Annotated in this window: 58 protein-coding genes (2 of these 58 cut by a window edge); all 58 read right to left on the bottom strand. The window is 37.6% G+C overall.

All coding sequences use genetic code 11. The features are described from left to right. Positions 1-914, bottom strand: partial view of a nucleoside-diphosphate sugar epimerase/dehydratase gene (locus RMO03_RS01885; protein ID WP_309640383.1) — the 5' portion only. The gene continues 853 nt to the left of window position 1, outside the view; only the first 914 of its 1,767 coding nucleotides appear in the window; its start codon is at positions 912-914; its stop codon lies off the left edge, out of view. Positions 915-1,160: 246 nt separating this feature from the next. Then, complete coding sequence (locus RMO03_RS01890) at positions 1,161-2,300, bottom strand: DegT/DnrJ/EryC1/StrS family aminotransferase (protein WP_309640384.1); 1,140 nt, start codon at positions 2,298-2,300, stop codon at positions 1,161-1,163. Between the two features lie 72 nt (positions 2,301-2,372). Next, positions 2,373-2,918, bottom strand: a complete 546-nt coding sequence (locus RMO03_RS01895; RefSeq protein WP_309640385.1) for a sugar transferase — start codon at positions 2,916-2,918, stop codon at positions 2,373-2,375. Between the two features lie 15 nt (positions 2,919-2,933). Next, positions 2,934-4,001 (bottom strand): ATP-grasp domain-containing protein, encoded by a 1,068-nt coding sequence (locus RMO03_RS01900; protein ID WP_309640386.1) that lies wholly within the window; start codon positions 3,999-4,001, stop codon positions 2,934-2,936. A gap of 9 nt (positions 4,002-4,010) precedes the next feature. Then, on the bottom strand, positions 4,011-4,694 hold the full coding sequence (locus RMO03_RS01905) for a PIG-L deacetylase family protein (RefSeq protein WP_309640387.1): 684 nt from the start codon (positions 4,692-4,694) through the stop codon (positions 4,011-4,013). After that, on the bottom strand, positions 4,681-5,679 hold the full coding sequence (locus tag RMO03_RS01910; protein ID WP_309640388.1) for a formyltransferase family protein: 999 nt from the start codon (positions 5,677-5,679) through the stop codon (positions 4,681-4,683). Before RMO03_RS01910 ends, RMO03_RS01905 begins: the two co-directional genes overlap by 14 nt. Next, on the bottom strand, positions 5,669-6,265 hold the full coding sequence (locus RMO03_RS01915; RefSeq protein WP_309640389.1) for a sugar transferase: 597 nt from the start codon (positions 6,263-6,265) through the stop codon (positions 5,669-5,671). The genes RMO03_RS01910 and RMO03_RS01915 overlap by 11 nt, the downstream gene beginning before the upstream one ends. Next, positions 6,246-7,274 carry a sugar-transfer associated ATP-grasp domain-containing protein gene (locus RMO03_RS01920; RefSeq protein WP_309640390.1) on the bottom strand — a complete coding sequence of 343 codons (1,029 nt, stop codon included), beginning with the start codon at positions 7,272-7,274 and terminating at the stop codon, positions 6,246-6,248. The genes RMO03_RS01915 and RMO03_RS01920 overlap by 20 nt, the downstream gene beginning before the upstream one ends. Further along, complete coding sequence (locus RMO03_RS01925) at positions 7,271-8,410, bottom strand: hypothetical protein (RefSeq protein ID WP_309640391.1); 1,140 nt, start codon at positions 8,408-8,410, stop codon at positions 7,271-7,273. Before RMO03_RS01925 ends, RMO03_RS01920 begins: the two co-directional genes overlap by 4 nt. Continuing rightward, the gene (locus RMO03_RS01930; protein WP_309640392.1) at positions 8,410-9,564 is read right to left on the bottom strand and encodes a glycosyltransferase family 4 protein; all 1,155 of its coding nucleotides are present in this window, start codon (positions 9,562-9,564) and stop codon (positions 8,410-8,412) included. The genes RMO03_RS01925 and RMO03_RS01930 overlap by 1 nt, the downstream gene beginning before the upstream one ends. Before the next feature lie 115 nt (positions 9,565-9,679). Continuing rightward, entirely contained in the window at positions 9,680-10,834 is a 1,155-nt protein-coding gene (gene gmd / locus RMO03_RS01935; protein ID WP_309640393.1) for a GDP-mannose 4,6-dehydratase, read from the bottom strand. 24 nt (positions 10,835-10,858) lie between these two features. After that, positions 10,859-11,809: a GDP-L-fucose synthase gene (locus tag RMO03_RS01940; protein WP_309640394.1), complete on the bottom strand. Its 951-nt coding sequence runs from the start codon at positions 11,807-11,809 to the stop codon at positions 10,859-10,861. Positions 11,810-11,818: 9 nt separating this feature from the next. Then, positions 11,819-12,955: a glycosyltransferase family 1 protein gene (locus tag RMO03_RS01945; RefSeq protein WP_309640395.1), complete on the bottom strand. Its 1,137-nt coding sequence runs from the start codon at positions 12,953-12,955 to the stop codon at positions 11,819-11,821. 12 nt (positions 12,956-12,967) lie between these two features. Beyond that, positions 12,968-14,062 (bottom strand): glycosyltransferase, encoded by a 1,095-nt coding sequence (locus RMO03_RS01950; protein ID WP_309640396.1) that lies wholly within the window; start codon positions 14,060-14,062, stop codon positions 12,968-12,970. 3 nt (positions 14,063-14,065) lie between these two features. Further along, positions 14,066-14,959: an NAD-dependent epimerase/dehydratase family protein gene (locus tag RMO03_RS01955; RefSeq protein ID WP_309640397.1), complete on the bottom strand. Its 894-nt coding sequence runs from the start codon at positions 14,957-14,959 to the stop codon at positions 14,066-14,068. A gap of 4 nt (positions 14,960-14,963) precedes the next feature. Then, on the bottom strand, positions 14,964-15,977 hold the full coding sequence (locus tag RMO03_RS01960) for a hypothetical protein (protein ID WP_309640398.1): 1,014 nt from the start codon (positions 15,975-15,977) through the stop codon (positions 14,964-14,966). Further along, entirely contained in the window at positions 15,978-17,870 is a 1,893-nt protein-coding gene (gene asnB / locus RMO03_RS01965; protein WP_309640399.1) for an asparagine synthase (glutamine-hydrolyzing), read from the bottom strand. Next, positions 17,871-19,001: a CapA family protein gene (locus RMO03_RS01970; protein ID WP_309640400.1), complete on the bottom strand. Its 1,131-nt coding sequence runs from the start codon at positions 18,999-19,001 to the stop codon at positions 17,871-17,873. Beyond that, positions 18,994-19,869: a hypothetical protein gene (locus tag RMO03_RS01975; RefSeq protein ID WP_309640401.1), complete on the bottom strand. Its 876-nt coding sequence runs from the start codon at positions 19,867-19,869 to the stop codon at positions 18,994-18,996. The genes RMO03_RS01970 and RMO03_RS01975 overlap by 8 nt, the downstream gene beginning before the upstream one ends. Positions 19,870-19,873: 4 nt before the next feature. Then, complete coding sequence (locus RMO03_RS01980; RefSeq protein WP_309640402.1) at positions 19,874-21,322, bottom strand: MBOAT family O-acyltransferase; 1,449 nt, start codon at positions 21,320-21,322, stop codon at positions 19,874-19,876. Between the two features lie 3 nt (positions 21,323-21,325). Then, a complete protein-coding gene (locus RMO03_RS01985; protein ID WP_309640403.1) occupies positions 21,326-22,048 on the bottom strand; it encodes an SDR family oxidoreductase in 723 nt (240 codons plus the stop codon). Beyond that, complete coding sequence (locus RMO03_RS01990) at positions 22,045-22,443, bottom strand: MaoC/PaaZ C-terminal domain-containing protein (RefSeq protein WP_309640404.1); 399 nt, start codon at positions 22,441-22,443, stop codon at positions 22,045-22,047. The genes RMO03_RS01985 and RMO03_RS01990 overlap by 4 nt, the downstream gene beginning before the upstream one ends. Next, complete coding sequence (locus tag RMO03_RS01995) at positions 22,440-22,682, bottom strand: acyl carrier protein (protein ID WP_309640405.1); 243 nt, start codon at positions 22,680-22,682, stop codon at positions 22,440-22,442. Before RMO03_RS01995 ends, RMO03_RS01990 begins: the two co-directional genes overlap by 4 nt. Before the next feature lie 4 nt (positions 22,683-22,686). Continuing rightward, positions 22,687-24,408 carry an HAD-IIIC family phosphatase gene (locus RMO03_RS02000; RefSeq protein ID WP_309640406.1) on the bottom strand — a complete coding sequence of 574 codons (1,722 nt, stop codon included), beginning with the start codon at positions 24,406-24,408 and terminating at the stop codon, positions 22,687-22,689. 99 nt (positions 24,409-24,507) lie between these two features. Next, complete coding sequence (locus RMO03_RS02005; RefSeq protein ID WP_309640407.1) at positions 24,508-25,599, bottom strand: hypothetical protein; 1,092 nt, start codon at positions 25,597-25,599, stop codon at positions 24,508-24,510. Positions 25,600-25,631: 32 nt separating this feature from the next. Next, complete coding sequence (locus RMO03_RS02010; protein WP_309640408.1) at positions 25,632-26,846, bottom strand: EpsG family protein; 1,215 nt, start codon at positions 26,844-26,846, stop codon at positions 25,632-25,634. 30 nt (positions 26,847-26,876) lie between these two features. Beyond that, positions 26,877-27,980 (bottom strand): hypothetical protein, encoded by a 1,104-nt coding sequence (locus RMO03_RS02015; RefSeq protein ID WP_309640409.1) that lies wholly within the window; start codon positions 27,978-27,980, stop codon positions 26,877-26,879. A gap of 2 nt (positions 27,981-27,982) precedes the next feature. Continuing rightward, entirely contained in the window at positions 27,983-29,059 is a 1,077-nt protein-coding gene (gene wecB / locus RMO03_RS02020; protein ID WP_309640410.1) for a non-hydrolyzing UDP-N-acetylglucosamine 2-epimerase, read from the bottom strand. Beyond that, positions 29,052-29,573: a DapH/DapD/GlmU-related protein gene (locus tag RMO03_RS02025; protein ID WP_309640411.1), complete on the bottom strand. Its 522-nt coding sequence runs from the start codon at positions 29,571-29,573 to the stop codon at positions 29,052-29,054. The genes wecB and RMO03_RS02025 overlap by 8 nt, the downstream gene beginning before the upstream one ends. Before the next feature lie 2 nt (positions 29,574-29,575). Then, positions 29,576-30,565 carry a glycosyltransferase gene (locus tag RMO03_RS02030; RefSeq protein WP_309640412.1) on the bottom strand — a complete coding sequence of 330 codons (990 nt, stop codon included), beginning with the start codon at positions 30,563-30,565 and terminating at the stop codon, positions 29,576-29,578. A gap of 2 nt (positions 30,566-30,567) precedes the next feature. Beyond that, the gene (locus tag RMO03_RS02035) at positions 30,568-31,530 is read right to left on the bottom strand and encodes a glycosyltransferase (protein ID WP_309640413.1); all 963 of its coding nucleotides are present in this window, start codon (positions 31,528-31,530) and stop codon (positions 30,568-30,570) included. 9 nt (positions 31,531-31,539) lie between these two features. Then, the gene (locus tag RMO03_RS02040; protein WP_309640414.1) at positions 31,540-32,505 is read right to left on the bottom strand and encodes a nucleotide-diphospho-sugar transferase; all 966 of its coding nucleotides are present in this window, start codon (positions 32,503-32,505) and stop codon (positions 31,540-31,542) included. Continuing rightward, positions 32,498-33,973 carry a hypothetical protein gene (locus RMO03_RS02045; RefSeq protein WP_309640415.1) on the bottom strand — a complete coding sequence of 492 codons (1,476 nt, stop codon included), beginning with the start codon at positions 33,971-33,973 and terminating at the stop codon, positions 32,498-32,500. The genes RMO03_RS02040 and RMO03_RS02045 overlap by 8 nt, the downstream gene beginning before the upstream one ends. A gap of 22 nt (positions 33,974-33,995) precedes the next feature. Continuing rightward, entirely contained in the window at positions 33,996-35,021 is a 1,026-nt protein-coding gene (locus tag RMO03_RS02050) for a phytanoyl-CoA dioxygenase family protein (protein WP_309640416.1), read from the bottom strand. Continuing rightward, entirely contained in the window at positions 35,018-35,971 is a 954-nt protein-coding gene (locus RMO03_RS02055; RefSeq protein ID WP_309640417.1) for an acyltransferase, read from the bottom strand. Before RMO03_RS02055 ends, RMO03_RS02050 begins: the two co-directional genes overlap by 4 nt. A gap of 129 nt (positions 35,972-36,100) precedes the next feature. Beyond that, the gene (pseI, locus tag RMO03_RS02060) at positions 36,101-37,135 is read right to left on the bottom strand and encodes a pseudaminic acid synthase (RefSeq protein WP_309640418.1); all 1,035 of its coding nucleotides are present in this window, start codon (positions 37,133-37,135) and stop codon (positions 36,101-36,103) included. Further along, the gene (locus tag RMO03_RS02065; RefSeq protein ID WP_309640419.1) at positions 37,132-38,148 is read right to left on the bottom strand and encodes a GNAT family N-acetyltransferase; all 1,017 of its coding nucleotides are present in this window, start codon (positions 38,146-38,148) and stop codon (positions 37,132-37,134) included. The genes pseI and RMO03_RS02065 overlap by 4 nt, the downstream gene beginning before the upstream one ends. Continuing rightward, entirely contained in the window at positions 38,145-38,834 is a 690-nt protein-coding gene (pseF, locus tag RMO03_RS02070; protein WP_309640420.1) for a pseudaminic acid cytidylyltransferase, read from the bottom strand. Before pseF ends, RMO03_RS02065 begins: the two co-directional genes overlap by 4 nt. A gap of 11 nt (positions 38,835-38,845) precedes the next feature. Continuing rightward, on the bottom strand, positions 38,846-39,592 hold the full coding sequence (locus RMO03_RS02075; protein ID WP_309640421.1) for an imidazole glycerol phosphate synthase cyclase subunit: 747 nt from the start codon (positions 39,590-39,592) through the stop codon (positions 38,846-38,848). After that, on the bottom strand, positions 39,585-40,190 hold the full coding sequence (gene hisH / locus RMO03_RS02080) for an imidazole glycerol phosphate synthase subunit HisH (protein ID WP_309640422.1): 606 nt from the start codon (positions 40,188-40,190) through the stop codon (positions 39,585-39,587). Before hisH ends, RMO03_RS02075 begins: the two co-directional genes overlap by 8 nt. Before the next feature lie 3 nt (positions 40,191-40,193). After that, on the bottom strand, positions 40,194-41,345 hold the full coding sequence (locus RMO03_RS02085) for an N-acetyl sugar amidotransferase (RefSeq protein WP_309640423.1): 1,152 nt from the start codon (positions 41,343-41,345) through the stop codon (positions 40,194-40,196). A gap of 3 nt (positions 41,346-41,348) precedes the next feature. Further along, positions 41,349-42,539 (bottom strand): UDP-4-amino-4,6-dideoxy-N-acetyl-beta-L-altrosamine transaminase, encoded by a 1,191-nt coding sequence (gene pseC, locus RMO03_RS02090; RefSeq protein WP_309640424.1) that lies wholly within the window; start codon positions 42,537-42,539, stop codon positions 41,349-41,351. 5 nt (positions 42,540-42,544) lie between these two features. After that, positions 42,545-43,555, bottom strand: coding sequence for a UDP-N-acetylglucosamine 4,6-dehydratase (inverting) (gene pseB, locus RMO03_RS02095; RefSeq protein WP_309640425.1), 1,011 nt, complete (start codon positions 43,553-43,555; stop codon positions 42,545-42,547). Next, positions 43,556-44,875 (bottom strand): ABC transporter ATP-binding protein, encoded by a 1,320-nt coding sequence (locus RMO03_RS02100; RefSeq protein WP_309640426.1) that lies wholly within the window; start codon positions 44,873-44,875, stop codon positions 43,556-43,558. It lies immediately after the preceding gene. Between the two features lie 28 nt (positions 44,876-44,903). Beyond that, positions 44,904-45,761: an ABC transporter permease gene (locus RMO03_RS02105; RefSeq protein WP_309640427.1), complete on the bottom strand. Its 858-nt coding sequence runs from the start codon at positions 45,759-45,761 to the stop codon at positions 44,904-44,906. Between the two features lie 9 nt (positions 45,762-45,770). Further along, positions 45,771-46,892: a DegT/DnrJ/EryC1/StrS family aminotransferase gene (locus RMO03_RS02110; RefSeq protein WP_309640428.1), complete on the bottom strand. Its 1,122-nt coding sequence runs from the start codon at positions 46,890-46,892 to the stop codon at positions 45,771-45,773. A 10-nt stretch (positions 46,893-46,902) separates the two neighbouring features. Next, positions 46,903-47,637 carry a methyltransferase domain-containing protein gene (locus RMO03_RS02115; RefSeq protein ID WP_309640429.1) on the bottom strand — a complete coding sequence of 245 codons (735 nt, stop codon included), beginning with the start codon at positions 47,635-47,637 and terminating at the stop codon, positions 46,903-46,905. Next, positions 47,627-48,562 carry a DegT/DnrJ/EryC1/StrS family aminotransferase gene (locus RMO03_RS02120; RefSeq protein ID WP_309640430.1) on the bottom strand — a complete coding sequence of 312 codons (936 nt, stop codon included), beginning with the start codon at positions 48,560-48,562 and terminating at the stop codon, positions 47,627-47,629. Before RMO03_RS02120 ends, RMO03_RS02115 begins: the two co-directional genes overlap by 11 nt. Beyond that, complete coding sequence (locus RMO03_RS02125) at positions 48,562-49,497, bottom strand: GNAT family N-acetyltransferase (RefSeq protein WP_309640431.1); 936 nt, start codon at positions 49,495-49,497, stop codon at positions 48,562-48,564. The genes RMO03_RS02120 and RMO03_RS02125 overlap by 1 nt, the downstream gene beginning before the upstream one ends. Then, positions 49,479-49,898, bottom strand: a complete 420-nt coding sequence (locus tag RMO03_RS02130; RefSeq protein WP_309640432.1) for an FdtA/QdtA family cupin domain-containing protein — start codon at positions 49,896-49,898, stop codon at positions 49,479-49,481. The genes RMO03_RS02125 and RMO03_RS02130 overlap by 19 nt, the downstream gene beginning before the upstream one ends. A 6-nt stretch (positions 49,899-49,904) precedes the next feature. After that, positions 49,905-50,318, bottom strand: coding sequence for an FdtA/QdtA family cupin domain-containing protein (locus RMO03_RS02135; RefSeq protein ID WP_309640433.1), 414 nt, complete (start codon positions 50,316-50,318; stop codon positions 49,905-49,907). 12 nt (positions 50,319-50,330) lie between these two features. Continuing rightward, positions 50,331-51,377, bottom strand: a complete 1,047-nt coding sequence (rfbB, locus tag RMO03_RS02140; protein ID WP_309640434.1) for a dTDP-glucose 4,6-dehydratase — start codon at positions 51,375-51,377, stop codon at positions 50,331-50,333. Positions 51,378-51,465: 88 nt separating this feature from the next. Further along, positions 51,466-51,936 (bottom strand): UpxY family transcription antiterminator, encoded by a 471-nt coding sequence (locus tag RMO03_RS02145; protein WP_309640435.1) that lies wholly within the window; start codon positions 51,934-51,936, stop codon positions 51,466-51,468. A 3-nt stretch (positions 51,937-51,939) separates the two neighbouring features. Next, positions 51,940-52,446 (bottom strand): ArsR family transcriptional regulator, encoded by a 507-nt coding sequence (locus RMO03_RS02150; protein WP_309640436.1) that lies wholly within the window; start codon positions 52,444-52,446, stop codon positions 51,940-51,942. A 161-nt stretch (positions 52,447-52,607) separates the two neighbouring features. Further along, positions 52,608-54,005, bottom strand: a complete 1,398-nt coding sequence (locus tag RMO03_RS02155; RefSeq protein ID WP_309640437.1) for a UDP-glucose 6-dehydrogenase — start codon at positions 54,003-54,005, stop codon at positions 52,608-52,610. A 21-nt stretch (positions 54,006-54,026) separates the two neighbouring features. Beyond that, on the bottom strand, positions 54,027-55,301 hold the full coding sequence (locus RMO03_RS02160; RefSeq protein WP_309640438.1) for a nucleotide sugar dehydrogenase: 1,275 nt from the start codon (positions 55,299-55,301) through the stop codon (positions 54,027-54,029). A gap of 22 nt (positions 55,302-55,323) precedes the next feature. Further along, positions 55,324-56,307, bottom strand: a complete 984-nt coding sequence (locus RMO03_RS02165; protein WP_309640439.1) for an SDR family oxidoreductase — start codon at positions 56,305-56,307, stop codon at positions 55,324-55,326. A gap of 15 nt (positions 56,308-56,322) precedes the next feature. Beyond that, positions 56,323-57,671, bottom strand: partial view of a polysaccharide biosynthesis tyrosine autokinase gene (locus RMO03_RS02170; RefSeq protein ID WP_309640440.1) — the 3' portion only. The gene runs 1,117 nt beyond the window's last position; the window shows 1,349 of its 2,466 coding nt (coding positions 1,118-2,466); its start codon lies beyond the right edge, outside the window; its stop codon occupies positions 56,323-56,325.

The raw sequence follows: 57,671 nt of genomic DNA on the forward strand, positions 1-57,671 counted from the left end.
ACATCAGCCAATACCGAACGAATAATCACATTTTCATTGATACCATTGATTGACAATCGCAAATTATGCAATGGCGTTTCCGCTTGATCGAGAATAATGATTTTTCTGGGATTGAAAGAAAGCACTTGTCGTGTAATCTCACTACCAATCGATCCGGCGGCACCCGTAATCAAAATGGTTTTCCCATCGAGCTTATTGGAAATCGATCGAGTATCTAAAACGATTGGCTTTCTGTCGAGTAAATCTTCAATTTCAAAACTCTTTACTTTATTTGAAATTTGCTTCTCATCTTCCCAGTCCGTAATGAGTGGAACGGTAAAAACCTTAAAATTAAATTCGAGACATTCTTCAACCAAAGCAATGGTTTCTTCTTTGCTCAAACTTTTTTCGGCGATGATAAGCGCATCGGCTTTCAACGATCGCAGAATCACATGAATCTTTTTGTTTTGATTGATAATCGGCAGATTTAAGATGCTTTTGGATGTTTTATTTTGATTGAATTTATCGATAAAACCGCGCAACTTAAATCTACTTGGTGTTTCCGTTTTCAAAGCATTCGCCACCGAAATAGCATTCGCATCTGAACCATAAATCACCGCATTAATGAGCTTCTTTTTGTCTTCGATATTCATATACTTTTCAAAAATATATTTGATCAGAATTCGAAATAAAAACAGCAACAAAAACGAAATGACATAACTGATAAACAATCCTGTGGTTACAAAAATCATTTTATCAAATAAGATATGACAAGCGAAATTGATGATCAGTAAAGAAACATAAGAAGTAGTTGTAGATGTCAAGAGTTTAACGCCATCAATAAAAGTAGAATGCCTGATGATTCCCGAATACGTTCTATAAATAAGAAAGAAGATGGAATTGATCAATATAATCAATCCGTATCGGGTTGCCATTCCAAAATAATTATAGTGTATCCGAGTTAACGTGTATATAATTAAATAGGTAATAATGCTCGCAACAAAAACGATAAATACATCTATAGCAAAAATAATCCACCTTGGCAGATAGCCAATGTTGCGGAATCTTTTCCCTAATACGCTATTTTTCAATAAACTAAAAATAGAATCAGTCATTTATCGCTATAAATTTTAAGATAAAAATAACATTTTAAAACAAAGTAGGTTGCTTTTTGGTGCTAATTATTTAAAGAAAACATCAAATTCTTTTTCAATTCTCTTTCTATCAGCATCATTCAAATTCGAACCTGACGGCAAGCAAAGTCCATTGTCGAATAATTGCTCAGAAACTTTTTTGCCATAATAAGGGCTTTTTTCAAATATCGGCTGCAGGTGCATTGGCTTCCATAACGGACGGCATTCTATATTTTTGAGCTCTAAAGCCAATCTTAAATCTTCTCGGGTTTTTCCATTCGTTTTCGTAGGATCAATCACAATCGCGGTCAACCAGTGGTTTGAAAAGAAGTCAGTATTGGGTTCTGTAAAAACCGTAATGCCATCTATTGTGGCAAAGTAATCTACATAAAAATCATGCATCTTCCGACGTAACGCAATATGTGCATCGAGTACTTCCATTTGCCCTCGCCCGATTCCGGCGCAGATATTACTCAATCTGTAGTTGTAGCCAATTTCAGAATGCTGATAATGTGGTGCTTGATCTCGAGACTGTGTTGCGAAGAAAATGGCTTTTTCTTTCAATGCTTTTGAAGGTGCCACCAACGCGCCTCCACCGGAAGTCGTAATGATTTTATTGCCGTTGAATGACAACACGCCCAAATCTCCGAATGTACCGCATTTCTGACCTTTATACTTACTTCCTAATGCCTCAGCGCTGTCTTCCAAAATTGGAATTTGGTATTTTGCTGCTACCGTTTGAATGGCTTCCACTTGAAAAGGCATTCCGTATAAATGCACGCCGATAATGGCTTTGGGTTTCTTTCCTTTGGCAATGCGATCTTGAATGGCTTCTTCTAATGCAATTGGGCACATATTCCAAGTATCGATTTCGCTATCGATAAAAACCGGAATAGCTCCTAAATAGAGTATTGGATTGGCTGAAGCGGAAAACGTAAAACTCTGACAAATCACTTCGTCGCCTGCTTTTACATTCAATAAAACCAAACCTAAATGAATCGCCGCAGTTCCTGAACTTAAAGCCGCAACCTGCGATTGGTTTCCAATATAAGTTTCCAAATCGTTTTCGAAACCTGTTACATTCGGGCCTAATGGCGCTACCCAATTGGTATCGAATGCTTCTTTAATGTAGTCTTGTTCGGTTCCTCCCATATGTGGCGAAGAAAGCCAAATTTTTGATTCAATCATTTTTTTTTGATTATCGGATGACAAAGATAAGATAACTGATTATAGTATCTGTGTCAAAATTTTAGTGGTTTTTTATAAAATTGTCTTCCAAATTATTTTTAAATCGACGCTAAAACTGCGGTGGTAATAGTATTCCAAATTCATTTTTACTTTATCTGGGAAAATGACGGAATCGTTATACAAAATCGGGTCTTGTTGCTGCTCTAAAATCGCGTCTTCATTATAATATTTCAATGATGCTTCACTGGTAATACCCGGTTTCAATTCGAGTATTTTGCGATCTTCTCCAATCAATCGATCATAATAACCCGGCACATCAGGTCTTGGTCCTACGATAGACATATCGCCAATAAACACATTGTAAAATTGAGGAAATTCATCGAGCTTATACTTCCGAAAATACTTTCCAAAAAAAGTAATTTGTTCCGTTTTCGGATGTATGGTTTTGAGCTTGTAAATCGTAAACAATCGACCGAATTGTCCAATTCTTTTTTGCTTGAAAATGCCGTTGGATTGCGTTTCGAAACTGGCGATAATAAAACACAATATGATAATCCAACCCACTAAAATTAGTGCTGCGATGGAAAAAAGTAAATCGAAAATGCGTTTTAGATTCATACTGCTTTTGAGTTTTTAAAAACTCTTTTTGAGCAACTCCGCTTCTTTCATCAAAATCGGAAGCGAATCCACATCGCGTAGGAAAATCAAATCTTTTTCGAATTCATACATTTTATAATTTCTGTCGAATGTCGCATCGTCATTTAAAAGCCGAACCGTATCCGATGCGAAATTAGCGCCACCGGCAGCAAAACATTGCGTAAACGCTACATGTCTCACGTTGATTTCAGTAATATATGGTTTCCCGTTTTCGTCTTCTTTAAAATCTACCGTGAAAAAGCCATGTTGTGCCGCGCCGGTGTATTGAAACAGAAAGTCCATGGCTCGCTTGGCTTCGGCAACCAAATCCGGTTCGTTGAGCAATCTTCCAAAAGACGTATTGCCCGTAATGCCCGATGGTGCTACTTTCGCCATGATATAATTGACTCTTTCAGCGCATGCCGTTCTCAACAGTTTGCCGTTATGGTATAACATTTTACAAGCTAAATTTCGACCCGGTAAAAACTTACTTGCGATAAATTGCTGCACATTCGGGTTGATTTGAATCCAGTTTTTCAAAGAATCTTCATCCTCTACTTTCAATGAACCTAAACCACTCGTTCCGCTGGTGCTTCTGACCCAGAAATTACCTTTCAATACTTCGAAAACTTCTTTTAGATTTTGAGTATCTCTCGAAAAAGTAACCGATGGTGGCACGATATCCAAATCTTTTAAAATCTCAGTCATTTTTGATTTATCGACAAGCAAATCAGCCATGGAGAAATCTGGAATTAATGCCTTACAAGGCAAATCTTGCGTTTCCTTTCTTTTGCTCCATTCCATGACTTCTAATTCAGGAAGAATGATGGCGATGTCGATGTTGTTTTCTTTTAAAATCGATTGCATGACATTCCAATATTCGGGATGCGATGCCGGTGGAACAACATACGTTTTATTGAACAATTCGTTTTGATACAACCCAATCGCCAGCGGATTGATATCTGTTCCTATCAATTCGAATCGTTTGTAGAAAGAATATTTTTTTAATGCAATGGCAAAACTTCTTGGGGTTGGCCCGCCGACGCCTGTAATTAAAATTTTCATAAGTGTTTATTATATAATTTCTCTAATCAACATAAAGCATTCTACGTTGGTTTTCCCTACGGTCGCGCCTCTGAAGTTCGATAATATTTCAATATTTTTAAGCGAGCGCGGATGTGGGAATTCTTTAATTTGCGTTGAAAAACATTTGAATGCTTCTAATTTTTTCTCAAGATGTCCTTCGATATTTTCAAAAATCGTTGGAATGAATGCATCGTCGCCAAAAGGCGGTGCCCATTCGGTTTCAGACAAAGTTTCATACGAAAGAATTCTTTTAACAGGGCTATTGTTAATCGGTCTCGCCGCCACCAAAGCCGCTTCATAAGTAATACGATGGTCTTTGTGAATGTCACCGCGATGTGGCAAATACAAAACTTCGATTTGCTTTTCATTGATGATTTTAGCAATCACATTCGACAACTGATAAGATGGAATCGTATCGAGTCTTGGCGCAGGAAAATCTAAAAAGAAAGTATCTTTGACGCCTAAAATTTTGTGTGCTGCCAAAGCTTCCGAGCGTACTTTTTCGGTGCCTTCTTTCGAGAACAATTCGGGAGCGCCTATATGTCCGTTAGTTACAATCGCAACATAAACATGATGTCCGTTGGCAATATGCTTTGATATGGTGCCGCCGCAGCCTAAAATTTCATCATCACAATGCGGAGCGATTACTAATATGTTTTTATTGATTTCCATTTTTTAATTGATTTTCAATCGTTGCTATTCTTTCTGACAATTTAAAATATTCTTTTTCGAAGTTGAATCCGAGTGTGTTGCCTACTTTCAAAGTATCTATTTCAATACCTTCAATGTTTTCTATTTTTAATAAACCTTCACCGGTTTGAATGTGAATGCCCTGCGCTGCATCAGCAATAACAATTCTACCGGCAACACCCAAATGATTTTTAATCTCTGAAATCGAAGCATTCCAAATCACTAATTTTTTAGTTCCTAAATAGGTATAAGCTCCGGGAAGCGGTTTTGTGGTAGCGCGAATCAATTGGTGAATACTCGCTGCGGATTGTTTCCAATCGATGATACCATCTTCGGGATTGCGTTTTCCCAAATAAGTAGCTTTAGATTCGTCTTGTGGTGTGGTCATAAAAATTCCCTTTTTAAGATTGGGCAACACAGCGTCGAGCGCTTTATCGATGGCTTTTAGAATTTGATGAATTACGGAAGTAGCATCGTCATTGTCATTAACTTCATAATTCTCTTGCGACCAAATCGATCCTGAATCCATGCCTTCATCCATTTTAAAAAACGAAGCGGCACCTTGCACTTTGCCTAAAATAATCCATGCGAGTGCACCTCTGCCTCTCCCTTCAGGCAATCGAGTCGGGTGATAACCGATGAGTCCGTATTTTGGAATGGCCAGTAATTCCTCGCGTATTATTTGGGAAAATCCAACAGCAAAAACCAAATCTGGGTTTTTCGATTGCACAAAATCAACGATTTCAGTGTCATTCACTTTAGTAAAATATTGAAAAGCAATGCCATTACTTTCGCTTAAATCTTTCAAATCGAAATACCCTGAAACATTCGTCGCTGCTTCGGGATGCAAACCCAAAACCGCCACAACATTCAACTGATGTTCCAACAGTTTTTCTAGTGTTTTTCGACTGCTGTTGACGCTTCCAATCAGGATAATTTTCGGATTTTCGACGATATTATTTTTCATCCATCGTGGGTTTGTTGAGGAATTTGTGTTCCCCTAAAATAACAATAAATACGGTTCTGAAAATAATTTTTAAATCATTCCAAAAAGTGACGTTTTTCACATAATTTAAATCGTATACGAAACGTTCTTTCCAACTCAAATGAATGTTGCCATTAATCTGCGCCAAACCCGTCAAGCCCGGTCGAACCGAATAACGCTGTTTTTCTGCTTCCGACATTTGATGCAATTGCTCGGGAACACTTGGTCGCGGGCCAATTAAACTCATATCACCTAAAAGCACATTGAGCAACTGTGGCAATTCATCAATTTTATAACGTCTTAAATAATAACCCACTTTGGTCACGCCTTCTGCTTTTCCTATAATTGGCGTATTGCCAACAGTTCTTTTTTCATGCGTCATGGTTCTGAATTTAAACACTTTAAAGAACTTCAAATCCTTTCCTACACGTTCTTGTTTGAAAAATAACGGCCCACTGGATTCCGTCAAAATGAGCATAGCAATAATCAATAATGGAATTAAAGCCAGCATCAAAATGATAAATGCCACCGTAAAATCGAGAACTGATTTAAAAAAAATACGATACATAGTCATTTTTATAGGCTTCTAAAACGGACTTCATTCCTTTCTTTACGGGTAGTTGCCATAATAATTTACACCAATCATGATTCCCTTCAATGAAACCTGGTCCACTTTCCGTGATGACAACATCCCAACCAATCGAGCGATTTTGTGGATGAAGCAATGCCGCTTCTTTGACCATAACCATAGTTTCTTTCCAAAACGGGACTTCAAAACCAACAATAGCAATTCCTGTAATGGGATGTTTGCTTTCTTCGGGTTTTGTGATATCGCTATAAACTGCAACACCGGAAACAATGCCGGTTTGCTCATCAATTGGAGCTGCTAAATTGCCCGCAGCCATATTGTCAACAGAAGAATTGACAGAAATTCTTTGACGACAGCCCAAAATTTCTACTTCATTATTTTTGTTCAATTGCGTGAAAATCCTAACCGTATTGACTGCCGTTGGTGAAAGCGCATTGAGACTCGGATGTTGGATGATGAATTCTTCAACCAAATCAAATTTATTATTTTCCATAAATGAAATCAACGATGCTTCATTGAATTCGTTCGCTTTTTTAATTTCAACTGCAACGCCACATTTTCCGTCAGCTACTTTAAAAACGAGTTTGCCTGATTTGGTGTTTAATAGTTTTTCAACGACTGTTGTATTCTTTTTTAAATCGGCAATGTCAGCCACAGTATGCACAAAATAAGGTTGGTATTCTTTATAGAAAAGCGTTTTGTCATCTAAAATCAATCGGTCTTTTTTGGGATTCATGATCAATTGGTATTCGAACATATAACCTGTTCCTGCCCAATCTTTACGCTGTTCTTTGTTCTTTTCAAAAAATCGGAATTGAAAATATTCGAGAATTGAAATGTTGTAAATAAAGACACATGCCACCGCATCCATCAAAATACTAACTTTATTTTTATTGGAATGCTGCGCGGTATAGTTCAAAAAAAGCCAGAACTTTTTCCAATCCATTTGTTTGATGTAGTACCCCAAATACAGAATTCTTTTGATCATTTTCTCTTGTTTGCTAGGGTTTCCGCTAATTCGTCGGCGGCCATGAATTCGACATCGGGCCATTTTTTTACAATTTCTTGCAATAATCTTTTTAAAGTATGCAATCCTTTTTCGCGGTTTTTCGGATCAATATGACCGCAGAAATTGACGCGATGTGAACTGATAATAGCCGGTTTGCTCCATCTAAAAGCGGTGTCAATTTGTTTCATCGTGAAAGCTACCCAATCAATACCACGATCTTCTGTAGGTTCGAAAACTACATTTCTGACCATAATAGAAAGTCCTTGTTTAGTGTTTTTTCCGATAAAATTGAATGAAGTTTTATATTGGTTAAAACCTTGATGCTCTTTTCTGACCAGTCCGAAATCGATGAAGCGAACGCCGTTTTTGTGTAGCGTTCTAAAAAGTGAATGATGGATATTGTAAACTGGTGGCGTGCAATAATTACTTCGGTAACCGTATACTTTTTCAAATAGATTCAAGCCTTCCTCAATCATTGGAGCCAACGTTTCATTTTCTTTGACATCCCAAAAATCAAAAGCGGCTGTGCTTGACATCGTTGGATATTCGTCATCGGAAATGCTCGTGTAGGATTTGTTCTTTAAAGCTGTGAGCAATTCGGCATCGCGCTTTTTCAATTTGTCGTTGAAGATATGCAAATTCAAATGTTCTCTGCCGTGAAATTGTGGTTTCAAATACCCTTTCTCGATTCCGGTTTGCCACAAATCCCAAGCGCCTTGATAAGCTTCTGGTTGTTGTGTGGCTAATTTTTGATATGTTACAGGCAACATTTCGAAATGGAACTGCTGAAAATCTTCACTTTCCATTGTTTCAAAATCGATGTTGCAAGGCAATGCGAATGGTGTGAATACTGCGGAACGGTTGTTTTTATCTTTTACGGAGGAAAGCACTTCATACAATTGCTCCAAATCTTGTTTGGTTTCGAGAGTATCCAAGGCATCAAAACGCGAATAGATTTTCATTCCAACTTCGTCCATTTTGGATCGGGCTTCTTTCGAATTCACGCGTACGTTGCCATAATCATCGACAGAAAAAACAACAATTTTACGACTGGTTTTCCAACCAATGGTGTTTTTTAAATTCATGAAAATAGAACCCAATAACTTTCGAACCATTAATTTGAATTTAAATAAGCTGTGACAAATTTATCGGCATTGTCTCTTCTGAACAATTGCGAAGTTTTGATGGCATTGTCTGACATGGTTTGCCATTTTTGAGGATTATTGCTTAAGTTTAAAATGAAGTCTTTCGCTTGAAGCAATTGTCTTTCTGTATAACATTCTGCTGCTTGATACAGCGATGCATACGAATTCAATTCAGAATCTTCGCCAGCGATGTATAACGATGGAATGCCGTAACTCATCAAGTTGTAGGATTTGCTCGGCACGCTGCCTTTGGATGTCAATTCATCTAAAATCACTATGCCCAAATCGGTGGCTGATAAAGAATATGGAAACATGGCATCGGTTTGAAACGGCAGGAAAAAACAATTCGGCAATTGCTTTTCTTCAACCATTTTTTGAAGTGCCGGAACGCGTGGACCGCGACCTATGATTTGAAAAACAATTTGTTTGTTGTCTTTTAGAAGTTCCGCCAATTCGACAACCACTTCTACTTTGTGCGTCAATCCGATGTTTCCCGAATATTGAACGATGAATTTATCTTGCAAATGATGTTCGGCGACAAATGGATTTTGAGTTTTGGAAACCCTTTCATTTTGTTGAAAAATCGACCAAATGGGTTGGATGATAATTTTGGTTCTATCGACATACACTTCAACCAAATCTGCCATTTTTTCGCTAATCGTAAAAAGTCTGAAAGCTTTTTTGAATGATTTCCGATTCAAGGCTGACCAGATTCTGTATAACGGATGCGTTTCCTGCATGCCTGTAATTTTGAAAATATCCGGGTAAACATCCCAAATGACCATGCTGAAACGGTGTGGTAAAATCAGATTGAGTAAATAACCCATAGGTGGAATCGACACGAAGAACACTTCATAACCTCGGTGTTTTGTAATCAGCAACCAATAGATTTTGAAACAAGCTTTGATGTACGAAAAGAATTTTTTGCTTGCAGGACGCTCTACCCATTTATTGATGTAAGTAACTTCAATCCCGGCATCGAGTTCTTCGCCTTGCACGTGAACGCTTCCGGTTACCAAAGCCACTTTTTCAAATTGCGCTGCGAAAGCATTACAAAAACCAACAGTAAGATAGTTCGAGGCCTGGTTGACCACGACGATCTTTCTGTTTTTTATTTTTTCCATTTGAGTTGTCCGTTGGTTGTTGGATGCCCTAGCCCCGATAGCAGCGGAAATCCTTTTGTGGCGGTGTTCGCCGTAAAAGATTGCAACGGATAGCGGGATTAGCTCCTAAAAAATATTATTCAGCTTGTCTTAAAATTTTATGGCCACCTTTAACCAAGTGAATGTCTTTTTGGAATAAAGCAACATCACACGCTACCATTTCTTCGACAAGCATTTTCAAATCATATTTAGGTGTCCAGCCTAATTTGGTTTTTGATTTGGTTGGATCGCCAATGAGTAAATCTACTTCAGTTGGTCTGAAATACGCTGGATCTACTTTGACCAAAACCGAACCTAAGGCCGGAATGGCAAATTCTTTAGTGGTAAAACCTTGTCCTAAAGCTGCTTGGTATTTGGCATCGTCGATGGATTCCAGAACACCAACTTCATTGATACCTTCGCCTTCAAACCGGACATTGAAGCCCACTTGGTCGAATGCCATTTTGATGAAATCGCGAACTCGGGTTGTAATTCCGGTGGCGATTACGTAATCTTCGGCTACGTCTTGTTGGAGGATTCTCCACATCGCTTCTACGTAATCTTTGGCGTGACCCCAATCTCTTTGCGCATCGAGGTTACCCATGTATAAATCGTTTTGAAGCCCCAAAGCAATTTTGGCAACAGCACGTGTGATTTTTCTAGTTACAAATGTTTCTCCACGCAATGGCGATTCGTGGTTGAACAGGATTCCGTTGCAAGCAAACATATTGTAAGCTTCTCTATAATTAACCGTAATCCAATACGCATAAATTTTAGCTACGGCATATGGAGAACGTGGGTAAAACGGTGTTGATTCCGATTGTGGAACGGCTTGCACCAAACCATACAATTCGGAAGTTGACGCTTGATAGATTTTTGTTTTATGTTGCAAACCCAAAAGGCGTACAGCTTCGAGCAAACGAAGTGTTCCGATTCCGTCAGCATTGGCGGTATATTCGGGTGTGTCAAAGCTTACTTTAACGTGCGACATCGCAGCCAGATTGTAGATTTCATCAGGTTGCACTTCTTGAATGATTCGGGTTAAATTCATCGAATCGGTCATATCGCCATAATGCAATTTGAGGCGAATTTCTTTGGCATGTGGATCTTGATAAAGATGATCGATTCTGGCCGTATTAAACATCGATGATCTTCTTTTAATACCATGAACCATATATCCCTTTTCAAGAAGCAACTCTGCCAAATAGGCACCGTCTTGACCTGTAATTCCTGTAATTAATGCTACTTTCATATTTCCTTATTATTAAATCTTAAATTAAATTTTTACTTCTTTGTACGAATGGGCGTGCTCTAAAAACCAATCGTAGGTGGAACGTATTCCGTCTTCTAATGCGATGGTAGCTTTCCAACCTTGCTTGGCCATTTTGCTGACATCCATAAGTTTTCTTGGTGTTCCGTCGGGTTTGGAGCTATCCCAGATAATTTCTCCTTGATGTCCGACTGTTTTTTGAATGAGCTCTGCTAAGGCTTTGATGGTTAAATCGACACCAGTTCCTACGTTGTATAGATTTTCCTCAAATGTATTTTCTACGGCAAAAACTACGGCTTCAGCTAAATCTTCCACATGAAGAAATTCGCGCATTGGTGTGCCTGAGCCCCAAAGTGTCACGGATTCGTTGCCGTTCAATTTGGCTTCGTGAAATTTTCGAATCATCGCTGGAAGTACGTGCGATGTTTGTAAATCGAAATTGTCGTTTGGACCATATAAATTCGTCGGCATGAGGCTTACAAAATCTTTTCCGTATTGTTTGCGAATCGCTTCACAGGCTTTTACTCCTGAGATTTTGGCGATGGCGTACCATTCGTTGGTTGGTTCTAAAGACGACGTTAATAAACAATCTTCGTGAAGCGGTTGCGGTGCCAGTTTTGGGTAGATGCAGGAACTTCCAAGAAAAATAAACTTCGATACATCTTGTTGCAATGCCGTGTCGATTAAGTTATTTTGGATTTGCATGTTCTCCATCAAAAACGTAAACGGATACGTGCTATTGGCCATGATACCGCCTACTCTAGCTGCTGCATCAATCACAACATCGGGTTTTTCTACATTAAAAAATTCGCGCACTGCAATTTGGTTTTTCAAATCCAATTCTTTGCTGGTTTTACCAATTAGATTGTCATATCCATTTTTTTTCAAAGCATTCCATATTGCGCTTCCGACCATGCCTTTATGGCCTGCAATGTATATTTTGGATGTTTTTTTCATTGTTATTATTTATTTAAAAACAGATAGAAATTCGTAAGCTGCTTTTTTCATTCTATTATCATAAGGTTCGTATAGCATTTTCGAAAAATCTCTCGAAGGATATTGCTCTAAAATGGTTGCCAATTGATCAGCATTATGCGGTTCGAAATAAGTTCCTTTTTCTGCTAATTGTTCTATATTGACTTTAAGATCACTGGCAATTACCGGAACTTGAAGTGATTTTGCATCTTCAATTACGGTGCTCCAACCTTCGAACAAACTGGGTTGAATGATGGCTGTAGCATATTTCATTAAAAGCAATTGATCGCCTCTTGGTATTAATCCTAAGAACGATATCGAATTTTTTAAATTGTTGGTGTTCACAATATCGTGTAATTCTTGCATATACTCCGAATTCGGATCGCTCGGAAATCGACCTGTAATCGCAATATGAATCGCAACGCCTTTTTTCTGAAGTTCCGCCAAAGCCTTAAAAACGACCAAATGGTTCTTATGCTTTTGAAATTGATTACTGATTATATAGTAATTTTCCGGAAGTTCGTATTTCGATTTAATTTCTTTCGATGTCAACGATGGCAATGCATCAATAATTGAAACGAAATGATATATATGAATTTTGATGCTTTTGGGAACGGTATAAAAATTTAAAAAATCGTCTTTCACTGCTTGACTTGACACTACCAAATCTTTAGAATTCCTCAAGATTTTATTAATCCGAATATTTCTTTCTAAAAGTCTTTTTTTAGGAAAAAAATGGGGATAATATTTGTGTTGTAAATCGGCATACCAAGAAACTAATTTTGCATCTAATTTGCTTTTTACAGGATAATCATGCATCGGAAAAATAGCATTCAATTTTTGGGATTCTACCAAATCATGCACGAATAAGTTCTTATTTTTAAGTATCGAAAACAAATATCCTTTATAAATTGACGGGTAATTATACGGTGCAACTTCTAAATAAGGATAGTCGATTTCGGCAATATATTTTTGTACTTCGGGTCTAAAAAACAATACAACAGTAGGTTTATCCTTGTCTTCTAAAAAATTCAAAATTTTAATAGAATTCAAAATATAAATCAAACCACCAGTCCATCTTGGGTCGAAATTAAAAATAATACCTAATCTAAATCTACTCGATTCCATGTAAAAGCCAAATTAATTTGAAACGATAAAATTTTCAAATTCGGTGCAAATATAGTTCATTTCAAATTGAGTAATAAAGGCTTTTGATTTTTTACCCATCGATTCTATTTCCCATGGATTATCAATCAGAAATTGCAATTTCTCAGCAAACAATTCTTTGTTGTTGAGCGGAATCAAAAAACCGTTGATGCTGTCGATAACCAAATCACTTGGACCGGCGATACAATCGAAAGCCACGACTGGGAGTTGGGCCGACATTGCTTCGCCAATCACATTTGGAAAACCTTCGGATGCGGATGAAAAAGCGAAAATTTTACTCGTGTTGTAATAGTGTTCAACATCTTCTTGTTTGCCTGCAAAAACCACTCGATCGCTCACTTTTAATTGCTTGGCCAACGCTTCCCATTGGTGTTGATTTTTTTGCTTGAGATGATCGTATCCTACCAAAACGAGTTTCCAATCCGGAGCATTGAGCTTTGAGAAAATCTCAATCAGAACATCTTGCTGTTTCGATTTGATATACCTTCCGACCATCAATATCACATTCTCTCGCACTTCACCGGTACTTTCAATTTGTCGAATCGGGTTTCCAATTACTTTAAAATTGTTGTGCGGATACATGCGTTTGAATATGTCTTCAGCCTTTTGTGTTTGAGCAATAATGCCTGTAGCTTTGGGATATAAAAATGCCCGCAACAGATTGTGCACTTTACCTAAACTTTTATCAGGTTGTGCCCGATCAGAAACATACACCGGAATTTTCGTGCCATATAACGCGAGTAAAACCATACTGTTCCAGCGCTCACCGAAAGACAATACTGAAATCGGGTTGATTTTTTTGATGGTGCTTCTAAGAAAAAAATGCGTTTTTATTGTTGACTTCAATCGCTTTGCATTATCGAATGTAAAATCTGGTCGGTAGATTTTGATGTTGTCAGCAATCGTGTAAAACACATCGCGTTTGATTCCATACAAAACCAAATGCACGCGGTATTCTTTTTTGGCAGCGAAGAAATTGAGCAATTCCGACATCACGCGTTCCATGCCGCCTGCTTGCAAGGAATGGATGACAAAACAAATGTCTTTAATCGGTTGATTTTGATTCATAAATTACAAAGCATTAATCCAATCAATATAACGTTGGATGCCTTTTTCAATTGAAATATTTTGTTGGTAACCCAATGCTTTTAAAATCGAAATATCAGCGCGCCAATTCAGCGGATCGCCTTGTTTTACTTGGTTATTAAACGCAATAGTTTTGCTGTTGTGGAAATTTGTATGAAATAATTCCGCGACATATTGAATTGTAAATTCTTCACCATTGGCAATATTGATTTCTTCGCCACGAAATTTTGCATTTTGAATCACCAAATGAATTGCTTGTACAATATCATCGACATGAATAAAATCTCTCGATTCGTTTCCTGTGCCGAACAATTCGATTTGGTCGTTATTCAGAAATTTTTGATATAAATCCCAGAACAGTTGTTTTTTTAAACCTTCGCCATAAGCTGAGAAAATACGCAAGGAACAAGTCGCAATGTTGTAATATTCATGAAATTCCTTTAGAATTTGTTCCGCTTGCATTTTATGAATTCCGTAAGGCGACAAAGGATGCAAGGTTGCATTTTCTTTGATGGGAAGCGTTTCCGGATTTCCATAAACAGCGGCACTCGACAAGTTGATGAACTTACAGCTCGGTTGATAAGAACGTATGGCTTCTAAAATTTTAAACACATTTAAAGTATTCAAACTAAAATCTTTAAACGGATTTTGAAGTGATAACGGAACACTCGCGGCACCAGAACAATTAAGGCAAACGTCGATTTTGTGTTGTTCAAAAATCGCGTGATAATCCGAATTCGTTGCGTCAATTTGAATGTAGTCTTCACTTACATAATCCGTAACGACATCGCAGCCTAAAACTTCAAAATGCAAAGATTTGAAATGGTCAAAAGCGTGTTGCCCGATAAATCCTTTGGAACCTATAATTAAAATTTTCATGTCTTTATTTTTTAAGCATCAAGTCGACCATCCAGCCGTATGGATTGAAACTTCCTGCGTGCCAATTCATTTGTTCATCCCAATATCCGGTGCATGGATCGTATACTTTATTCGCAAAACCGTAACTGATTTCAACCAATTTCGGGTTGTTGTCTGCATCAAAAACATAATCGTAAGCGACACATTGTGCGTTCAACTTTTTGGTGTATTCAAATGAAAGCGTTACACATCTTTCATCGAAAACTTCCCTTTCATATCTAAAATCCCCACTTCCTGAAGCTCTGAAATCATTGGCTCTAACCATTCTTTTTAATGCAAATGCTTTGCCGTCAATGACGATGATTCGGGTGTCTGAATCGTTGTTGGGCAGAAATTCCTGAAAATAAATATAGTTGATTTCGTTGCCCATAATCTTAGCATAACGCGGCGGATTCACCAATCGAACGAAACCTTTAAACACATCAAAAGCATCGGTTTTTCCCAAACGCCATTTTCGGATTCTTTCTTTGACGCTTCCCCACGAATCATACGCTGGGAAACCATTTCCGAAAGCTTGATTGATTAACGATTGCGCAGACGATTTCGATTTCACCAACTTTACATTTTGTGAACCTGCACCGCCTCGTAATTTAAATACTTTAGGAAAACTTGCTTGTTCTATCCAATGTAATGCGGTTTGCTTTTCATAGAAAACCCATGTTTTCACTAAGTCAAATCCGAGTGCTTCTAGCAGGTATTTCTGTCCGACTTTATCATCGAAATGCCAAGCCGTATTGAAATCGGGAAACACTTTCATACCACTTTGCTCCAACGAATACAATAATGGTTTTGCCATCACGATGTCTTTAAAATTCGCTTGGTGGTAATGCCACATCAAACACGAACAGTCTTTCAATTGCGCGATAATATCATCATCGTAACAATTAACTAACTTGTATGGAATGTTGTTTTTCTCGCAATAATCAATCCATCGGTAATGAAAAACGACTTCGCTGGGATTGTTGTGTATGGCTATCATTTAGTCTAAATATTGTTGTGCCCACAATTCGAAACCAACCATGAGCCAAATGGCATCAAGCTCGTCGGGCGTTGCTGTAGCAATGTTATTCACCCAATTTGAAAGTGCTTTAGCTTCAAAAAGGGCTCTTTTTTGTATTCCGGGTTGGATCTGATTGTTCCATTTATTTTGAAAAACCTCAGACGACATAAACGAGCGCAACGGTATTCCGAATCCCATTTTTTCTCTGTAGGAAAAGGATTCTCCGAATTTTTCTGCGCAAATATCTTTCAATAATACTTTGGCTTCGTCTTTATTTTTATGCTTGGCTATCAATAATTCATCAGGAATATTGAGCGAAGTGGTGACCATTTCATTGTCTAAAAACGGTACGCGATTTTCAATGGAATGTGCCATCGACATCTTGTCTTGACGCATTAATAAATCGGGTAAGTAAGTCAATAATTCGTATTTTCTTTGCTTCAAATTCGTATCACCTTTCATACTTTTTAGTGTTTGAATGCGATCTTTCAAAGCATTATTCAATTTAAAATTCGGTTTCAAAGCTTGCGCCGTTGCGATGCTTCCGAAAGCGGTTTCCATAATCATGCGTTGGTTTGCATCGGAATAATAACTTAAGAATGCTCCAACATTTTTGAAGTTTTTCTTCAACGCACTCCAAAACATCTTTTTGAAATACGGAAATTGTTTGGCGCGAATAAATCTGCTGTAACCTGCTAAGGATTCGTCGGCACCTTCTCCACTGAGTAAAACCGTAACATGCTTTTTGGCTTCTTGGCTCAACAGATAAATTCCAATCGTATTTGGATGATTGAGCGGTTGTTCGAAATGCCAAATCGCTTTTTCAAGTACGTTGAAATAATAATCGGCTTCCATTTCGTATTTGTGCGATTGCAATGAAAGTTGATCTGCAACAATATCGATGTATTTTTCTTCTGAAAAACGTGGATCTTTAAACGTAATTGAAATGGTTTCCAAGTTTCCATTTTCTAAAGCTTTCGCCGCGTAATAACTCACTAGCGAAGAATCTACGCCGCCTGAAAGTTGACATCCCAATTTCACATCACTAATCATTTGTGAAGCGACACTTTTTTGCAATGCTTTTTCTAAAGTATCTTTTGCGTCTTTGTTGGTAATGGTTTGATTGCCTTCTTGGTTGATATCGTAGAAAACATGTGTATCAATCGCGCCATTTTTTATCGTTAAATAAGTTCCAGGAATGCAATTGCTGATGTTTTTGAAAAGCGTATTGTTGACGACATTTCGAAACAGTAAAAACTCGTCGAGGTTTGTAAAATCCGCTTCAAATTTAAAATCCGGCAATGCTTTAAAACTCTTCATTTCAGAAGCAAATGCGATTCTTCCTTTTTCTTTTAAAAGGTATAAAGGTTTGATTCCGAAACGGTCACGCGCTAAAAATAACGTATCCAAATTCAAATCATAAATCGCCAACGCAAACATACCGTTGAGCAATCGAATCATTTTTTCCATGCCGTATTCGAGATACAAATGCAAGACGATTTCGGTATCGGAAGTACTTTTGAAAGTATGTCCTTTTTGTTCAAGTTCGGCTTTGAAATCGAAAGCGTTGTAGATTTCGCCATTCATAATCAAAATGACTTTCTCATCCGGACTTATCATCGGTTGATGGCCCATCGGAGATAAATCTAAAATGCTCAAACGGTTGAATCCTAAAATCAAATCGTTTTCGTTTTGAAATGCAGCGGGTTTATCAAAGTTGATTACTTCGTAACTTTTGTTTTGGGTATTGATGCCAACCACACCCGAATCATCCGGACCACGGTGCTTCTGAATCGCAAGCATTGCACAAATGCCCTGATTACCGGTTTCTCTTCTGGAATCTAAATAATGATATCCTGTAAATCCGCACATTTATTGGTTGGGGTTTATTGAATTGATTAATATATCGCGGTGGGCTTCACAACGAATTAAATTGGTAAAAAGCATCTTTTTGTTTTGGTTGATGATCGATGGTAAAAAGCCTTTTTTGTATAAACTTGGCAAGTATTTTCCTTGGTAGGGTTGAATCCATGTGTTCATGATGGGTTTCCAAGTTTCGATGTATTTATGGAATTCTAGTTCTAATTTTTCATCGTCGCCAATAATTTCATTCAACTGCAACAGGTGATTTTGCATGGCTTTCTTATCGATTTCTGACATTAAAAAAACGCCTACTTCTTCATTATTGTGTGATGTAAATTCCATCTCGAAAGTCACCGGTTTTGTTTTTTCAAAGTTCAATCTGACAATCATGCCTTTGTTCCAAGGTTTGTTTCTTTGGCCTTCCCAATCGAAAAAGAAGTTACCCAAACTGTAAAAAATCGGTGCTTCTTTATAAGTTTCATATCCTGAAATAATGTGTGTATGATGCGCAATCACTGCACTTGCTCCGGCATCGACAAAAAATCGGTACCATTTTTTCATTCTCGGGCTTGGCAATTCGTAATGCTCGTGACCGCCATGCGCGATGACTACAATAAAATCAGCTTTGTCTTTTGCTTCTTGAATCTTGTTGAATACATTGACCAAATCAATCGGATTGCAACCCGGTTCTTTGCCGAAAGTTGTCGTCCATTCGTTTTCCGCTACATTGATGAAAGCGATTGTGGTGTCGTCTTTTTTCCAATAAAAAGTTTTGGAAGCTTCTTCGAGATTGGCGCCACTACCGAGCCATTGTATCTGATGCTTTTGTAATGTTTCGTAAGTTTCCTGCATGCCTTCCCAACCGTAATCTTTGAAATGATTGTTGGCAGTTGCGACCAATTCACACTGTAAATAATTCAGCATGGTTGCGGTTTCAGGATGTGCTTTGATGTGCGGACCGGTTTTTTTTATTTTTGTATTGGCGGTCGTTAACGGGCATTCGAGATCCAAAACATTCAAATCATTTTGAAGAAAAAACGGACGCACCGAATCTAATAACGGTTGCCAATTGCCATGTTCAAATTCCTTTTCAACTCGAAGCCACGGGCAAAAATCTCCTGTAAAACCGACTTTAATCATGAGGTTGGTTTTTTAAAATAGTGTCATAAATGAATGCCGTTAATTTTGCACCTCCATTTTGATTTAAATGATCATGCGCGAGCCAATCGGTTTTCGAATCGATGATGTTTTTCGAAACTTCGTAGTTGTTGATGTTGTATAATTTCAATTGTGAATGATCCGCAAGATTGATCGGATAGTTGTATGGAAATGAATTTCTGTTTTCATTCGAACCCGGCATTTCGATTGGAATTACTTGAATGCCTTGGCTTTTACAAATCTTGATGAATTCCTGAAAGTCGGCATTGTCGTATTGAAAAACCGTTTTTTTATCTTGAAACGCAGAATCGTCTGCAATTACTTTGGGCGATTTCCATTGGCCACGAACAATTTTAGATTCGCGATGCGCTTTGGAAACAACAATTTTCAATGATTCAGTATAGAGCCATCTTAAGTTTACCGGCGGTGGATTTAAAATACAATGCTCCAAACTTGGCTCATAAAAAAAGTCAATCAACGGATTTGGGTAAGGCACTTTATTGAGTAATGACTGACCCGTTGCTGATGGAAGACCAATGATGATGGTTTTGGGTTTTTGGTTGTATTTCAAATATTCTTTGAGTTGCAGTAATGACGAACACATGTGGCTTCCGTTGGTCGCAAGGTTGTAACTGTCGATGCCTTTTTTCGATAAATAATCGCAATCGATGCCATCAACCGTCATACTGTTTCCAAAAACCAATAAGTCGTATTTTTTATTCTTGAAATTCGCGCATTCATGCACTTTATTAATCATCGGATTGACAGCCATCAGCACAAAAAACGCTACGACATTAATCACAATTAATAATAAAACGGCAAGCACACATTTTTGAATATACTTTTTCATTCGTTTAAAATTGGAAATAAATGAATTGATTTTCACCAAAAGCGCCGAAAAACAGCAGACTCAAAATCAACAAACAATAAAAACTCCAGCGTTTATAAGCGACCGGCACTTGATTTAAAACCAAACCGTGGTCTTTATCGCGATTGACCCATTCTGTTGCGAACATCATCATTGAGAAAAACAAAACAATAGCAACCGCAGTAAAATCAACTACAGGAATCGAGAACAATGATTTTGAAACCAGGTGTTTGTAATAACCAAAAGCATGCGCAACCGAATCGGCTTTGAAAAGCACAAACGTTAGCATGATGATCAAAAACGTGCGCGCCATGTTGATTACTTCTTTGAATGTTGGGAGTAATTTTCCTTTGACAGTTTTACTTTTTTTATTCATCGTGCCATTAAGAATCGATGGAATAAAATACAAACCATGAAAGAAACCAAAAAACACATATGTCCAATTCGCGCCATGCCAAATGCCGACAATCACAAAATTGATCACAATCGCGAGTATCAATCCTAGTTTATCGTAATCTCTAAACGCAATGCTCAGTGGTGTAAATACGTATTCCGTAAGCCAAGCCGTTAGTGAAATATGCCATTTGCGCCAATATTCGGAAATGCTTTGTGCGAAAAATGGGTAATCAAAATTTTTGGTAATGTTGAATCCAAGCAGTTTTGAAAACCCAATCGCCATATCGGAATATCCTGAGAAATCGGCGTAAATTTGAAAAGCATAAAGCAACGCTCCTAAGAATAACGAACTCGCAGGCAACGTTTCATAATGCGCAAAAATCTCATTCGTAATCGGCGCACAATTATTGGCGACCACAATTTTCTTAAAAAATCCCCACAATATTTGACGCATGCCATCGCTGGCTTGGTTGTAATCGAATATTCTGATTTTCTCGAGTTGCGGAATGAATGTTCTGGCTTTATCAATCGGGCCGGACAATAATGATGGGAAAAAAGAAACATAAGTGAAAAAAGCAATCCAATCAGTAATCGGTTTGATTTTTCCTTTTTCAACATCGAGCAAGTAACTCACCGTTCTGAAAGTAAAGAAACTAATCCCGAGTGGAATGATGATTTCTAAAGTTTTTAAGGATACTGAAACCGAAACCAAAGCAAAAGCATCAACAATCGATGTGACGAAAAAATTATAGTATTTGAAGAATGCGAGTCCACCAATACCTTGTATTAATCCTATATACAACAAGCCTTTTCGAGTGGTTGGCTTTGTCGCTTTATCAATATAAATGCCCAGAAAGTAATTCAAAATGGTGATTCCCAACAGTAAAAACGAAAATCTCCAATCGGCCCAAGCATAGAAAAAGTAACTCGCAGCTAAGACAACAAAGTTTTGTGTTTTTACATTTTTATTGAATACAAACCAATACAATCCGAAGACGATGGCGAAAAATAAGATGAAAGTATACGAATTAAAAAGCATTGGTTATTTTAAATTGGTTCCGGCATTGAGCACTATGTCTAGGCCATTCATGTGCGCAGTAGCATTCGCCATAAATAATATCGTATCGGCAGTTTCTTGCAATGTCAATAGTTTTTTGAGCGGATGGCTTTCAATCATTTGCTCGATCACACGTTCATCAACATCTTGGGTCAAACCTGAAAGCATGAACGATGGTGAAATGGAATTGGATGTGATATTGTACTTACCGTTTTCAGTAGCCCAAGTTTTTACTAACGAAGCCAAATACGCTTTATTAGCAAGGTAAACCGCAGAACCTGTTGGCGGCGTATTCAATAAAAAAGAAGTCAAAACCGTGATGATTTTACCGCTTTTTTTCTTTCTGAAATTCGCAATCACAGCTTGTGTAATTTGAATGGTTGGAATTAAATTATCGGTAAACTCCGTCGCGAAATCTTCCACAGCGATTTTATGAAAATACGTTTTAATCGGTTCGCCCGAATAAGCGTTGTTGATTAGAACGTCTAGGTTGAGTTCATTTATTTTATTTTGCAACTGCGCTACTGATTCTGCATTTTTGAAATTGCATTGTAAAGCAATCGCGTTTGGAAAATCGTTTTCAATAGCTTTGGCTTTTTCATCCGAACTATTGAAAGTGAAATAGACTTGATGGCTTGAATCTTTTGCAAAGTTTCTAGTGATGGCTTCGCCCAAACCTGACGCACCGCCTGTGATTAGTATGTTCATTTGAATAAACCGATTTGAATTTTACCTTTGGCTACAACTTTTGAAGCTGCATTTTTGAAACTGAATTTAAATTCAACTGCATTAACCGAATCATAAACGCCTTCGACTGTTGCGGTGAAATCTAAAGCATCATTGATATACACGGCATTTTTAAACTGAATTTCCTGCGAATGAATAATCACATCTTTTGTCGGCAAACATTCCCCAATAAAATACGACAGAAATCCATTGAGGATATTGCCGTGCATCACGCGACCTTGAAAACCTTTGGCAATCGCGAAAGCTTCATCAGTATGCAACGGGTTTTTGTCTTTGAACAATTGAATAAACTGGCTATGCACTTCCGCGGAAACCACAAATTGTTCAGAAAACGTATCGCCTACTTTAAAAATCATGCTGTTTTTTCTTGAATCGTATCCATCATTTCACCGACGTTTTTCCAACTTTGGATTTCTTTCGATGTGAAACGGATTTTAAAATGTTTTTCAATCGCTACGACGAGTTGAATGTGGTTTAAAGAATCCCAATCTTCAACATCGGCGGCAGTTGTAGCTTCGCTTAATTGGATGTCTTCATTGTCGAGAATGTCGATAAAAATGTCATTGATTTGTTTGATGATTTCGCTGCGATCCATGATGTTATTTTTTAGTGATGTAAGTTATTTTTTGATTGTAATTGTTGGTGTCTAATTCCCAGAAACCATCGACTTGGTGGAATCCTAAACCTTCATAATGCCCTTTGACCATATCGTTTTTGGCCGTTGGAATGTATTCGCCTTTTAAAATTGAAAACCCATTTTCTTTGGCAAAGTTGACCATCGTATTCAACACGAAATGCTCCATGCCTCGTTTGAGCACGCGACAACTCATAAACCAAGTGTCGATGAAAAGCGTTTCAGCCGATTCTGTCTTTAAGATGATGACGCAAATCAAGCCATTGTCGCCGTATTTATCTTCGAGTGTAAACGCGCAAGTATGCGTATCGGCATCGGTCATCAACGTATCGATATCGTCGTCGGTGTAGCGAACCGTTCTTAAATTGAATTGATTCGAACGTTGCGAAAGCTGCGCTACACGTGGCTTGTTGAACTTATTGAACGGTTCTACCAACGAAACCATATCCAAACTTTTTAAGAAATCTTCTTCGTTTGTAAACTTCTGTTGAACGGTTGCGCGTTGTGCTTCGATTTGGTATAATTTGGTGCGTTCTGTGTCTTCATTCGAATAGGAAATCGTTTCAAACAAATTCAAAGTATACAAATACTCTAAATATTCTGACGGATCTTCGGGCAATTCGGGAACGGTAATTTCGGGAATATTTTCGCGCACAATATTTCTTTCGAAAGGATTGTCATCGAGGAAAACCATCGAATCAAAACCTATATTTAAGATGCTTTGAATTTGTCGAATGTTGTCGGCTTTGTTTTCCCAATTGGCAATGAATACCGAAATGTCATCCAATCGCAACACCATATCAGGATGTTTTTCGAAAGGTTCTTTGGCGACTGATTCTGTATTTTTACTGCAAACCGCGACAATGATTCCTCTATTTTTTAATTTTTTAATCCAATATTGGAATTCAGAAAATGCTTTTCCAATGCCTAAACTTCCGACTTGAATATTTTCAATACCATCATCGCCGATAATGCCGCCCCAAGTCGTATTGTCTAAATCGAGAATGACACATTTTTTGAATTTTCCTTGCATCGCCGCAATGATATCAATCGTTCTTGATGCTACATATGGCAAGGCATCAATGCTTAAAACCATTTCGGTATTGATGTAAACTGAAGTTTGAAAGAAGTTCGATTTCCCGAGTTGATTTTGAATCGTCGATAAATCGCACAAGTAAAAATTGGCAACACCCGAAGCAAAATGCATCAATTCGACGTTGAGTTTTCTGAGTTGGTATAAAAATGACAATTCGATTTTTCCGGAATAATTTCCAAAAACGGCATCGTCTATTTCGGTGTAATTGTAATAGATGATTTTGGCTTTCGATTGGCTTGAAATCGTGTCGACCATGTTGCTTAAAAAGTGCATTTCACTCGCGGCAAGATTGCTTTGATAATCCACTTTGAGCTTGTTGTATTTCCCCAAAAGTTTGTGCGACGATTGGAAAATAATGATGATTTCAGGTTCAAATTCATACAATTCAGAATTCGGATCGGTCACTTGCAATTCGATTTGATTGAAATCGGCTTCCCAAATTTGCAAATCAAATCCTTTGTCATAGCCCAAACCTCTGATGGCTTGGTTTAAAAATTGTGTGGCGGAATCTCCGAGAATAGCAACCTTGATGGCTTTCAGATTCGAGAAATCGTTTTTTAAATTCTTTTTAATTTGTGAAAAAACTTTCATTTTAAATTGTAATTATTGTGCTTTTTATATCTCGCAAAGGCGCAGAGACGCAAAGTTTTTAGTATTCATGCCCTTTGCGTCTTCGCGAGAGGTTTTATTTTAATTCAAAACTGAATCCAATTGGTCGGTTGAAATGAATTGCACATCGGGCCATTTCTTTACAATAGCTTTTAATAAAGCATCCAAATCTTTCAAACCTTTGTCTCTGTTTTTGGTATCGATATAACCCACAAAATTGATGCGATGCGCACAGATTACAGCAGGTTTGTTCCAATGAAAGGCGCTTGAGACCTGGGCCAAACAACTGTTCACCCAATCTCGATTCTGATTCATCGAAGGTTCAAAAATACAATTTCGAACATTATATTGTAATCCTAATGCGTTGGTTTCTCCAAAACTGTGTTTCAACGGAATGTACTCATCGAAAGTACCGGTTGGAATCAATTGCGTTTGAATGCCTTGCAACCAAGTGACACCTTGTTCTTTTAAAACAGGCTCTATCAACGGATCCCAATTGTAGCAAGGCGCAATAAAGGTTTTCGAAGTTTCATTAAACGTAGATTTAAAGATTTTAAAACCATCTTCAATCACTTTAATTTGCTCAGGAATATCGTCTTTGGTATCCCAATCGTAAGCTTCCATGAAACTGTAATCGGCTTTGCCGGAATAGGTCGCATTCCAATCGAAACAAAACAAAGCAGCTTCATTTTTTTGTTGCAACACGTGAAGCCAACGTTTATAATTCAAATGTTCTCGTCCGTGAAATTGCGGTTGAAAAACACCTTCCGATTTTCCTTGCAACCACAAGTTTAAATTATGGGCGTGATTCGGATATTTTTTAAAAGTTTCTGTGAATTTTTCATAGTGAAATTCCGTAAAATTGGAAGCCCGAATTTTATCAAAATCAGGATTTCCCATAATCGCGTTTGCGGTTAATTTTGCAGGCAATCCGTCAGCACCTTTGTGTTTGGATAAGACTTCAAAAAGCAATTCCAAATCATCTTGCGATTCGAGTGCATCCACTTTATAAATGCTGTTCGCTATTTCGAGTCCTTTCTTTTGAAATGCATTGACAGCTTCTGATGATGGTGTTCTAATAGCACCCCAATCATCCGATTCGATAATCACTATTTTTTGTTGAATCGATTTTCCTTTTGCATTGGTTTTTGATGCAGCGAGGTACGATTTCAAGCTTTGTATGATTTGACTTTTATTTTTCAAACCTATTTGATTAAGTCAATTAATGGTATTGGTAAATCGATAATGGTTGCCAATACGGGATTGGTCAATATGGTCATTAAACTAATCGTATCAAAAGACATTCGTATGGAAACGATGATGAAAAACAACAATAATGGCGAAAAAAGGGTGACCCATTTTTTATATTCTCTATCGTCGTAGACTACATAATAAAAATACAATAATGCGGTTGCAAAAAGCTGCGCCACTAATAAATATCGGCTTCCTGATGGCAGCAAAGAAGTAATATTTCCTATCGACAAGAATAAAAGCGAAAATCCGAACAGGTTTGAAAATGATTTGTTGTAGCTGCTAAACTTTCCCTTAGAAAAATAGATGATTGTAAAAAGAATCATAATATACCAGTTGATGCTAATACTATAATACGTGATATACCAATTTCCAGTGGCATTCAAATCAGATATGGTTTCTACGTATTCATCGCTGGTATAGGTTTTTACCCTTGGCAGCAAAAAGTCCGGAGCGATACTTTCTAAGCGCGAACGAACGGATTCTATATTTAAACTCGAAATGAAAAAACTCGAGATAAAGAAGAAATACAATATGCGCCACGGCACTTTTACAAAATAGAAAAACAACAGAATTCCGAGAGGCAGAATAAACGAAAAATGCACCAAAACAGTTAGTGCCGCAATGATAATTCCTTTTCTATTTCCATTAACGAGCAATAGAAAAGCGCCGTAGAAAAACATATGCGCAGCGGTCCACATTCGTACGCCATTCAAATTCCAAAACCCGATGACACAACAAAAAGAAACTAATATGGCGGTCATGGTCATGGTCATCTTCTGATTTTTAGAAAGGCTCAACAACAACCAAATGTTTCTTGAGTAGAAAAAACCGAATAGGATTCCAAAAACAGCAAATAAAACATTACCGTTGGCTGTGAAAAGCGACAATAAATAAGTGACTAACGGTTGATAAATATCGACTGTACCGGTATCTTCTGAATAAAAATTGGCTACAAAATTATCCCAATTTACTGGTGCGGCATACAATTCTTGGAGTTTGGTTACGTAACGACTTGAATCCATAATTTCCGGACGATACATCGTATATCCATAGAAAATCACAAACAGCCAAACGCTATTTTTAGCCCAACTTTCTTTGTAATGTTTGATGGCTTGAACTAGACCAATGAATGGTGAAAATATAAAGAAGACAAAGTTATTCTTCAATGGATGGACTTTTTGTTTGTACAATTTAAATTATTGGATCAGATCAATAAACTGTTTGGTAACATTCTCAATTCTGTATTGATCCGGCTGATCGATTACCAATGCGTTTTGATAATTTCCTTGAAGGAATTCAAGTACATTGTTTTGTTTTAAATCTCCGAATTTAACCGATAAAATCGGCTTTTTCAAAATCGCGTAATCAATAAGTTTGCTTGGCGTTTGTGCGGTTCCAGCATTTTCGAAATTGACCAGGAAATCCATTTTGCTCATTTCGAACATTAATGAATTTCTATCGAGTACGGCTTTTAGTTGCACTCTGCTTTTTGATGCTGCTATGAATGGCTCCACAAATTGTGGTGTGTTGGTGTAAATATGAAACTCGAAATCATAAGTGTTGTCTAATGAATTTAGAAAATTCAAAAACTCTGACGGATCTCTTCTACCGGGAATGAACATGCCGCCGTAGCCAAAAATGACTTTGTTCGTTTGTTTTTCTCCGTTGTATAACTTGACATCTTCGAATCTGAATCCTTGAGAAATTACTTTAATTTTAGAATGAAATTCGGGATAATAACCTTTTATCGAAGCTTTGGTTGGTACTGTAATGTAGGTAGCTTTTGTGCAGAATTTTTTTTCAAAGTATTGAAAATAAAACGGTGGTTTGAACGTATCATTTTCTTGCAACATGTAAGGATCACCACAATCTGCAATCCAAGTTTTAGCAATATTGTTCGACCAAACTGCTGCAACGCCCCAATGAATCGGATAGGGAACGGCAATCGATATTAGAGCATCATATCCTTTTTCATCTTTCAAAGCTTTTTTAACCAACGGTATCAATTGAATCATCGGATATTCAAACAAGAGCATACTAAATCGAACAACAACGCGCCAAAACAACAACACAATTCCAATCCCTTTTACGGTTGGAACGGGCCAAGTTAATGCTCCCAAACTTTTGTATTCTATTCCGTTTTCTTTACAAAATTGTTCTGTACCAACACGTGGATGCGTAATCACTTTAACGCTGTGACCTTGTCGTACTAATTCTTTCGCCAATTCTGTCGCTCGAAAAGACCGTGGCGAATTTTCTGGATAAAACGCATTGGTAACGAGTAATATTTTTTTATTCATTATTAAAGTTCCTCAAGCAATTTCACAATCCGTTCTGCTGCTTTTCCATCCCATTTTTCAGGAATAGAACCTTTTTTCCATTGGTTGTTGAATAGGATTTCTAACGCTGGTCGAATCGCATTTGGATTGGTTCCTAACAATTCGTTGGTGCCCAATTCTATGGTCTCGGGTCTTTCGGTATTGTCGCGAAGCGTCATGCATGGAATGCCCATCACGGTCGTTTCTTCTGTAATACCGCCCGAATCTGTAATGACGCAGAGTGCATTTTCAACCAAATAATTAAATTCTAAATAACCTAAAGGTTCGATGATATGCAAGTTTTCATTGCTGAAACCTGATTCCTGAAGTACTTTTGCAGTACGCGGATGAATCGGAAATAACACTGGCAATCCATTGACGTTATTTGTAATTTCATTGAGTAACACCACTAAATTTTCAACTTGATCAACATTCGCCGGTCGGTGCAACGTTAAAACAAAATATTTTTTAGCGGACAGATTCAATTCATTCCAAAAATGGGGCGCAACAAATTGATGGCGATTGCTTAATAAAGTATCAATCATCACATTGCCCACGAAGAAAATTTTATCTTCTGCAACTCCAGATTTTTTTAAATTTTCTGAAGCCCAAACTGTAGTCGTAAAAAAATAATCGGTAATAGCATCCGTAACCAATCGGTTGATTTCTTCGGGCATACTCATATCGTAGGAACGAATTCCTGCTTCAACGTGTGCCACTTTAATATTCAATTTTTTGGCTACAATACTGCATGCCATTGTACTCGTAACATCGCCGACAACCAAAACCAAATCGGTTGGATTTGCTATTAATTCCTTTTCGAAAGCTATCATAATCGCCGCGGTTTGCTCGGCTTGTGAACCACCACCACAATTCAAATTGATATCGGGTTCGGGTATGTTGAGTTGCTTGAAAAAAGTATGGCTCATTTTCTCATCAAAGTGTTGCCCGGTATGCACCAATCGATAAGCAATAGTATCTAATTTTTTAAGCGCATGAATAATCGGTGCAATCTTGATAAAATTCGGTCGTGCTCCGGCTATTAAAGTAATTTTATTCATTTGTAGCAATGATTTTGGCAGGCACACCGCCTATAATAACATTATTTGGAAAAGACTTCGTGACCACAGCACCGGCGCCAACAATTACGTTGTCACCTATTTCTACGCCTGGTAGAATGACGGCATTCGCTCCAATCCAGCAATTTTTTCCGATAACCACAGGATTGGTTGTTTTATCGTGTGATTTGAGTTCATTTTTATCGTGATTCGCAGAAATGATTTTAATTCCGGGTGCGAAAATCGTATGGTCGCCGATGTAAATTTTATTAATGCCTTGAATGTAACAACCACCTGAATTCGCAAAATACTGTGCAACACCTTTCCCTAGGAAAACCGTCTTGCTTACTGTTGAAGTAAAATGCACCATAAACGGAACTTCGGCATTAATGCGCATGATTTTTTGGAAGAAGAAATTCACCAATCGGATGTTGATGGTGGTTGGTGAAAAAAAATATTCCAACAAATTTGAAGGTTCATTTTTTTTCCAATTTCTATATTTGAATGCGTTTAACATACTTATTTATTGATGAGTCGAAAATAAAACGGGAACAACAATTTCGAAAAATTATACATTCTGATGTGCTTTGGATACAAAAATCGCAAACCTTGCGTTTCTAATTTTCCCAAGCCTGATTGTTTCAGAATCTTGATGACTTTGAAATAATCGTTAAACTTAAACCTCGACATGCTTGGCGAAAGCGACAAGATAATAAACTTGGCAACAACATGATTGACTAAAAACGATTGCTCTTTACTCAATTGACTTTGACCCGCAAATATTTTAAGATTTTTAATGGCTGCAATGAATCCTAAAATGGCCGATTCCGAAAAGAAAAGCCTCGAATTCGTAGCCGAACCTAATCGCGTGGTTCTTTGATAAAATCGACTGTTGCTAAAACCCACTTTATCCGCCACTGCAAAGACTTTCGATAAAAACAAACCGTCTTCTAAGTAAGGGACGTTTTTCGGGTAATCAATCTTGTATTGTTGCAACAACGAATTTTTAAACAACATGCCAACCGAACGATCCGGATCGCGTACTTCAAATCCACGTGCGGCGAAATACGCATCAACACCATTGAAAATCTGATTTTCTAAAGCACTGTAATTGGTTTGCCAAGTGCTGATTTCATTGACATCGAAAGTTTCAAAACCAAGAAATAACACCTCTAATGAATCTTTTGTTGCTTGCTCGAGCGCATTTCCTAAAGTATTTGGCAACACATAATCATCTGGATCAATTGGTAAAATGTAGGTGCCTTTTGCCATGGCCATCGCGTTATTTCTAGCCATAGAAACACCTTGATTTTCTTGGTTGATTAAAATTAAATTTGAAAATTCAGTTTGTAATCTTTGAACAATTTCACTGCTTTTATCGGGTGAACCGTCGTTGGTTACGATGATTTCATAATCAGATTTTGGAATATCCTGATCTTCGAGACTTCGGATGCATTTCTCAATATAACCTTCCACTTTATAAGCCGGTATAATAACACTTAAGCGCATATTTAGCTGTAAAAAAGATTGGTTTTATTATTCGGCAACCGCTTTTTGAAAGCAAAAATATAATGAAATGGATTCAAGTAGAAACAAGCGATTCTATATAATGGCGTGTATATTTTATGCTGTTTATTCCAACCCAAACTTTGAAAAATTTTCGAAATACCGTACACAAATTGTTCTGATTTTACAATTTCAAAAGGAAGATGCGGATGTGCCACTTGCTTTCTAATCTTATAGGAATTGAATACTGAAGGTTTGAATAAAACGGCATCACCTACATTATTCGTTGCATTTTGATGGATGCGATAGCCAACTGTCTCTTTATGAAAATAATACAATCTTTCGCCTGATGACGTTAGTTTTAACCACATTGGATAATCTTCTATCAAACGGTTGGATTCGTCAAAACCACCGACTTTGAGCACCGATTGCTTATTGAAAATATAAGACGGCGTATTATTAATCCTATCGGAAACCAGTAATAATTGGTATTGATCATGAGCAGTCAAAGAAGCATGCATTAAGTTATCTGGAAAATGTTGCGGTATGGTTTTGATATAATTGCTTTCCACAAAATAATCTTGATAAAGTCGCACTTGACTGAAAATCACTTTGGCTTGCGGGTTTTGCTTTATAAAATTCACATTGTCTTCAATGCAATTCGAAAGCAGAATATCATCGCCAGCAATAAACTTCATCCAATCCGATGGCGCCGCAGCCACGCAACGGTTGCAATTGGCAGAAACACCGGTATTTTTTGGAACTGTAATGACTTCAATACGTACAAATCGCTGTTGGTTTTTTTCTTGTGCCGCCCAATCAGTAATCAGATTGATGGTTTCATCAGTAGAACAGTCATCCGAAATCACAACGGCAATATCTTGATATGTTTGATTGTAGATACTTTCAAGCGTTTCTATAATGTACGGCGCAGAAAAATAAGTGGCAACAGCAACGGTTACGGTCATTGGAATGAATTAAGAAATTTTAGATTTCAATTTTCCGACTAAATTTTTGAGGTATAATTTGATATAACTTCTCGTGAAAGTTCTGAAATAATGCGAGTTGACAATAGCGCCAACATGAAATATCTCGTACCTGTAATCGATTTTTGGGTTGATGCTTTTTTTATCTGTGAAATGTGGTGCGGTATATTCAAAATGAAAAATCGGCGCATCATCGAAATTGTGGTGTGTGGCGAGTTCTCCGCTTCCAATATTCACCACATAATTTTGTGAAGGCCTGATGCAAAACGTATCGGTTTTCAAAACCGAGTAGCACCATTGATAATCCCAAGTGTTGATTCGATTTTCATAGACTTTTAGGAACAATCCTTCCCAATACTTCGCCCACTGAGCATTGCCGTCAAACAACACGGGAAGTCGCAAGTTTTTCTTCATCATTCGATCTTCGAGCATCGGGATTTCGGGGTTGTAATTCGCCCAAGTTTCTCTTACTTTTTTAACGCTACTGCTCCAAGTAGCCCAACCCCACATATTGAAATATCGGGTTTTGCCATACGGTTGTTTGTTGTTTTGGTAGCCCAAACTGCAGCCATTGATGGTCAGAATACTGTCGTCATCGCGGTATCTTTCGAGCATGGTTTGACAATATTCGAAGAAACCTTTGTTGGGAATGATATCGTCTTCGATGATAATGCCTTCAATTTCATTGTCAAAAAACCAATCGATTGCCGACTGAACCGCCACTTTGCAACCTTTATTTTCAGGATGGTACAAGGTTTTAACTTCACAATCCCAATCAACTTGACTTACGATTTGTTTTACTTTTTGCGTATTTTCAACATCATCTTGTCTGCCATTTCTGGCGCCATCAGCCGCAATATAAAGTTTTGAAGGTTTGAGTTTTCTGAAAACTTCGAAAGATTTTGCGGTTTCTTCGGGCCTGTTAAAAACGATATATAAAATAGGTGTACTATACATATTTTTTCAAACGTAACTTATGGTTTAGCATGTTCAATTTATGATAAAACCAATGGATTCCTCTTTTATGAGAAAACTTTTCCCACTTAGCATAATCAAAATGCTTTTTTAAATCGACACCTTTGAATTCGCCTTCGAAAAGGTTTTTAGGCTTGTAAATTTTAAAAGGAATGCCAAAATTATTCGTGTGAAATCCAAAAGGCAAAGTATTTTCTTGCTTTTTAGGTTTTAAATCTTGATCGAGTAAAAGCCAGATGAGCTCTTCATAAGTTTCAGGATTGTACGTTGCTTCAAAAGCCTTGTAAAAACTTGGTCCAAGTAATATTGACGGCTTGCCCCAATAAGTTGCTTCGATGCCAGTCGTGGAACCAAAAGTTACAATTTTGTCAGCAGCATTCATCAAATCATAGCTGTTGATTGGCGATTCGGGCAAGATGACTTCGATATTTCCTTGCAGTGTGGCGTAGGTTTTCTCCAAATATTTTTTGGCCATTGTTTGCATATTCGGATGCAATCGAACCCAGATTTTTTTTTCAGAAAGGCTTGAATCATGAATCAATTTGAGAATCAATTTATTCTGTGATTCAAAACCACCTAAATCCCAATCTTTACCTATAGAAACATATTCGTCTTCCGAAGAATTAAATATCACGATATTATCGATGCTGTCATCCCAATGATCAGGCAAACCTTTCTTTTGATCTTTGGTGAATGAAACCCAACCTTGATCTTTTCCAATGGCCCTGTTTTTATAAAAATCGTGCGCCACTTTGTTTTTGTATGAATCATCTGGATGGTTTTCCCATGATTGCGTAACGCGTTCTATAAACGATGTAATCTCGTGAGGCAACACATTATCGAACAATTCATAGTAATTGAAATTGTGGCCTCTTTCATGAATGAAAGTCGAAACATCAGTCTTTTGTGCGGCACGCAAAGCCGCGCGATTGGTAGCAAATCTGCCGTTGAAATTGTAAAACGTATCAATAGAATAAGCCTGCAATTCGCTTTGAAAAAAATGATAACAATAATGCGCCGAAAGAATGATTCTCGAAAGCATGTCTTGGAAAACTTTCAAATCAGGCTCCGGATCTCGGACAATCGAAACCAAAGACGAAAGCGCGGCATCGCCTATTTCAAAATTTTCTATCTTATACTGTCTGAGCTCTGCAATCGAATTGAAATCCAATTCTGGCAAACTGCTGAGGATTTTATTTTTAGGTTTTGAAATCTTAATTTCATGATACTTTTTAGTATTGATCAACAATTTTTGCCCTTTAGTCCTTTTCGATATACAGGAAATGCATTTGAGCAAATCGCCATTCGGATTGAAATCGCAGCTCAATAAATGCATATCACATACAAAATGATAAACAGTGTCACCTTGGTCAAGATGCATTTGAATTAATTCTAATTCCGTTTCAAAATGCGGTGTGTAGGTGTAGTTTGAAAATAACGCTATGTTCATTGTTGGATATGAAATATCAAAATTAACAGATATTGCTATAAGTATGGTTGTATTGATCAACCAACCCTTTATACTTAGGGAGAATCAAGGATTGATCAACAGGCTGATAAGTTTGTCCGAACAAACTATTGGTAAATTGAATTTGAAACAACAAACGTTTCCCTTCCGACAAATCTTTTCCTTTATGAAAACCTCTGGTATCGACTGCTAGAATGCTGCCTCTTTTACCACAGATTTCCATCATATTTTCTTTGCCATAAATGTTTTCAATGGTGCTGTCTTCAAAACGTCCGTCGCGATTGATGGCTTTAGGAAGTTTTCCATGCGAGCCTTTTACAAAGCAATGTGGGCCCGTTTCGGGAGTTACATCGGTGATGTAGAAAAAGAATTTCATGAATTTTATCCTGTCCAAATCGAAGTGATACATCTGTGCGGCAGCGTTTTTTCCAACGCCATCAAATGGTGCGCTCCACCAAAATGCTACCAAATCTAAAATGGGTTTGCAACCAAGGTATTCTTGAGCAAAGGCAAGTAATGATTGGTCAAAAATCAATTCTTGTAAAGCCTCGCATTGCACGATTTCGTTACCTGTAAAGTTATATCTTGGCGATATAGGTTTGTTTTCATCAAAAATCACTTGCTCAGCAGAATATTTCTGGTCATCGGTTGCTGTTTCGAGATAAGAAACCGGCGTTTTAGAAGCATAGTCGTATATCGCATCGATCATAGCATCGGGCAAAACCGCATCGAATTCAACAAAACCATTTTGCTTCATTGTTGCCACTGTTTTTGAAATTGCTGCTTTACTCAGATTTAAAATCCCTTTGGAATCTAGGTTATCGTACTTTCCAAGCGCTTCATTTATTTTAGAAGATATAGTGTCATTCGACTTGCCTTTGGTCAGCACAAAAAGGTCTCGAAAAGCCATGTATCCCTTTTCAGACGAGACTTTAGTTTTTAAATACTGGTTGTATTCTTCAGAAAAAGTTCGTTTTGAATTCACGGTTCTCTTAACTTTTCTCAGAAAATCTGAAACTGCTCTTTTCATGATATTTTAATTTTAGAAATGGTGAAACTATATTTTTTGTTGTCGGTTGTAGTAGTTAGTTCAAATTGGATACAAAGGTATTGCTTCAATAATTGTGGCAATGAAGTGTATGAAGCAAGTTGCACATTATTTTCTTTCGAATCGGAATTCAATTGAATTTGAAAGGATTCAGAATCCACCATTGAGAAGGTCTGATGCAGTATTCCATTGACATACATTTTCAATTCACCGTTGATTCTTGAAAAACCATCAATATCTATTTGCTTCCAATCCGTACTTTTTAAAATTGCTAGTGAAGTGTTTTCACTGGCTATACCTTGATTTTCTTTGATTAATTCTACTGTGCTTTTTTGACGGCTGTAATGTTCGAAACCTCTATAAAAATAAGGCAATTGTTCTTCAACAAAAGCCGAAATTTCGATAGGTGGTTCAAAAGAAAATCGATCTTTGATTTTTACTGTTGGCGTTCCGGCATGAATCGTATAAGGCTCGATGTCGTTCCGAACAATCGCATTGGTTCCTATAACAGCGCCTCTTCCAACATAAATACCTTGCTTGATAAAAACGTTTTTACCAATCCAACAATCTTCTTCTATGACGACTGGTTTATTAATCGAATGAAACGCAACACCTGAACCTGCATACATTTTATCTTGTTCACGAATCGTAAGATGCGGCGCACTTTTATAATTGTGATCTCCCGAAGAAATAAAAATATCTGGTGCGAGAATCGAATACTTTCCAATAGTTACCGATCCAAGAATTTTGCATCGATCCTGAATTGATGCATATTCCTTAATCTCGATTTTACTGTCATACAACGATTGTATTTCTGCATCATGACCAATCCAGCAATGCTCTTCAATGATGATGTTTTTTTCATTCGGATCGCTCGGGAAACTAGCAAAAATGCGGCTTCCTTTTTCAATATCAGCTTGTGGAGCTATCATAATGTTTTTGGCGCTTCTGATATGCACACCAAAAAACAATCGGGTTCCATATAATGAACTATAGAAGGCGTTAATGAAAACACTTCGGAATTTAAAAAGATTTAAAAAGAATGATAACATTGATTGTTTTTAAATGAAATCCAAACGCATTCTGGTTCCTTTTTCTATATCCACATTGACTTTTTTTCCTAAAAGTTCCTTGTAAAATTTAGGATGCAAACCAAATCCAGGTCTTACCGAACGTAGGTTTTTTTCGGTGAGCACTTCACCTGCTTTTACATCTTCAGCGATATACAGCGAACGGCTGAAATCTTTTCCTTTAGCCTGCTTCTCAGTCAAATGATAATCGACGACACCAATGGCTTTTTCTGCTTCACGCACAGCTTTGACCATCGCGGTGAATTCTTCTTCGTTCATCGAAAAAGTAGCATCAGGACCACCAATGGAACGGTCGATAATGAAATGTTTTTCAATAATTTTAGCACCGAATACGGTAGCGACTATTGGCACAGTACTTCCTAAAGTATGATCCGAAAGCCCAGAAATCACTTGGTATCTTTCAGCCAAATCTTTGACCATGCACATGTTCGCTTCTTCAATCGGCGCCGGATAACTCGAGGTGCATTTTAATAAAGCAATATCATAATTCCCCATTCTGTGGCAAGCATCGAGTGCCAATTCGATATCTTCTTGCTCTGCGATTCCCGTAGAAATAATCACTGGTTTTCCTTTGGATGCAACGTATTCAATCAAAGGAATATCGGTAATTTCAAACGAAGCAATTTTGTATGCGGGCGAATCCAAACCTTCGAGCAAATCAACTGCGGTTCGGTCGAAAGGCGATGAAAAACAAATCAGTCCTTCTACTTTTGCAGCGCGGTATATTTCTTCATGCCATTCCCATGGCGTATAGGCTTCCTGATATAAGGAATGTAATTTTCTTCCATCCCAAATGGTGCCTTTGATTACAAAATCTTCTTTGTCGGAATCTAATGTAATCGTGTCTGCGGTATAGGTTTGTAATTTGATGCAATCGGCTCCTGCCCTTTTTGCGGCTTTTATCGTTGCCAAAGCATTGTCGAGACTTCCATTGTGATTCGCTGAAAGTTCTGCAATGATAAAAACCGGGCTGGTTTGGTTTATTGTAAAATCTCCTATATTCATAACTTTTTGGTATAGTGATAACTTTGAATCGATTCATAATCAACAACGGCATCCAATATATATCCCGATTTTTCAAAGGCTTTGGCGGAAGCTTTATTGTCGATTTTAATGAAAGCGCTGATACAAACCTGAGGATTTTCGATTAAAAATGCGTTCGACGCCATTTGGATCATCTGGCTTGCATAGCCTTTTCCCCTGTGATTTGCATCATTCGAAATTCCGATAAGCGCAGTGTTTTCTTCTTTTTGCTGAATTCTTACTTGTCCGATTGGCGATCCGATATGATTTTCAAAGACCAGCATAAAACAATCTTCCTGCTCTATTTTATTGAAGAACCATTCTTGATGATTTTCTAAAGTTATGGGTTCTGATTGGTACGAGTTTTCTCTTACCGCCGCATCATTCGCCCATTCAAAATAAAGCATCATATCCTTTTCATCGGCTTTTCTTAAGGTTATTTTTCTGTTGAATTTTGCGTGGTATACAACATCCAAAAACTTTCCTTCAAAAAAACAATGCTCCTTCAAACGGGCTTCTTCTATAAATCCGCATGCGTTTAAAACCGGATACAAATGCGGTCTTAAATCAAAAGCATAGGTAAAAATCTTATGAAAATTCAAGGCTTCAAAAGCTACCGTTTCTATTAGTTTGAGATAATTCGACCAATATTTTGCAAAGTTATCTTTTTCAAAAGCGGTTTTCATTACAAAAGAAATCTCTGCATTTTTATCGACCCAATTGATGCGAACCAAACCACCATATCCGAGAAAAGTTTCGTTTTCAAAAAAAGAAAACAACAATTGGTTGGGAAATTCTTGTTCGAACAAACCGGAAACTACAGTAGCAAAATAATTTTCCTGTGCTGCAGCAGTCAATGGTTTTAGCTGTCGCAAATGATAAAGCTGTTCGTTTCTAATCGTCAGAATTTCGTACTTGTCTTCATCACGAATAGGTTCTATTCTGAATCCTCCGATTGAAAAAATTTGATTTTTAAGACATTGGTATTGTCTCATAAACAAAATAATTTGTATTTCATTTCCGCCAAAATCCAATCGTTTTCATTATCAATATCCTGAGCGTGCAAATCATCGACTTTAATCGTGAAAGTGTTATCTGTCCGCAAGCTTTTCGTTTTGAGTAATTTTGCGACGTCAAAAGTATAAAACATGCCTGCATCATAATAAGCTTCCTCTAAATCTTGTGTTCTGGCGTCAGGATTCGCTGCATTGAATAGTTGGATTTTGCCATTCTTGTCGACTTTTAAAGCACGCTGGATCGGATGTGAATACGCTAAACTTGGAAATACACAATCGCAGTTTAGATTTTCCAGCATTGCTAATGACGCTGCGAGCAGTTTCGAATTGATGAAAGGTGCACACGCATAAATGCAGGTTCCTTGCTTAAATTCTACACCGCTTTTCTGATACCAATCGAAGACTTCGCTCAAAACATCGACGGTCGTAGCGAAATCATTGCTGTTCTTTTCGCTGCGCATAAAGGGTACTTGAGCCCCATATTGTTTGGCGATTTCTGCGATTTCAAGATCGTCTGTCGAAACCATAACCTCATCGTATAAACCGCTGTTTAGCGCAGCTTCAATCGAATAAACAAGAATAGGTTTTCCGTAGAAAAGTTTGGTGTTTTTTCTGGGAATTCTTTTGCTTCCGCCGCGTGCTGGAATTATGGCTATTCGTTTCAACTTATACGGATTTAAATCCTGACAGGAATATTAATTTTAAGTAGTTCGTTCTTGATATCCAATGGCGTAAATTGTGTGAAGTGGAAAATACTCGCCGAGCCTACCGCTTTGACTTTGGTATTGGTAAATAAATTTACATAATGTTCCATTTTTCCGCCGCCGCCCACCGCTATGATAGGAATTTTGGTCAAGCTTTCCACTTGATGCATCAATTCGATATCGAATCCGTTCATCAAACCATCTTTATCGACGCTGTTGACCACCAATTCACCTACATTACAAGCGATCATATCAGATATGAATTGACCAAGTGTAATCTCTAAATTTAATTTGTTGTGAATCATGTATCCGTTGGGCGTTAGTGTAGCATCGACTGCAATACTAATGCATTGGCTGCCAAAAAATGAAACAGCTTCTTTTATAAAATTTTTATCTTCTAATGCTTTGGTCTTAATAATGACTTTATCCGCACCAATTTTCAAAAGGTTGTTGATGTCGTCAATAGATTCTATACCGCCGCCAATGGCAACCGGCATATAGCATTCTTTGATGACCTCGGCGACCAGTTTTAAGTTGATTTTTCTTTTTTGATGGCTCGCAAAAATATCCAGAAACACCAATTCATCAACCCCTCTGCTATTGTAAACCCTTGCCGATTGCACAGGATTTCCAACCATCCTGGGATTACTGAAATTTTTGGTTTTTACCAATCCGAACCCATTAAATGTAAGTATAGGAATAATACGGACTTTAAGCATGGGTATTAAAAAAAGTTTTTAAGAGCGCTAAACCGGAAGTCTGGCTTTTCTCAGGGTGAAATTGCGTCGCGAAAATATTGTTTTTTTGGATGCTTGCCACGACATCAAATCCGTAATTTACTGTAGCTGCGATGTCTTGTTGATATTTTGGAACGACATGAAAACTATGAATGAAATAAAAATCACTGGTATTTTCGGCACCATAATAGGTAGGATTCAGTACGCTAATATTGTTCCAGCCCATATGCGGAACACTTAAATCTTCGAGATCAAATTTTAGAACTTCACCCTGCACCCAACCTAAACCTTTGCATTCGGTAGGTTCCATTCCTTTTTCCATGATGAGTTGCATACCCAGACAAATGCCTAAAAATTTCTTTTTTTTGATCATTACTTCTTCAGTCAATACTGCTACCAAACCTCTTTCTTCAAGGTTTTTCATGCCCTGGGAAAAAGAGCCTACTCCGGGTAGCAAAATAACATCTGCGTTTTGGATTGTTTCATGGTCGTCTGAAATAACACTTTCGATGTTCAAAAAATTTAAGGCTTTCTGGACCGAAGCGACGTTGCCCATTCCGTAATCTATGATTACTACCATTTGTTATTCAATTTCAAAGTTTAGCACGAGGTTTCCGTCGCCGTCTCTTTTAAATTTACCGTTTTCATCTTGTTCGAATAATATCGAATTGGTGAACGAATCTATGATTGCATCAATTTCTTCTTTGGTCATTCCTGAATATTCAATAAATGCTTTAATTGATTCATGCGGGTATTTCCCGTCATAATCCTGGACCTTTTTCAAAGCGGCTTCCCGGCTCAATCTATTGTTTCTTATGTCGATGCAGGCGTGGTCGGTTGCCCTGCCAAAACCATATTTTACAAATTTTAGATAATCATGCAAACCATGCATTTTCTCGTCGAGGTTTTCGTAATTCGTATAAGTTCCCTCTACTGGACCATCAGTTTTTACAGAAAAACCTAACTTTTTAACGATTTCAAGTTGCTTTCTGGCATCCCAAAAGAAATAATGCCCCAAAAATATTGGCGTAATACCTACTTTATCCATTTCTTCGTCGGATGGATAAAAATAAGGCGTCAAATCTTTTTCCGTGAGCCCGTCAACTCCTACCATATCTTGAATCCTATTGCCTAATAAGCCTCCGAATTCCTCTAACCAGCTCCTGTCGAGATGTTTGTTTTTAATCGATTCTATCGGACCTCCGTATTCCTTTTGCGGATTTTCACCCCAGATTATCAGCGGTATATTAAATTTGACTGCTATATTGATTGGAATAGTAAAAATACCCAAATGGTTGGGCCACATTTCATCTCCAACCCGCTTAAAGCCTTCAATGACCATACTTCTGTATGCTTTGTAATTCTTCTTGAAATAGATTAAATCTATTCCCATTTTAGAAATGTTGTCTATATTTCTTTGCCCGAGCTCTGTAATATAAGTGGTTTCAAAACATACGCACAACGGATTTAATCCGCAAACTTCTTTCATAAAGTAAGCTTGATAGGTACTGTCTTTTCCTCCACTTACAGGAATCAAACAATCATAACCTGTTTCGTTTGGACTTTTTCTGTATGTTTCGACAATCGAGTGAAAATCTGCTTCCCTCTGTTTCCAATCGATACTAAAATTTTTTGATTCCGCAGCCACACAGGCAGAACAAACGCCTTGGTCATTAAAATATAGGTCAGGTTTGGTTTCGGGGTATAAACACTTACTACAATAATTGATTTTCATTTTTTATAATTTAAAAAAACGTTCGATACATTCTAGGACAAAGTCTTGTTCTTGATTGGTAAGTGTGGGATAGAGCGGCAAACTTAGGCAATTTTTATAATATTCCTCTGCTTTTGGCATGTCATTTTTTTTCCATCCAAATTGTTGATAATAAGGCATCAAATGGCAAGGAATGTAATGGATTTGGGCGAAGATTTTGTGTTCGCGCAAAAAGTTGTACAAGCCTAAACGGTCTTCGACTTCAATCACGTACAAATGGTAAGCGTGGCCTTCAACAAAGCCTGAATGCCCTTTGATCTTGTTATGGTTTGAAAAATGCTCGTTGTATTTTTTAGCAATTTCTTTTCTTCTCTCGAGTCCTTGATGGGCGCGCGACAATTGGCTGATGCCTAAAGCCGCCTGAAAATCGGTAAAACGATAGTTGTATCCTAAAGTCTGCATTTCCATATACCAACCTGGGTAAGCCGAATTTTCTGGAACTTCCTGACCTGCAGCAAAAGAAACCGAATTTTGAAAAATGCTCGCGTCTCTCGTAATGCCGTGCGTTCTCAGTTCTAATAGTTTTTTATAAAGTTTTTCGTCGTTGGTTGTAATCATCCCGCCTTCGCCTGTTGCGATGTGCTTCACAGGATGAAAAGAGAAAATCGCCAAATCGGCAAAATTTCCGTTGCCACAATTTTGTTTTTGCCCTTTGCTGTCGATAAAATAACCGCCGGGGGAATGGCAAGAATCCTGAATGATCCACAAACCATATTCATCTGCAAGTTTTCTAAACGCTTCCAAATCGATGGCTCGACCTGCGAAATCAACTGGAACAATGCCTTGGTAAGTTCCTTTTGGAGCAGCTTTCAACAACGCTTCCACTTTCTCGATATCGAGTAAATAAGTATCATTATCTATGTCAGCAAAAACAACTTCACCACCGCAATAACGGATGCAATTTGCAGAAGCTGCAAACGTAATCGGCGTCGTGATGACTTTATCGCCAGGTTTTACATTCAAAGCCAAAGCATTCAAATGCAAAGCCGCGGTTCCATTGGCCACCGCCACTGCATATTTACAACCGATGTACTCGGCAAATAGCTTTTCAAACTTCAGAATCGTCGGGCCTTGCGTGAGGAAATCGCCTTTGAGCGCTTCGGTTACTGCGAGTATATCTTGTTCTGTAATATTTTGTTTTCCGTAAGGTATCATATCGATTAAGCTGAAAAATCAGGGTATAAATGTTCTTTTATTAAAGCACGTAAAGAGTCGACTGTTTCCCATTCGGTGTTGTCGCCTGAAGTATAATTAAAACCTTGAGGTACTAATTTCGCATTGAATTTTTCGATATAGGCAGCTAAATTCCAAGTCGTAACCTGTGGTAGAATTACATAATATTTACCCAAGTCATAAGTCGAAAACGAATCTGAAGAGGTAATCATTTCTTCATGAATTTTTTCTCCGGGACGAATACCACAAATTCTATGTTCACATTCCGGCCCAATAGCTTGCGCTACATCGAGTATTTTGTATGATGGAATTTTAGGAACATACAACTCGCCGCCCCATGCCGTTTCTAAAGCATGTAACACCATATCAACACCACCTTCGAGTGAAATATTGAAACGTGTCATCGTCGGATCGGTAATGGGTAAAACGCCTTCTTTTCTTTTCTCCATAAAAAAAGGAATCACAGAACCGTTAGAACCCATCACATTCCCGTAGCGTACTACCGAAAATTTAATGTCTTGATTCCCTTTGATGTTATTGGCGGCTATGAATAGTTTATCCGAAGTCAGTTTTGTCGCGCCGTATAAATTGATGGGCGCACAAGCTTTGTCTGTTGAAAGCGCCACTACTTTTGACACATTTGATGACAAACACGCTTTAATAACATTATCGGCACCACCAATATTGGTTTTTACACATTCATCAGGATTGTATTCTGCAATATGAACGTGCTTCATCGCTGCGGCATGAATGACATAATCAATGCCGTTGAAAGCCCGCTTTAATCTTTCTAAATCTCTTACATCTCCTATAAAATAACGAATCGCAGGATACTTGGATTCCGGAAATTCCTGAGCCATCTGAAATTGCTTTTGCTCATCTCTTGAATAAATGACCAGTTTTTTAATGTTCGGCCATTTCTTTAAGATGGTTTTTGTGAGCTCTTTACCCAAAGAACCTGTACCACCCGTAATTAATATTGATTTGTTATCTAACATTTATTTTGAATTAAAATTATATATCTGTCCGTTTTCAAATTCCCATTGGTAAGGCACCAAAGGCGATGTTGCATCATTGGCTAGCGAATCTGCCAAAGTGCCGTTTAAACCTCTTTCTGCTAAGCTACCCATAATATTGAATGAAGCAACGTCTTTCGAGTTGGTTAATAAAGTCAATCCGTCAGCAGCTCTGATTCCCATGTGGATGTAATAGGTTCCCGGTAGCAATTGCGGATTGAAAAAAGTGCATTTTATTTTGTTGAGACCCGGTTTTAAAGATTCCGGTCTAAAGCCGTCGAGCATGCCTGTGGCTCCGAATAAAGTCCCGTTGATAGTTCTTACGAGTACAATAAAATAAGGCGATTTGACGATGTCAGTACATTCCAATTCGACTTCAATTGTTATGGAATCGCCAAATTCAAAATCTTTGGTCACTTTTCCTGCTTCGTTGAGTAGTTTGGATTTATTGATGACTACGATTTCGCTGGCATCGGTTCTTCCGATATCAAACAATCCTTCTTCTAGGCTGTTGCTTTTGAAATACATCGCAATAATATCTTTTGTTCTGCCTTGTGCCAACACTTTTCCGTTTTCAAGCATTAAAGCCTTATTACAAAGTGCATCAATCGCACTCATATTGTGGCTTACGAACAATACGGTTCTTCCTTCTCCTTTGGAAACGTCGCCCATTTTTCCGAGACATTTCTTTTGGAATTCCGCATCACCAACAGCAAGCACTTCATCAACAATTAAAATTTCACTTTCTAAATGTGCAGCGACGGCAAAAGCCAAACGCACATACATTCCTGAAGAATATCTTTTTACCGGTGTATCGATGTAACGTTCCACTCCAGAGAAACTAATAATCTCATCAAGTTTGCGAGTAATTTCTTGACGGCGCATTCCCAATATGGCTCCGTTGAGATAGATGTTTTCACGACCAGTCATTTCTGGATTAAATCCGGTACCGACTTCGAGTAAAGAAGCAATCCTACCATTGATTTTAAAATTACCGGTCGTTGGTTTGGTCACTTTACTCAACAATTTCAGCAAAGTACTTTTCCCAGCTCCGTTTCTTCCGATAATCCCTAAAGCGTCACCTTGTTCGACTTCAAAATTGATGTCTTGCAAAGACCAAACGTAATCACTATCGCCTTTGTTGCTGCGGTCATTTGCGTCTCCGATTTTTAAATACGGATCTTCATGATTCCGAAGTTTATGCCAAAAACGATTTAAATCGTGGCTCAATGTTCCGGTTCCAACTTCGCCCAAACGGTATTGCTTGGAAATATTTTCAGCTTTTATCGCTAATTTTTTCATTCGAATGACATTTAATTGGTTTGGATATTTAAACCGTATCCATAAAACTTTTCTCGACTTTGTTGAAAATAACAACGCCTAAACCGAGTAAAACAACAATGACTCCTGTACTAAATAATAAGCTGTTCGGGTTGAAACTTCCGGAACCCAAATAGGCATATCGGAAACACTCGAAGATTCCCGTTAGTGGATTTGCCTTGACAATCCATTGGTATTTTTGAGGAATCGAACCCATGGAATACACTACTGGTGTGGCATACATAAACAATTGGATTCCAAATGTCAGTAAAAACACTAAATCCTTATACTTGGTGGTCATCGAAGAGAAAATCATTCCCAATCCTAACGAAAACAGCGACATCAACAACAGCAAAAACGGTGTTGCCAAAACCCAAACATTGGGTTCGATACGATGTTCGATGAAAGTGTAATACAATACGACCGCAATAAACAACGTAAACTGGATTCCGAATTTAATCAGCGCGGAAACCACAATCGATAGCGGCATAATCAATCTTGGAAAATATACTTTTCCGAAAATCGCAGCATTATCTCTAAATACGGATGATGTTTTGGTAAGTGATTCTGAGAAATAATTCCAGATGGTGATTCCCGATAAGTAGAAAACGATTTGTGGTGTGCCATCGGTCGATAATTTTGCAATTTGCCCGAACAGGATAACGTAAATAATCATTGTCAATATGGGTTGCACGAAAAACCAAATCGGCCCGAGTATGGTTTGCTTGTAGGTCGAAATATAATCTCTTTTTACAAGCATCAAAAGCAAGTCACGGTATTGCCAAACTTCCTTAAAATTGATCGAGAATAAAGAATCTTCGGCTTTGATTTCTGATTCCCATTCCTGCATTTCTGATGTATCGTTCATTTTTCTATGTTAATTAAAACTGTTCAATGCATTGATTATTGTAGCCACATCTACTTCGGACAAAACCGGACTAATCGGCAAACTCAAAACCGTATTGTGAATCTCATTCGTGATTGGAAAATCCATACCATTCAATTCCTCATAAGCCAATTGTTTGTTGGGCGGAATCGGGTAATGGATTAAAGTCTGAATGCCATTTTGCGTCAAATATTCCTGCAATTCATTTCTTTTCGAATGGCGAATGACGAACAAATGCCAAACGTGTTCTGTGTTTTCTTCGTGATGGAATGTGCAGTTATTGGGAACCGGCAATTGAATATTCGGATTCTTAATACCATTCAAATAAGCCGTCGCGAGTTTTCTTCTGTATTGATTTTCGGTATCGATATGCTTGAGTTTGACTTCAAGAAAAGCAGCCTGAATTTCATCGAGTCGACTGTTCAAACCTTGAAACTCATTGACGTATTTTTGTTTACTACCGTAATTGCCTAGCGCTCGGACTTGTTCTGCTAAGGCTGCATCGTTGGTTGTTACTGCACCTGCATCGCCTAATGCTCCTAAATTTTTTCCGGGATAAAAGCTAAATCCGGCGGCGTCGCCCAAGTTACCGGTTTTGATTCCGTTCCATTCCGCGCCAATCGCTTGTGCATTATCTTCAATGATTTTGAGATTGTATTTCTTGGCTAAGGCTTCCAAATCTTTACTCCAACACACTTGACCGTATAAATGCACGACCATGATGGCTTTGGTTTTTGGCGTGATGTGTTTTTCGATTAAATCGATATCGAGATTGAAAGACACAGCGTTGGGTTCGACCAAAATCGGTTTCAAATCATTATCTGAAATTGCTAAAAGTGAAGCGATATAGGTGTTCGCGGGAACAATCACTTCATCACCTTGTGCCATGACACCCAAATCGATGTAAGCTTTGAGGATCAGACGCAATGCATCGAGACCATTCGCAACACCAATCGCGTGTGAAGCGCCAATGTAATTAGCCAATCGAGTTTCGAAACTCGTTAATTTGCCACCCATTAAAAACCAACCTGAATCGATAACTTCAGAAGCAACTTGCTTAAGTTCGTCAGCGTATTGTGCGTTGATTTTTTGGAGGTCTAAAAATTTAATCATTAGAATGTATTTATGCGTTTAAACGGGCAGCCAAAAAGATTTCACATCCTAAATCGGGCATGTATTTGGTCATTTTATAAAAGCCGTCGAGAATTTTTTCGCTAAAAGAAGGTAATCCAGCCAAGGCATCCATTTGTTCGTGGGTGAAAGGTTTTACAAAATAAGTACTCGATTGCAAAACGTTGAAGCCTGTATTCTGGAACAATGCACCAATCGATTCCTGATTGAAAACATTTTGTCTTCCAAAAAGTTGGTCGTTTTTTGAAAACTCGTAATTCGATTTGATCAACCCCGATTCTAAAGCCAACAATCGGTGGAAAGAATTCGCATTCGGAACGTAAGTAATCACGATTGTTTCTGAAGTTGCGATTTTTTTAATCACAGATAAGACTTCTTGTGGATTGTCAATTTCGTGCAAAAAACCGCCAATGACAATGACATCGTATTGGTTTTTCAAATCCAAAGTGGCTTCTTCGATGAAACAATTCTGAATCGAAACTCTCTTATTATCACCAATTCTGTTTTTCGTAGATTCGTAGAAATGATTTCCGGGTTCGACGATATCCATCACTTCATAGTCATCAAACTGTGCGAAAATGGGATCATTGCCGCAACCGATTTCTAAAATTTTGTTGGATTTAATAGTCTTTAAATAATCGACTATATACTCCATTCTGTATTTTCTGAGTTTGTCTTCGAAAGTGAGGCTTTGGTATTTTATCTGATACTCATTTTTATCGTACATCCGAATCGCTTTTAGGGTTCATAAATTGGGTGAAAACGTAACTGAAATAATCCAAATCCGATTTAGTTAAACTTTGATGAATCGGAATAAAAAAAGCATCTTCTCCGTAGAATACACTATTTTGAATTCCGTGTTGGTTTAAAAATAATTTCAACATATTCAAATCTTCAATGATGCCGTTGTTGTTTAGAAGCAACGCTGAAGGCACTATATTTTGTTGGGTTTCAAAGCGTGTCGTAAATCCCATTTTTGAAAATTGATGCACGGCATAGTCCCAGTTTTGTTTTCTTTTTTGTAAAATTTCCGCTTCGTTTTTTAAGAAATTGGATATTGCGTTTTGAATGTAACTCGTTTCTTTTTCATCTAATTCACGGCTGTTCTTAATTGGATGATTGCCATTCGAAACTAACAAACCACCGATTTGAATTGGGAAAAACTTCGGAAAACTATACACGGAAAAATCGCCATATTGTCCTAATTTTCCAGCAGTATCTTGACTAAAAAAGGTGGTACAACAATCTTCAATGATGGGTAATCCTGTGGCTGCTAATTTTTCGATGTCTGGATGCGGATAGCCAAATTCGTGGTTGACAAAAATGATTTTGGTTTCGGGAAGGATTTCTCGATTCCATTGGCAAACAGCTTCTATTTCTTTGGTTACGCAAGAACTGATATAGAAATTTTCCGAAGTCGTGAGTATCGTCACCAAATCATTCGACTGTAAATTATAGTGTTCGAGTGCCAAACGAATGGCTTCACGACCGTTGAAGGTGTATGCCCAATTTCCTTTTCCAAATCGATTGTCGAAATAAGTCGATGCAAAATCATCTTCGGGCAAGTTTGCATTGCGTGCCATATCTTCTGTCCTAAATGGACTTATCCTATACGTCGGCAATAAAAAAGGATCGGGATTGACAACAAACATTATTGCAATTTTTTATAAAATTCGGTTTTAATACTGATATCACAACCGATGCTTTCTTTGAATTCACACAAACCATAATTTGGAACAGAATCTTCTGTTGACGGGCCGATATCTATAATTTTAATTCCTTGTTGTTTGTAATATTGAAACAGATGAAACGACAAGAAATTCATGGTTTTATATTCAGAATATTGTGGCAAATCGCCCCAATAAATCACTTGAACCATTTGATGGGCTACATGAAAAACTACTGCAGCTCCGATAGGCGTTTCGTCTTTTTTGACTAAGAAAAAATCAGCGGTCATTACCGTCATCGTTTCCTGCACTTGCTCCCAAGTCATGCGCAAAGGAAAACCGCGTTCTTTTCTGTTTTGGGCAATGACATCGTAAGCTTCTTTTGCGTTTTCATTCGCTAATTTTTCGAAAGTTAGCTCGGCTTGAAACGCTCGTTTTAAATTTTTACGTGCATTGTACCAAATTTCATTTTGGTAATTTTCTGTAAATTTCTGTGTTGGAAACTGATAGTTCAATTCGATGTTGTTGCTTTCAAAACCGGCTCTGTATAAGCAGTTGTATATTTTATTCAAGAAATTTTCATTGTAAAAAAACGAAGGCGAAACAATGCGCATGCCTTGAATTTTTTTGGAGGTTGCCCAAGTTATTAAAGCTTCTAAAGCGGCATCAATTTGTTGTAGACGAATGTCGTCGCTGGCGCTTTCGAAACCTCCGAACGGTGCTGAGAATGGCGACACCAATTTGTTATCGCGCAATCCGAAAATGATTCCAAGTCTGGTTTTTGAATCTTTAAAAATCAAATAAAAAACTTGTTCACATTTATAAGCATTAATCGCATTGAACGCTGCCGCATTAAAAAAGTGATACGGTTTTGAAAAAATATCGGCGTATTGTTTTGAATCTACTTCAAAGATTTCCATGCGACGAATTTTTCATAATCTCTAAAATAATCTTTTTCATCATATTCAATTGAAGCCAAGACAAAGCAAATCGAACCGCTTGAAAAATTGTCCAATTCACGCCACAAACCTGACGGCATATACAAGCCCATATTGGGTCTTGAAAGGTGGAACGTTCTTTTTACTTTTCCGTCATCGACAATAATATCAAAGCTACCGCTTAATGCTACTATCAATTGCTGTAACTCTAAATGACCATGACCGCCACGGCTGAAACCACCTGGAACGTCATATAAATAATAGACTCTTTTCACATCAAACGGAACCTGAACGCTATTGCTCACTGATGTTAAGTTTCCGTTGTCTTGATGGTTGATGGGTAATTCAACCATGGTGCAATCAAATACAGTAGATGTTTTCATACCCTTTTATTTTACAATAAATTCGTTGTAGTTTCGGATATAATCGGCTTCTGAAAAATCAGAACTCGACAAATGCACGGAAACTGAATTCGTGGAAAAATTTTCTAAATGGCGCCAATGCATCGGTGGAATATACAAACCGGAATACGATCGGTTGAGGCTGAATTTGGTTTGATTTCCTTGCGCATCCACGACTATAATATCGATGCTTCCGCTGATGACGATGATAATTTCTTGTTGGGTTTTGTAGGCATGACCGCCGCGAGTTTCTCCGCCAGGCACATCGTAAATCCAGAATACGCGTTGGATATCAAAAGGAATTTGATCTTGATTTTGCAGAAAAGACAAATTGCCTCTTACATCCATGATTTTGGGTAAGTTGATGATGTGCGGTTTTGTAAAATCTTGCATGGTTTCCATAACAATTAACGCCTATTGATATTGGTTTTCATAATATTTTTGATAATTCCCACTGGTTACATTTTCGAGCCAAGCTTTGTTATCCAAATACCAATCGATGGTTTGTTCTAGACCTTCTTCAAAAGTCACAGAAGGCTTCCAACCCAATTCTTTATTGATTTTGTTGGCATCGATGGCGTAACGCAAATCATGGCCTGGTCTGTCTTTCACGTAAGTGATGAGTTGCTCGGAAGTACCTTCAGGCTTGCCCAATTTAGCATCCATTTTTTTACAAAGCAGTTTTACTAAATCGATGTTTTGCCATTCGTTGAAACCGCCAATGTTATAGGTTTCGTGGTTCTTACCTTCGTGAAAAACCAAATCGATAGCAACCGCATGATCTTTTACAAAAAGCCAATCTCTGGTATATTTTCCATCGCCATAAACCGGCAATGATTTGTTTTGAATGATATTATTGATGAGTAGCGGAATTAGCTTTTCCGGAAAATGATTTGGTCCGTAATTGTTCGAGCAATTCGTAATCACATACGGCAAACCATAAGTTTCTCCGTAAGCTCTGACGAAATGATCTGAACTGGCTTTCGATGCGGAATACGGAGAATTCGGATCGTATGCTGTTGTTTCGGTGAATAAACCTGTGGTGCCTAAAGTTCCGTAGACTTCGTCGGTGCTGATGTGATAAAAGCGTTTGCCTTCGAAATTGTCCTTCCAGATTTCTTTGAAGGCATTTAATAAATTCATCGTACCAATCACATTGGTTTTCACAAAAGCTAATGGATCGGTAATCGAACGGTCGACATGCGATTCGGCAGCGAGATGAATAACGCCGTCAAATTGGTGCTGTTGAAACAGATTTGTAATAAAATCCGCATCGACGATGTCGCCTTTAATGAACTTGTAATTCGGTTCGTTTTCGATATCGGCAATGTTTTCTAAATTGCCTGCATAGGTTAACACATCCAAATTAAAAATCTGATAATTTGGATACTTTTGCACCATTCTTCTAACTACATGTGAGCCTATAAATCCTGCGCCACCGGTGATTAGTATTTTTTTCATTCTTAAAATATTCGTTAATTTTTTTTACGGCTTCGCCCTGTCAGTCCCATGCTACGGGCTAACCAATTCATTATCAAGCTTTATATATTTACTTGTTTTCTTCTTTATTGAGTGTAATCAAAACACCCAATTCTTTCAGAATCAACTGTAAACTATTTTTATTGATTTGTTTGATGATTCCTTCTTTTCCTTGAAACGGTCCGGTTGGAATCGGCAACACATCGCCTATTTTTATGCCTTTAACTTCAAATGAAGTCATCGTATCTTTGAGTCCTTCTTGCAAGGCAACAATTTCATCCTCTCTAACAATGGCTGGTTTTCCCAACCAAAACAAGTATCGCACTACGCCGCTTACTTGAAACACTTGCTCTCTTTCCTTTTCCTCCAAACAGACAAAAACATAAGAGTTTAATAACGGCATTTGCACTTTCTTTTTACGATCTGACCATTGCTTCATCATCGTAATCATCGGGCAGTATACCGTAATGCCTATTTGCAGCAATCGCTCTGCTACTTTTTTTTCATTTCTGGGTTTTGTGTAGATTACATACCAAGGCATAATTTAGGATGCTTCATAAATAATCATTCCTTCACCATCATGATTGTTTGTGATGTGAAAATTGACTTTGCGTTTTATTTCGTTTTCAATTTTAATCATCAACTGTTCTATGTATTCTGAATTCAAATCATTTCCGACCAGCACTACTTGAATGGTTCCGCTATCGATTCCTTTTGCATAATCGCCGATAATCACTACGTATTCTACATGACCCATACGTTGCAAAATCATTTCGACCATCGCATCTAAACCGATGTGTTGGCGAACAATTTTTTGCAAAACAGAAAATAGTGGGTGTTTTGTATTGGCTTTGTAAATAATCTTATTTTGAATCGATTCTTTCTCTAAATAACCGGCATCCAAAAGATTGTTTAATTCTTTGCGAATTGAATTGGTAGATTCGTTGAGTTCTTCTGCTAAGCCTCTTAAATAACCATTATTAGCAACGTTAATAAAAAACTTAACGAGTATTCGGAGTCTTGTTTTTGAGGTAATGAGGGTTTCTAACATTAAACTGTAACTTAAATAGCGAGTAACAAAAGTACTCGTTTTTTTTTAATTATTAAATAATGTTAAAAATAAAACAATTATTTAATATTCCTCAGCAATATGGCTGTAAACTCAACCCAAAAGCGTTGAATTTACAGCCATAAATTAGATAATGCTAAAAATTAGTTGGAACTTCCTACAGCACTGAAGATAAAACCTATTGCTTTAATTTTTTCAGCGTCTAGAATGTTTCTTCCATCAAAAATAAAAGCGGGTTTTTGCATGGCATCATAGATCCGTTTCCAATCGTAAGATTTGAATTCGTCCCATTCTGTCATGATGGCAATCGCATGAGCATTCTTGCATGCTTCGTATGGGTCTTCGAAAGCGTCAATATTTTTTTTGAAATCATTGACATCAATCTCATTGAGATAACTTAAGTCGGCAATAATTTGCTTTTTCCTAACTTTTGGATCAAAAACAGCAATATTAGCTTGTTCGAATAATAGATAATCAGCCACATTAATCGCAGCAGATTCACGCGTATCATTGGTATCTTTTTTGAATGCCCAACCCAGAAAAGTAATTTTTTTGTCGGCAACCGTATTGTATAAAGTTTGCACAATATTATTGGCGAATCTTCTTTTTTGATGATCATTCATAATAACCACTTGTTCCCAATAATCTGCGACTTCATTTAAACCATATGATTTGGCTATGTACACTAAATTTAGGATGTCTTTTTGAAAACAGGAACCTCCAAAACCTACAGAAGCTTTAAGGAATTTCGAGCCAATTCTACTGTCCATTCCAATTGCTTTGGCAACTTCATTGACATCTGCACCCGTTTTTTCACACAATTCTGACATCGCATTAATCGAAGAAACACGTTGTGCTAAAAAGGCATTGGCTGTTAATTTTGACAATTCAGAAGACCACAGATTGGTCGTTAAAATATTTTCTTTCGCAACCCAATTGGCATAAATTTCAACTAAAGCATTGATGGCTTCCATTCCTTCTGGAGAATTATTACCCCCAATCAATACACGATCTGGGTTTTGAAGATCTTGAACTGCAGTTCCTTCTGCCAAAAACTCTGGATTAGACAGGATTTGGAACTGAACACCATTTCCTGTATTGTCAAGGATGTTTTTTATGGCTTCAGCAGTTCTTACGGGCAAAGTAGATTTTTCTACCACAATTTTATTGTCTTTAGCTACACTAGCAATTTGCCTTGCACAGAGTTCTATATATTTCAAATCAGCGGCCATTCCTTTGCCTAAACCGTATGTTTTAGTCGGCGTATTCACTGAGATAAAAATCATTTGAGATTCATCAATGGCTTTGTCGACTTCGGTAGAAAAAAACAAATTTCTCCCTCTGGCTTCTGCCACTAAATCGCTCAAACCTGGTTCATATATGGGAATATTATTTACATCAGGGTCATTCCAAGCTGCAATCCGTTCGATGTTTAAATCGACGACCGTAACTTTAATATCCGGGCATTTTTGTGCTATGATTGCCATGGTTGGACCTCCAACATATCCTGCACCTATACAACAAATAGAAGTAATTTTCATTATGTATTTTTCTTAGTCTTATTATAATTTACCATCAGCTATGTTGCCTAAAATTCCTTTAACATCATAAATTACTGCATTTTCTTTTTTGATGGAAGTAAAATCAATACTCGTAAATTTATCATGAGCTACACCTAAAACGATAGCATCAAATTTTTGATTGGGCAACATCTCAGAAGTTACCAAATTATATTCATGTTTTACTTCTGCGGGATTTGCCCATGGATCATGAATGCTTACTTGAATGCCGTAATCGGACAAAGCAGAAATTACATCCACAATTTTAGTATTCCTAACATCAGGGCAATTTTCCTTAAAAGTGATTCCCAACATGAGCAATTTAGCACCATTCACAACAACGCCTTTTTTAATCATTAGCTTCACAACTTGAGAAGCAACATATTCGCCCATACTGTCGTTGAGCCTTCTTCCTGCTAAAATAATTTCGGGATGATAACCCATTTCTTGTGCTTTTTGAGCCAAATAGTAAGGGTCAACTCCTATGCAATGTCCGCCTACTAATCCTGGTTTGAATGGAAGAAAATTCCATTTTGTACCCGCAGCTTCAAGAACCGAATGTGTATCAATCCCTAAAATATTAAAAATTTTAGACAATTCATTGACGAAAGCAATGTTGATATCGCGTTGAGAGTTTTCAATGACTTTAGCAGCTTCAGCTACTTTTATCGTTGGCGCCAAATGCGTTCCGGCGGTGATTACTGATTTATAAAGCTCATTGACTTTGATTCCGATTTCTGGAGTGGAACCGGCTGTAACTTTCAATATTTTTTCGACGGTATGCAGTTTGTCACCCGGATTGATTCTTTCCGGAGAATAGCCTGCGAAGAAATCAACATTGAATTTCAAACCGCTGATTTTTTCAAGAACCGGAACACATTCATCTTCTGTAACACCAGGATAAACGGTTGATTCATAAATAACAATGTCGCCTTTCTTTAATACTTTTCCTACAGTTTCACTGGATTTATACAACGGTGTTAAGTCTGGTCGATTGTTTTTATCAACCGGCGTTGGAACGGTAACCACATAATAATTACAATCTTTAATATCATCTAAATCCGTCGAACAAAGCAATCCAATCGCGTTGTTGGTTGGTTTTTTCAACAGGACTGAGGTTAATAGTGACTGTTCAATTTCGAGCGTACTATCGATTCCTGAATTCAATTCATCAACTCTAGATTGATTGATATCAAATCCAACAACTGAATATTTTGTAGCAAAAAGCCTTGCTAATGGTAACCCTACATATCCTAATCCTACAACTGCTATTTTCATTATTCTTGAATTAAATGCTAATTTATTTTAAATGGCTCCAATACCATTTTACGGCTTCTTTCAAACCATCTTGTATGGAATATTTCGGTTGATAGTCCAACAGATTTTGAGCTTTCACAATACTCGCCAAAGAATGAGGAATGTCGCCCGCTCTGTTTGGTCCGTGAATAGTAGGGATTTGGGCAATGGCTGCATCCAACTCCGTCAGTGATTCTTTTAAATAAAAGATCAAATCGTTTAAAGTCGTTCGGTCTCCAAAAGCGGCATTATAGACCGTGTTGACGGCGTCTTGATTTTGGGTAAACATCGCCAACTCATTGATTTGAATGATATTGTCGATGTAGGTAAAATCGCGAGAATAATTACCGTCACCATTGATGATCGGACTTTCATGATGCATCAATTGCACGACAAATTTAGGAATCACCGCAGCATAAGCTCCATTGGGATCTTGCTTTCTTCCAAAAACATTGAAATATCGGAGTCCAATCGTTTCTAAACCATACGTTTTATTAAAAATATCGGCGTACAATTCGTTGACATATTTTGTAATCGCATACGGCGACAAAGGTTTTCCAATTTTCTCCTCTTCTTTTGGAAGTGCTTCTGAATCGCCATAAGTGGATGAACTTGCGGCATAAACAAACCTTTTAACTTTAGCATCTCTCGAAGCTACGAGCATGTTTAAAAACCCTGAAACATTCACATCATTGGTCGTAATCGGATCGTTGATAGAACGTGGCACCGAACCTAAAGCGGCTTGATGCAAAACATAATCTGCGCCTTCAACGGCATGTTTACAATCTGCTAAATTTCTGATATCACCTTCAATCAATTGGAAGTTTGGATGGTTGATGATGGCGTTTAAATTGTGTCGATGTCCTGTAGCAAAATTATCCAAACAGACTACTTGATGGCCTTTATGGATAAAATATTCGCACAAATTAGAACCGATAAATCCGGCTCCGCCTGTAATCAATATTTTATAAATAGAAGAATTTGCCATTAGCGTGTTTAAAAATTAATTTTTATTAAAAAAAGACAAGAATTTTTGAATCAGATTTTTAGGTTTATCAACTTCATGATATCCATTTCCGTAATTTCCGTAACCGTAACCATAACCGTAGCCGTAGCCGTAGCCGTAACCTGTTCCGTATTTGGCTTTATTTTCGAAACCATTAAAAATAATACTGATATTGTCTAACTCACCTCTTTTAAGTCGGTTATTCAATAAGGTAATCATATCTTTTTTGGTATAATTTTGTCGCATAATATAGAGCGTCAAATCGGCGTATTCTGCGAGCTCTAAAGCGTCGGAAACCAGTCCAACCGGCGGCGTATCCAATATGATATAATCATAGCGAGACTTTAACAATCGCATAAATTCTTTCATACTTTCACCAATGATAATTTCGGACGGATTGGGTGGAATTGGCCCCGAAGTAATTACATCCAAATGTGGAATATGCGTACTTTGAATGACTTCATCAATGGTTTTTTGTCCGATTAAATAATTGACAACACCAATATCATTTTTAATATTAAAATCTTCAAAGATCTTTGGTTTTCTTAAATCGAGTCCGACAATCACGGTTTTCTTTTCACTCATAGCGAACACCGTGGCTAGATTTAAAGAACAAAATGTTTTACCTTCTCCACTGATCGACGAGGTTAGCATTAATGTTTTTGATCCTGTAATATCATATTTTTTATACAAAAACTGCAACGAGGATCGAATGGCCCTAAAGGATTCGGACAACGCTGATTTTGGTTTTTCGAAAACGGACAGGTTAGAATTAGAGTGTTTTACGCCCACAACACCAATCAGCGGAATGCTAGTTAACTTGCTAATATCTTCAGTATTGAGAATCGAGTTTTCTAAGAAAAACAGAACAAACACAATCAACAATGGAATCAAAAGTCCTAAGAAAGCAGCTAAAACGTGATTCACACTAGTGTTCGGTCCGATAAGTCCACCTCCTGTATCTTTTGCCGGATCAATAAAGTGGATATCCGATAAATTCGCAGCTTTCACAATTTCAGCTTCATTTCTTTTTTCGAGAAAAGCATTGTAGATATTATCGCTCAAATCATATTTCCTGATAATCTTCAAATATTCTTGTTTGTCTTCCGGTAATTTTTTAATCGTTCCTTCTAACTGACTGATTTTAGAGGAAACCAAAGTTAAATCATACTTTAAGGAATTATTAGCCGAATTAATATTCTCGATCAAAACGTTTTTAACGGATTCCATTTGTACATCGAAATCTTTAAAAATCTTTTCACTCTTAACCGAATACGCCAATTGAGATCGTTCTCTGGACAACTCGATTAGTTTTGAAACATTGACTAAAATATTGGGGTCGTCGA

It is taken from the genome of Flavobacterium sp. (assembly GCF_031411595.1).
GTDB lineage: Bacteria > Bacteroidota > Bacteroidia > Flavobacteriales > Flavobacteriaceae > Flavobacterium.

Coding starts and splice junctions, on each gene's coding strand:
- RMO03_RS01890 (WP_309640384.1), bottom strand. CDS start 2,300: ATGATTGAATCAAAAATTTGGCTTTCTTCGCCACATATGGGAGGAACC.
- RMO03_RS01895 (WP_309640385.1), bottom strand. CDS start 2,918: ATGAATCTAAAACGCATTTTCGATTTACTTTTTTCCATCGCAGCACTA.
- RMO03_RS01900 (WP_309640386.1), bottom strand. CDS start 4,001: ATGAAAATTTTAATTACAGGCGTCGGCGGGCCAACCCCAAGAAGTTTT.
- RMO03_RS01905 (WP_309640387.1), bottom strand. CDS start 4,694: ATGGAAATCAATAAAAACATATTAGTAATCGCTCCGCATTGTGATGAT.
- RMO03_RS01910 (WP_309640388.1), bottom strand. CDS start 5,679: ATGAAAAATAATATCGTCGAAAATCCGAAAATTATCCTGATTGGAAGC.
- RMO03_RS01915 (WP_309640389.1), bottom strand. CDS start 6,265: ATGTATCGTATTTTTTTTAAATCAGTTCTCGATTTTACGGTGGCATTT.
- RMO03_RS01920 (WP_309640390.1), bottom strand. CDS start 7,274: ATGATCAAAAGAATTCTGTATTTGGGGTACTACATCAAACAAATGGAT.
- RMO03_RS01925 (WP_309640391.1), bottom strand. CDS start 8,410: ATGGTTCGAAAGTTATTGGGTTCTATTTTCATGAATTTAAAAAACACC.
- RMO03_RS01930 (WP_309640392.1), bottom strand. CDS start 9,564: ATGGAAAAAATAAAAAACAGAAAGATCGTCGTGGTCAACCAGGCCTCG.
- gmd (WP_309640393.1), bottom strand. CDS start 10,834: ATGAAAGTAGCATTAATTACAGGAATTACAGGTCAAGACGGTGCCTAT.
- RMO03_RS01940 (WP_309640394.1), bottom strand. CDS start 11,809: ATGAAAAAAACATCCAAAATATACATTGCAGGCCATAAAGGCATGGTC.
- RMO03_RS01945 (WP_309640395.1), bottom strand. CDS start 12,955: ATGGAATCGAGTAGATTTAGATTAGGTATTATTTTTAATTTCGACCCA.
- RMO03_RS01950 (WP_309640396.1), bottom strand. CDS start 14,062: ATGAATCAAAATCAACCGATTAAAGACATTTGTTTTGTCATCCATTCC.
- RMO03_RS01955 (WP_309640397.1), bottom strand. CDS start 14,959: ATGAAAATTTTAATTATAGGTTCCAAAGGATTTATCGGGCAACACGCT.
- RMO03_RS01960 (WP_309640398.1), bottom strand. CDS start 15,977: ATGATAGCCATACACAACAATCCCAGCGAAGTCGTTTTTCATTACCGA.
- asnB (WP_309640399.1), bottom strand. CDS start 17,870: ATGTGCGGATTTACAGGATATCATTATTTAGATTCCAGAAGAGAAACC.
- RMO03_RS01970 (WP_309640400.1), bottom strand. CDS start 19,001: ATGATTAAAGTCGGTTTTACAGGAGATTTTTGCCCGTGGCTTCGAGTT.
- RMO03_RS01975 (WP_309640401.1), bottom strand. CDS start 19,869: ATGAAAAAGTATATTCAAAAATGTGTGCTTGCCGTTTTATTATTAATT.
- RMO03_RS01980 (WP_309640402.1), bottom strand. CDS start 21,322: ATGCTTTTTAATTCGTATACTTTCATCTTATTTTTCGCCATCGTCTTC.
- RMO03_RS01985 (WP_309640403.1), bottom strand. CDS start 22,048: ATGAACATACTAATCACAGGCGGTGCGTCAGGTTTGGGCGAAGCCATC.
- RMO03_RS01990 (WP_309640404.1), bottom strand. CDS start 22,443: ATGATTTTTAAAGTAGGCGATACGTTTTCTGAACAATTTGTGGTTTCC.
- RMO03_RS01995 (WP_309640405.1), bottom strand. CDS start 22,682: ATGGATCGCAGCGAAATCATCAAACAAATCAATGACATTTTTATCGAC.
- RMO03_RS02000 (WP_309640406.1), bottom strand. CDS start 24,408: ATGAAAGTTTTTTCACAAATTAAAAAGAATTTAAAAAACGATTTCTCG.
- RMO03_RS02015 (WP_309640409.1), bottom strand. CDS start 27,980: ATGAATAAAAAAATATTACTCGTTACCAATGCGTTTTATCCAGAAAAT.
- wecB (WP_309640410.1), bottom strand. CDS start 29,059: ATGAATAAAATTACTTTAATAGCCGGAGCACGACCGAATTTTATCAAG.
- RMO03_RS02025 (WP_309640411.1), bottom strand. CDS start 29,573: ATGTTAAACGCATTCAAATATAGAAATTGGAAAAAAAATGAACCTTCA.
- RMO03_RS02030 (WP_309640412.1), bottom strand. CDS start 30,565: ATGCGCTTAAGTGTTATTATACCGGCTTATAAAGTGGAAGGTTATATT.
- RMO03_RS02035 (WP_309640413.1), bottom strand. CDS start 31,530: ATGACCGTAACCGTTGCTGTTGCCACTTATTTTTCTGCGCCGTACATT.
- RMO03_RS02040 (WP_309640414.1), bottom strand. CDS start 32,505: ATGTATAGTACACCTATTTTATATATCGTTTTTAACAGGCCCGAAGAA.
- RMO03_RS02045 (WP_309640415.1), bottom strand. CDS start 33,973: ATGAACATAGCGTTATTTTCAAACTACACCTACACACCGCATTTTGAA.
- RMO03_RS02050 (WP_309640416.1), bottom strand. CDS start 35,021: ATGAAAAGAGCAGTTTCAGATTTTCTGAGAAAAGTTAAGAGAACCGTG.
- RMO03_RS02055 (WP_309640417.1), bottom strand. CDS start 35,971: ATGATAGCTCCACAAGCTGATATTGAAAAAGGAAGCCGCATTTTTGCT.
- pseI (WP_309640418.1), bottom strand. CDS start 37,135: ATGAATATAGGAGATTTTACAATAAACCAAACCAGCCCGGTTTTTATC.
- RMO03_RS02065 (WP_309640419.1), bottom strand. CDS start 38,148: ATGAGACAATACCAATGTCTTAAAAATCAAATTTTTTCAATCGGAGGA.
- RMO03_RS02075 (WP_309640421.1), bottom strand. CDS start 39,592: ATGCTTAAAGTCCGTATTATTCCTATACTTACATTTAATGGGTTCGGA.
- hisH (WP_309640422.1), bottom strand. CDS start 40,190: ATGGTAGTAATCATAGATTACGGAATGGGCAACGTCGCTTCGGTCCAG.
- RMO03_RS02085 (WP_309640423.1), bottom strand. CDS start 41,345: ATGAAAATCAATTATTGTAGTAAGTGTTTATACCCCGAAACCAAACCT.
- pseC (WP_309640424.1), bottom strand. CDS start 42,539: ATGATACCTTACGGAAAACAAAATATTACAGAACAAGATATACTCGCA.
- pseB (WP_309640425.1), bottom strand. CDS start 43,555: ATGTTAGATAACAAATCAATATTAATTACGGGTGGTACAGGTTCTTTG.
- RMO03_RS02100 (WP_309640426.1), bottom strand. CDS start 44,875: ATGAAAAAATTAGCGATAAAAGCTGAAAATATTTCCAAGCAATACCGT.
- RMO03_RS02105 (WP_309640427.1), bottom strand. CDS start 45,761: ATGAACGATACATCAGAAATGCAGGAATGGGAATCAGAAATCAAAGCC.
- RMO03_RS02110 (WP_309640428.1), bottom strand. CDS start 46,892: ATGATTAAATTTTTAGACCTCCAAAAAATCAACGCACAATACGCTGAC.
- RMO03_RS02115 (WP_309640429.1), bottom strand. CDS start 47,637: ATGTACGATAAAAATGAGTATCAGATAAAATACCAAAGCCTCACTTTC.
- RMO03_RS02120 (WP_309640430.1), bottom strand. CDS start 48,562: ATGTTTGTTGTCAATCCCGATCCTTTTTTATTGCCGACGTATAGGATA.
- RMO03_RS02125 (WP_309640431.1), bottom strand. CDS start 49,497: ATGGAAATCTTTGAAGTAGATTCAAAACAATACGCCGATATTTTTTCA.
- RMO03_RS02130 (WP_309640432.1), bottom strand. CDS start 49,898: ATGAAAACATCTACTGTATTTGATTGCACCATGGTTGAATTACCCATC.
- RMO03_RS02135 (WP_309640433.1), bottom strand. CDS start 50,318: ATGGAAACCATGCAAGATTTTACAAAACCGCACATCATCAACTTACCC.
- rfbB (WP_309640434.1), bottom strand. CDS start 51,377: ATGAAAAAAATACTAATCACCGGTGGCGCAGGATTTATAGGCTCACAT.
- RMO03_RS02145 (WP_309640435.1), bottom strand. CDS start 51,936: ATGCCTTGGTATGTAATCTACACAAAACCCAGAAATGAAAAAAAAGTA.
- RMO03_RS02150 (WP_309640436.1), bottom strand. CDS start 52,446: ATGTTAGAAACCCTCATTACCTCAAAAACAAGACTCCGAATACTCGTT.
- RMO03_RS02155 (WP_309640437.1), bottom strand. CDS start 54,005: ATGAAAATTACTTCTATTTGTTGTATAGGTGCAGGATATGTTGGAGGT.
- RMO03_RS02160 (WP_309640438.1), bottom strand. CDS start 55,301: ATGAAAATAGCAGTTGTAGGATTAGGATATGTAGGGTTACCATTAGCA.
- RMO03_RS02165 (WP_309640439.1), bottom strand. CDS start 56,307: ATGGCAAATTCTTCTATTTATAAAATATTGATTACAGGCGGAGCCGGA.